Raw genomic sequence first — 57,671 nt, 5'->3', positions numbered from 1 at the left:
AAGCCGTTTCAGCGCGACCTCATGCCCCCGCTTCAGCGCGTCGAGCCGCGCGTGAACGCCATAGAAGGGCTCGCCATGCGCCGGCAGGAGAAATGCGCCCTCCGGCAACAGCGCCCTCAGCTTGTCCAGCGAGCCCATCCAGTCGCCCAGAGGGTCGGCCTCAGGCTCCGTCGGCCAGACTGAAACATTGGACGAAATGCAAGGCAGGATCTGATCCCCGGCGATGAAGACGTCGTCCGACCGCCGCCACAGGCAGACGTGCTCGGGGCTATGGCCCGACCCGACCACCACCGACCAATCGTCTCCATCGATCTGTAGGCTGTCGCCGTCGGACAGTCGCAGATAGCTGCGCGGCATCGTCGCCACGCCCTTGCCAAAACCGCCGTAGTCGGCCCGCCAGCGCGCGATCTGATCACCGTTCCACCCCGCCGCACGGTAGTAGCGTTCGCCGTCCTCCGGCGCGTCGCCCGCCGCCTCGGCCATCAGCATCCGCGCCGTCACATATTCCAGTCGCGACATCAGCAGCGCCGCGCCCGACCGCTCGCAAAGCCAACCCGCCAGTCCGATGTGATCGGGATGCATATGGGTGCAGATCAGCCGCGTCACCGGACGACCGCCCAACACGCCATCCAGCGCCGTCTCCCACGCTGCGACGGTACCCGATGTCTTCAGACCCGTATCGACGACGACCCAGCCGTCGCCGTCCCGGATCGCGTAAACATTTACATGATCCAGTTGAAACGGAAGGGCGAACCGTAGCCACAGCACGCCGCGCGCGACCTCGATCGCCTCGCCCGCGCCGGGCACGGTGTCGAACGGATAGGTCAGCCCCCGCCCATCCTTCGCAACCGCCGTCGGCGCCGTTCCATCAGCCAAGTCAGTCTCCAATCGAAACGCGCAGATACTTAGCCCGTGTCCCTCGCCGCCGTCCACACTCGCCTTGACCGCGTGCCAATACGAGGTCACGTAGTCGATAGTGACAAATCAGGGTGTCGATATGAAAGCTCGAATATTCGCCGCAGCGACAGCGCTCGTTTTCAGCGCGATTTCCGTGTCTGCATTTGCGCAAACGACGCCCTCATCAGGGTATGGGCCTGCAGGATCTCGAAACGGGATTGAAGCCCCCAGCGAACGGGTGACGCCGTCGCGCGTTCAGCGCCGCAGCAACAACCAACCGCGACGCGAGCGTCAACCGGCTCCACCCACCGCGGAAGAGATTCTGGCGGCCGCCCAGCAACAAGCCAGCTTGGCCAGCGCCAACTGTCAGGTCAATGAAGCCAAGCTGCTTGGGCAAACCGCCGAAAAGACTTCGGTGTATGAAGTGGCCTGCGCCACGGGTCCTGGCTTCATCATCGAGTCCAAGACACCCCCGTCCGCGACCAGCTGCATTGCACTCGCCTATTCGGCCCGCGTGGCACGTGAACGCGATCCCGCCGCCGATGTCGGCCTGCAATGCACGATCGCAGCCAACACCGACACCGACAAGTTCCTGCGCGAATACGCCCAACAGGCCGGCGTTCCTTGTGCGGTCGATCAGACTAAGGTGCTGGGACAGTCTAACGGCGGTGTTGTCGTCTACGAAATCGGGTGCGCCGACGGTCCGGGCTTCTGGATCAGGCAAGACGCCGGCGTCTGGAGCAAAACGCCGTGCCTTCAAGTCTTGGCCGAGAACGGCGCCTGCGAATTTACGACCACGGCCGAAAACGCCACCTTCGTAAAAGCGCTCCTCGCCGGCTCGGAAGCCGCATCCTGCAACGTCGTCGAAGCCCGTCTGATGGGGCAGAATGCAAACGGCATGTTCTATGAAGCCAAGTGCGATGGAGCCGATGGCGTTATCGCGCGCGTGAACGCCGAAAACGCGGTTCAGCAAATCTATCCTTGCGCTACGGCCCAGCGGATCGGTGGAGGCTGCAAGCTGACCACAGCGCCGGCCGCGGCTGCGGCGCCTGCCGGCGGTCGCCCGTAAGCCGATCAATAGACTGATCGAAGGGCCGTCGGAGCGATCCGGCGGCCCTTTTCTTTTGCGCCCTCTTTTCCAAAACCGAGACGCAGCCTAGCGTCGCCGTCATGCGCATCGCCACCTGGAACGTGAACTCCGTCAACGCCCGCCTGCCCACCGTCCTGGCGTGGCTGGAGCAGGCCGCCCCCGACGTCGCCTGTTTCCAGGAGATCAAATGCGTGGACGAGAAGTTCCCGCGCGAGGCCTTCGAGAGCCTGGGCTACAACGTCGAAACCCACGGGCAGAAGAGCTACAACGGCGTCGCCCTGCTGTCGAAATATCCGCTGTCCGACATCCGACGCGGCCTGCCCGGCGACGAGACCGACGAACAGGCGCGCTATATCGAGGCCCTGGTCGAGGCGCCCCGCCCGATCCGCGTCGGCGCGATCTACCTGCCGAACGGCAATCCCACCGGGACCGAGAAGTTCGATTACAAGCTGGCCTGGTTCGAGCGGCTAAACCGCCATGCTCGCGACCTGCTGGCGTTCGAGGAGCCGCTGGTCCTCTGCGGCGACTACAATGTCATCCCCGAGGCCGAAGACGCCAAGAATCCCGCCGCCTGGACCGACGACGCCCTCTTCCAACCCCAGAGCCGCCAGGCCTTCCGCGCGCTCAAGAACCTGGGCCTGGCCGACGCGCACGAGATCGGCGGCGAACCGGCGGGAACCTATACCTTCTGGGACTATCAGGCCGGCGCCTGGCAGCGTGACCATGGCATCCGCATCGACTTCGCCCTGCTGTCGCCGCAGGCCGCCGACCGGTTCCGGGGGATCGAGACTCACCGCGACGCCCGCGACATGGAAAAACCCAGCGACCACGTCCCTGTGGTGGTCGATCTCGATCTGGAGGCCTGACGACCATGGCCGACGTCTTGCGGGTGGTGTTGCTGATCGCCCTCCCGGCGGCCCTGCTGACAACCCTCGCCCTGGCGCTTTCGTGGTGGATGGAGCCGCCGCGCCGCCTGCACCGCGCCATGCTCAAGACCCTGGGCGCCGCGCCAGAGGTCGAGGCCGTTTCACCGGGCGAAGGTCGCGCCTGCGCCCTGAACTTCGACGTCGAACAGGTGGTCGTCCTGTGGGCCAACGGCGCCCACGGCCTGGTCTATGCCTTCGATGAGGTGGAGGGGGGCGAGATCATCGTGGACGGCCACGTCGTCGCCCGCATCCGTCGCGGCGAGGCGCGCAAGTCGCTGGACGTGCTGGCCCCCGACGCCGAACAGGTGGTGCTGCGGCTGATGTTCGCCGACGCCCGACACCCTGAGTTCGAGCTGGCCCTGTGGGACGCCGCCCTGCCCGTCCAGACCGGCTCGCCCGGCGAGGCGCTACGTCTCGGCCGCCGCTGGTTGTCGCATCTGGAGGCCCTGCTGAAGGGCTGAGACGCCGCATGGGCCTTTCAGTCGCCGCGATGCGGCGTTAGAAGCCCGGCTCACTCCTAACCGACACGCCTTTATCAGGGAGGCCGCCTTGGCCCGCCTTTTCGACGCCTATATCGTCGCTGACTGGACCGCCGCTGAAACCAAGAAGCTCGGCGACACCTCGCTGTGGATCGGCGTGGCCAAACGCGACGTGCGCTTCCGCCTCTATACCGAGACGCACAATGTCGCGACCCGGGCCGAGGGCGAGGCCCTGCTGGCGTCGATCCTGGCGGACCACAGAAAGCGCGGCGACCGGGTGCTGGTCGGGCTGGACTTCAACTTCGGCTATCCCGCCGGCACGGCTGCGCGGCTGAAGCTGGACGGAACCCCGTGGCAAGCCATGTGGAAATTCATCGCCTCCAACATCGTGGACAAGGCCGACAACACCAACAACCGCTATCAGGTGGCGGCCAAGATGAACCGGCTGATGACCGACGAGGCCTGGCCACTGTGGGGTGCACCGGCCAAACAGGCCCAACGCTGGTTGACCACGACCAAACCCCCGGCAGGTGCCGGCGCCGACATCCCCGAGTTCCGCGCCACCGAGAACGCCGCCCGCAAGGGCCGGCTTCAGCCCAAGAGCGTGTGGCAGATGCACGGCGCGGGCGCCGTGGGCGGCCAGACCCTGGTCGGCATCCCGGCTGTGCGGCGACTGCTGGAAAGCCTCGGCCCGTCAGGCGCCGTCTGGCCCTTCGGCACCGGCTGGCGCGCGCTGACCCCCGATGACGTGGAACCCTTGTCGGCCGTGGTTGTCGAGGTCTGGCCGTCGATGCACGAGACCAAGCCTCAACCCGGCGAGTTTAAGGACCAGGCCCAGGTCCGCTCCACGGCGGAGACGCTCGCCCGGATGGACGAGGCCGGCGACCTGGCCAAGGCGTTCGCCCCACCCCAGAACGCCACGCCCGAATTGATCGCCCAGGTCGAGCAGGAAGAGGGCTGGATCCTGGGCGTCTAAAAGGTTCAGTCAGCCGATCAAGGCCCGCGCCGCCGCGCGGGCTTCGTCGGTAATCTCGGCGCCGGACAGCATGCGGGCGATCTCTTCCTGACGGCGCTGGTCGTCCAGGGCGACGACGGTGGTGGTGGTCAGACCGTCGCGATCGGCCTTCATCACCTTCCAGTGGGCATGGCCGCGCGCGGCGACCTGAGGGCTGTGGGTCACGACCAGGACCTGGGCGCCATTCGACAGGCGTTTCAGGCGCGAACCGACGGCTTCGGCGACCGCGCCGCCCACGCCCTGATCGACCTCGTCGAAGATCATCACGGGCTGTCGCATGTCCTCGCGGCTCGCGAGCGCCGCCTTCATCGCCAGGGCGAAACGCGCCAGCTCGCCGCCCGAGGCGATGGCGTCCAGCGGGCCGAAGTCGGTTCCGGCGTTGGTGGCGATCTGGAAGCGCACCGTCTCGACGCCGTCCGGCCCACGCCGGCCCTCGATCGGTTCCAGCGCCACGCGGAACCGCGCGCGCTCCAGCTTCAGTGGGCCCAGCTCTGCCATGACGGCGGCGGTCAGGCGTTCGGCGGCGGCCTCGCGCGCCGAGGTCAGGAAGGTGGCCGCCAGATCATAGGCTTCCGCCGCCTCGGCCGCCTCGCGCCCGGCATTGGTCAGCGCCTCCTCGCCATCCTCGATCAGCCGAAGCTGCTCGCGCAGGCGAATGCGCAGGGTCGGCAGGGCGTCGACGGTGGTGTGCAGCTTGCGGGCGGCGGCGCGCAGGGCGAACAGTCGCTCCTCGGCCTTGTCCAGACGACCGGGCTCATAGTCGAAGGCGTCGGCGGCGGCGTCCACGGCGGCGAGGGCTTCCGCCGCCTCGACCATGGTGCGGTCGATCGCCTCCACGGCGGCCGACAGTTTGACGATGACAGGATGATCGCCCTCGGCGCCAGCCTGCCCTGCCCTCTGGCGCGCATGTTCCACGGCCCTCAGCGCCGCGCCCAGCTTCTGGCTCAGCTTGTCGCCGCCCAGCTGCGTGCGCGCATCGCCCAGATCGGCGATGGCCTTTTCAGCGGCGCCCAGCAGGGCGCGTTCGCCGGCCAGTTCCGTCTCTTCGTCGGCGCGCGGATCCAGCGCATCCAGTTCGGAGAGGTTCAGACTGATCTCTTCGCGCCGCGCATCGGCGTCCGCCGCCTGCGCCTTCAGCTCCGCCAGCCTGGCTTCGGCGGCCTTAAGTTTTGACGAGGCCGAAGCGACCGCCGACAACTGCGGCTGCAGTCCGCCATAGGCGTCCAGCGAAGCGCGGTGCGTGCGCCAGTCCAGCAAACCCACCGTCTCATGCTGTCCGTGCACCTCGACCAGGGCCGCGCCGATCTCTCGCACGGCGGTCACACCAGCCGGCTGATCGTTGACATAGGCCCGGCTGCGACCGTCGGCGCCCAAGACGCGCCGCAGGATCAGCTCCTCGCCCGGCTGAACCTCGAAGCCCTTGTCGGCGATCAGGGCCAGCAGATCGGGATCGTCGGGAGCGGAGAAGACGGCGGTGGCCACAGCCTGTTTGGCGCCATTGCGCACCAGGCCGGCGTCGCCGCGCCCGCCGAGCGCCAGGCCGAGCGCGTCCAGAATGATCGACTTGCCGGCTCCGGTTTCGCCGGTCAGCACGGTCAGGCCGTTCTCGACCTCGAGATCGAGCACGTCCACCAAGACGACGTCACGAATGGAAAGGGCGGTCAGCATCGCGTCAGGCGCCGGCGGAACGAATCATGACCGACAGAATCCCGATCCGCGCCGGATTGCACAAGCCGTCGCGTGCTCAGCCCGGAATGATCCGCTGCAGCCAGCTTTCGCGCTTGCCCTCGGGCGCCTTGTCCGGCGTCTGGCCGTTTTCGGTCAGCAGCGCATAGGCCTCGGCGTACCACGGGCTGCCCGGATAGTTGTAGCCCAGCACGGCGCCGTTCCGCGTCGCCTCTTCCTTCAGACCCAGCTGAAGGTTGACTTCGACCAGGCGATACAGGGCTTCGGGCGTGTGCGAGGTGCGCTGGAAGTCCGGGTTGGCGATCACGGCCTTGTAGCGGTTCAGGGCCGCCAGCGGCTGGTTGGCGCGCTGATAGTAGCGGCCGATGTTCATTTCCTTGCCGGCCAGCTGGTCGTTGACCATGTCGATCTTGACGGCGGCGTCGGACGCATAAGGCGTGCCCGGATAGCGGCGCGAGACATCCTTCAGCCCGGCCAGGGCGGCGGTGGCGTAACCCTGATCACGCCCCACGTCCGTGATCTGTTCGAAATTGCAGACGGCCTTCATGTAGAAGGCGTAGGAGGCCGACGGATTGCCGGGGAACAGCTGGATGAACCGGTCGGCCGCCGCGATGGCGTCGGCATAGGCGTTGTTCTGATAGTAGGCGTAGATCTGCATCAGGATCGAACGACGCGCCCAGTCAGAATAGGGATGCTGGCGTTCGACTTCCTGGAAATAGTCCACGGCGTCGGACCAGCGGCGCTGCTGCAGCCGATCATAACCGGTGTTGTAGAGCGCCTCGACCGGACGTTCCTCATAGGCCAGCTTGGGGCGGTTCTTGCCCGCGCAGCCTGAAATCGTCACTGCGGCGAGCGCCGCGGCCATCAGCACCATGCCGGAACGGAACTTAGAAGCGGACAAGGACGACCCCATGACGTGTGAAGGACGGCCCTGAAGCCGTTCCCCGGAAACCAACGCGGCGACCTCTAGCACCCGCAACCGAGCCGCGCCATGCCGAGGAAAACTCAGCATACGACTTGCCCTGCCCGGCTCCACTGGTAAAGAGCGCGCCAACCGACCGCCGTTCATGGGGGGCGGATGACGGCGAAAGGATGACCGGCCGATGAAGCTGCTTTCAGGCAACTCCAACCGCGCACTGTCCCAGGCGATCGCCGACCACCTGGATGCGCCCCTGACCAAGGCCCAGGTCAAGCGGTTCGCCGACAACGAGGTCTTCGCCATCATCGAGGAAAACGTCCGCGGCGAGGACGTCTTCATCCTGCAGTCGACCTCCTATCCGGCCAACGACAACCTGATGGAGCTGTTGATCATCACCGACGCCCTGGTGCGGGCCTCGGCGAAACGGATCACGGCCGTCATCCCCTATTTCGGCTATGCGCGTCAGGACCGTAAGACCGGCGGCCGCACGCCGATCTCGGCCAAGCTGGTGGCCAATCTCATCACCCGCGCCGGCGCCGACCGCGTCCTGACGATGGATCTGCACGCCGGTCAGATCCAGGGCTTCTTCGACATTCCGACCGACAATCTGGTCGCGACCCCGGTGCTGGCGCAGGACATCAAGGAAAACTACGCCCGCGGCGACGACCTGATGATCGTCTCGCCCGACGTCGGCGGCGTGGTGCGCGCCCGCGCCCTGGCCAGCCGCCTGGATGCCGATCTCGCCATCGTCGACAAGCGCCGGCCCAAGGCGGGCGAGAGCGAGGTGATGAACATCATCGGCGACGTGCAGGGCCGCCGCTGCATCCTGTTCGATGACATCGTCGATTCGGGTGGCACCCTGGTCAACGCCGCCAAGGCCCTGATCGACCAGGGCGCGACGGAGGTTTCGGCCTACATCAGCCACGGCGTCCTGTCCGGCCCCGCCGTCCAGCGCATCACCGACGGCCCGCTGAAGGAGCTGGTGATCACCAACTCGATCGAGCAACCCCACGAAGTTTTGAACTGTCCGAAAATCCGAGCGGTTTCCGTAGCTCCGCTGGTCGGAGAGGCTATCCGACGGATCGCCAACGAAGAATCGGTGTCGAAACTGTTCGATTAACCATCGGCTAACCATAAGGCCCGCCTTATAAGCGCCAAACAGTATTGGCGCTTTTTGCCCGCGTGATCGCCTGAGGAAGTCTCCATGAAAACGGCCCTACTGAGCCGCGGCCTGTCGGCCGCCGCCCTCGCCGCCGCTGTCCTGCTCGCCAGTTGCGAAAGCGGACCCTCGAAGGCCGAGCTGGAAGCCCAGCGTCTGGCCGCCGAACTGGCCGCCCGAAAGCCGCCCCCCGTGTCGCTGAACCAGGGCGTGGCGGACGCCGCCGCGATCTACGTCGCTTACTTGCGCGAAGCCCAGACGATCCAGCCGGGCGGCTTCCCCGATGCGGAATCGATCCAAGCCGCCCTGCGCAAGGGTTCGGCCTATGACGCCGACCAGTTGTCGCGCGGCCTGATCGCTTACGGCGCCATCATCGCCCTGCAGTCGCCAGAGTTCGTCGCCGGCGTGCAGCAGTATGCAATCGATCCGGCGCAACGTCAGCGCATGGTCGCCCAGATCGTCGCCGATCCAGCCTATGCCGCCACCCTGCCCGGCGCCGACGCGGCCGCCGGCCTAATCTCGGCGACGGTGGGCAAGGACGCCATCGCCATGCGCGCCATCGCCGAGGCGATCGAGCAGGACGCCTACACCATCCAGGGCCGCAGCGATCCTCGCCGCCGCTGGGCCATTACGCCGATCCCGAACCGCGAAGTGCGGCTGGAAAGCGCAAAGACCTTGTCGGCTGCAAAGATGTTGCCGTCGCCGGAGGAATCGAGCCGCCTGTTCGCCGCCGCCAACAGCGGCACGGGCTTGGGACTGGAGCCTTCGCGCAAGGGCCCGCCCTACACCCCCGCCGTCGTCCGCTCTCTGGCCATCGCGGCTCTGGGCGCGCTGGGCGCCGGCGGCGACGAGGCCCGGGCCAACACCGAGGCCCTGACGCACGAGCCGAACAGCGAGTTCTGCATGGATATGTCCAAGCTGATGCTGTTCCAGTGCCTGGCCGCCTCGCGCCCCAGCTACGAGGACATCTTCTGCCTGGGCCGTCACATCACCCGCGACCTGGCGACCTGCACCACCGAGGCGACGCAGATCACCACCATTGTCGTCGGCGATCCTCAGGAAACCGGCGCCGCGCCGGTGCGCACGCCTATCTCCGTCACCGTCCCGCAAGCGACGCCTGTTCCGACCCCGGCCGTTGCGACCACCCAATCGCTGAACACGACGCCGCCACGCTGAGCGACGCTTCAAACAGAGCAAGGCCCGCCCCGAGCGATTGGAGCGGGCCTTTTTCTTGGGCCATCGGCCTATTCGTAACCGTGCGCCGCTTCGTTGATGACCTGTGACGGCATGGACGAGAAGTCCACGGCGACCGGCGTCGCGGTCTTGGATTGATAGGTCCGAAGCACGTGTGTCAGACGCCGACGCACCTCACGCTCGGCCTCCGTGCCGGTATCAAGCGCCAGGGGAGCCAGGCAGAAGTCGATGATGGCTTCGGTTCGGGTCAGCGGTTCCATTTGCGGGTTCCTTTCTGGTTTAAGCCGCGTGGGTGAACTGGGCGGTCTCGGTCGAGTCCTTCAGCGCCGTCGTCGAAGACGTGCCGTTGGAGATGACCGTGGCGACCTGGTCGAAATAGCCGGTGCCGACTTCGCGTTGGTGACGCGTGGCGGTGTAGCCGATGGCCTCGTTGGCGAACTCGCGCTGTTGCAGCTCCGAATAGGCCGCCATGCCGCGATCGCGATAGCCGTCCGCCAGCTCGAACATGGAGTTGTTCAGGCTGTGGAAGCCGGCCAGGGTCACGAACTGGAACTTGTAGCCCATGGCCCCCAGCTCGCGCTGGAACTTGGCGATGGTGGCGTCATCCAGCTTGGCCTTCCAGTTGAAGGACGGCGAGCAGTTATAGGCCATCAGCTTGCCCGGATGGGCCTTCTGGATGGCCTCCGCGAACTTCTTGGCGTCGTCCAGATCCGGGTGCGACGTCTCCCACCACAGCAGGTCGGCGATATTGGCGTAGGACAGGCCCCGCGCGATGCAGTGGTCTAGACCCGTGCCTTCCTTCAGGCGGAAGAAGCCCTCAGGCGTGCGGTTGTCCCGATCGATGAACGGCTGATCCCGCTCGTCGATGTCCGAGGTGATCAGCTGCGCGCTTTCGGCGTCGGTGCGGGCGACCGTTATGGTCGGCGTGCCCAAGACGTCAGCGGCCAGACGCGCAGCGACCAGGTTGCGCTCATGCGCCTGGGTCGGGATCAGGACCTTGCCGCCCAAGTGGCCGCACTTCTTCTCGGACGCCAGTTGGTCCTCGAAGTGGACGCCGGCCGCACCCGCCTCGATGAAGGCCTTCATGATCTCAAAGCTGTTCAGCGGCCCGCCGAAACCGGCTTCCGCGTCGGCGACGATGGGAACGAACCAGTCGCGCTTGGCCCCGCCCTCGGCATGTTCGATCTGATCGGCGCGTTGCAGGGTGCGGTTGATGCGGCGGCACAGCTCCGGCGCGGCGTTGGCCGGATACAGCGACTGGTCGGGATACATGGCGCCGGCCGTGTTGGCGTCGGCCGCGACCTGCCAGCCCGACAGATAGATGGCCTTCAGGCCCGCGCGGACCATCTGCATGGCCTGGTTGCCGGTGACGGCGCCCAACGCATTGATGAAGGGCTCGTCGTGCAGCAACTGCCACAGGCGGTTGGCTCCGCGCTCGGCCAGCGTATGGGTGATCGGCACCGAGCCGCGCAGGCGCAGGACGTCTTCAGGGGTGTAGGGGCGCTCGATGCCGTCGAAACGGCCAACGGGCGAAGGCACCAGATCGGCGAAGGTGGTCATGGTCGAACTCGGTCTCTGAAGGGCGCGGCCGCAGCCGCCGTCTCGAAGACAAGAACACGCGACGGTCAAAACTAATACAGACCGAAGCCCACAAACGAAGTCGTCTTGTCACATTATGACTTTGCTTAGTCAGTCACGTTGTGACAACATGCATCGATGAACGCCGCCGCTGATCGCAAGCTGTTCCTGGGCGCCCGGCTCAAGCGGCTGCGGCGCGATCTGGGCCTGACCCAGACCGCCATGGCCGCCGATCTGGACGTTTCTCCAAGTTATCTCAATCACATAGAGCGTAACCAGCGCCCGGTCTCAGCCCAGCTGCTGCTGCGATTGGCCGACACCTATGACGTCGATCTTCGCGCCCTGAACCAGGGCGGGGCGGCGGACGAGGCTCGGCTCACGGAAATCCTGACCGACCCTCTGTTCAAGGGCCTGTCCGCGCCCCGGCATGAACTGGTGCAACTGCTGGAAGAGGCGCCCGGCGTGGCCGACGCCCTGCTGCGCCTCTATCAGGCTTTCGATGACGGTCGCACGCGCGCCCGCGCCGCGGCCGAGACGGGCGAAAGCCCGATCGAGACCAGCCCCGCAGAATGGGTGCGCGAATACATCCAGTCCCGCGGCAACCATTTCCCCGAACTCGACCAGATGGGCGAGGCCCTGTCCGACGCCCTGTCCGCCGAGGCGCCCGCCCACACTGACGGCTTCGAACCCGCCGCCCGTCATCGGCTGGCGGCCAGGCACGACCTCGGCGTCCGCACTCTGCCGGCCGAGGTCATGGTGGAATGGACCCGCCGCTACGACCTGCATCGCCGCCGCCTGCTGCTGTCGGAAACCCTGGGGCCGTCCTCGCGCGCCTTCGCCATCGCCTACCAGCTGGCCCTGGCCGAGCAAGGGCCGGCGCTCAACGCGCTGGCAGAGGCCGCCGGCGCCCCGGACGGGCCGACACGCTCACTTCTAAAGGTCGCCCTGACCAACACCCTCGCCGCCGCGACCCTGATGCCCTACGCCGCCTTCCAACGCACCGCCGAGGAAACCGGCTACGACCTGGCCCGGCTGCAGGCCCGGTTCGGCGTCAGCTACGAACAGGCCGCCCATCGCCTGACCACCCTGTCGCGCCCCACGGCGCGCGGCGTGCCCTTCTTCCTGATGCGGGTCGATCAGGCGGGCAACATCTCCAAACGCTATGCGGCGGGCGCCTTTCCCTTCTCGCGTTTCGGCGGCGCCTGCCCGCGCTGGCGGCTTCACTCCGCCTTCCGCACGCCCGGCCGCATCGTCACCCAGATCATCGAGACTCCAGATGGCGGCCGCTGGTTCACCTTCGCCCGCACGGTCGAGCGGCAAGGCCACGACGGCTATGGCGAGCGCCACGACCTGGCCGTCGGCCTAGGCTGCGAACTGCGTCATGCGCATCGTCTGGCCTACGCCCACGGCATCGATCTGCAGAACCCCGAAGTCACGCCCATCGGCCCGGCCTGCCGCCTGTGTCACCGTCATCCCTGCGCCGAACGCGCCGCCGCCCCCATCGACCGCCCGCTGGCGGTCGATGACTGGTCCAAGTCCGTCAGCCCCTATCCGTTCGGCGCGGCGTGAGGCCTAGCGCCTCTGGTCGGCCGTGCGGTCGCGGATGGCGTTGAACTCGGCGGTCGGCTTCCACGCAGGCCAACTCTCGCTGTCGGCCACCGTCAGCCCCAGCCGATACAGCAGGTCCAGGTTCTGCAAGGCCGCCGTGAAGTCATAGTCGGCCCGCCATTCGTCGGTCAGCTTGTGATAATATTTGGCCATCGCCCCCTCGTAATAGGGCTTGCCTGCCTCGATCCCGCCCTCGACGAAATCACGGCCCGTCCACGGCATCAGGGCCGGCACCCCTCCGGCCGCGAAGTTGAAATGGTCGGAGCGGTAGTAGAATCCTTCCTCTGGATAGCCGTCGCCCGTCACCACCCTTCCCTGCACGGCCGCGAACCGGCCCAGGATGTCCTCCAGCTCGGACTTGCCGACGCCGAACACCGCCACGTCGCGCGTCGCCGGCGTGAAGGGCAGCATGTCGATGTTGATGTCCGCCGCCGTCCTGGCCAGCGGATAGACCGGATCGGCCGCATAGGCCTCCGAGCCCAGCAGCCCCTGCTCTTCGGCCGTGACGTGCAGGAAGACCACGGTGCGCTTCGGCGCCGGTCCAGCCTTGAACGCCCGCGCCATCTCGATCAGACCCGCCGTCCCCGACGCATTGTCCCAGGCGCCGTTGAAGATGTCGTCGCCCTCGGCGTTCGGAGTCCGGGCCTTGCCGACGTGATCCCAGTGGGCGGAATAGAAGACGTATTCGTCAGGCCGCTCCGTGCCGGGGATCTTGGCCAGCAGGTTGTTGGAGTGGATGACCTCGGTCGTTTCGGCGATATCGACGCTGAGCCGTGCGCCCAGATCGATCGCTCCGCCCAAGGCGGTTGTCTTCGCCCGCTCGACGGCGGCTTCCAGGGCCGCGCCGCCGATCGTCGTCGCCGTGGCCATGTTGATGGATCCGCTCAAGCGCGGGTCCTGCGCGCCCTTGACGGTCATCTGCGGGCGGGTCGCCCCGCCCACGGCACGGCGCCAGCGGTTGTCCTGGTCCTGAAGCGTGATGACGCCCGCGGCTCCCCGCTTCAGCGCCTCCTGGGTCTTGTGCGTGGTCGAGCCGTAGAAGTTGGGATCCTCGCCCATGACCGCCGGTTGGCCGCGCAGAATGACCACGACCTTGCCGGTCAGGTCCGCACTGCCATAGTCGTCCCAGGTCGGGCCCGAAATGCCGTAACCGGCGAAGACCAGCGGCGCAGAGGCCGTCACGACCGGTTCCGCCGACCCGGCCCGCAGGGTGATGTCTGTTCCCGACACCAGCGGATGCGACACGCCGTCCGCCCCGGTCCAGGACGCCGTCGGCGCCCGCTCTGGCGTAAACCGCACCAGATCGACAGGCTGCAGCCATGATCCGTCGCGCCCGCCCGGCTCCAGCCCCATCGCCTCATACTGCGCCTGCAGATAGGCCAGCGTCAGTCGTTCGCCGATCAAGCCGGGAAACCGGCCCTCCATCTCGTCCGACGCCAGATATTTGATGTGGTCCGACAGGCGCTGGGCGCTGAACTGAGGCGTCGCGGCCGAGGCGACGGCGAAGGCGTCCAGCTTGGGCGCCGGAGATGCGACCGGCGTCGTCGCACAGGCGGCCAGAGCGAGCGCCGCGAGGGCGACGAGGGATGAACGGCGATGAATCATTGAACTCACTCGACAGGCGGAATGGCAAAAGGGGCGGAGATTCCTCCCCGCCCCAACTCGTTTTGTTAAAAGACTAGCGGCGTTCGGACGCCGTCGTCGCGCGCACCGGCGCGAACTCCGAACCCGACTTCCACTGCGGCCAGTCGCGACCGTTCGCCAAGGCGCGACCGACATCATAGAAGACCGTCAGATCCTCGATCATGCCGCTGTAGTCCCAGTCGGGCGACCACTCATCCGCCGCCTGGTGATAGCGTTTGGCGCCGTATTCCGACCGCGCCGCCTCGCGCGCGGCGATCGGTTCATCGCGGAATTCGCCACGGCTGCCGGCATAGGCCATCGGCACGCCGCGCTTGGCCAGCGGGAAGTGGTCCGAGCGGTAATAGGTGCCGGCAGCATTCTCGTAATCCGGCACCAATGACCGCCCCTGGGGCTGGACCGCCGCCGCCAGACGCTCGTCGAAGTCCGACTGGCCATATCCGGTGACGCCCAGACCCGTGACGCGGCCATAGACGTTCATCGAGTCCATGTTGAACCCGCCCACCGTCTTGGCCAGCGGATAGACCGGGTTCACCGCATAGTATTCCGAACCCAGCAGGCCGCTTTCCTCGCCAGTGAAGCTGATCATCACGATGGAGCGTTCGGTGCGCGGCGCGCGACCGAACATGCGCGCCAGCTCCAGCAGACCCGCCGTGCCCGAGGCGTTGTCCACCGCCCCGTTGAAGATTTGGTCGCCGGTCGCATCCGGCTCGCCCATGCCGATGTGATCCCAGTGGGCGGTATACAGGATCGTCTCGTCCGAATGGGTCGTGCCCGGCAGGCGGGCGATGACATTGTGGCTGGTGACCTGATTAGTGGCCACGTCGAACTCGGTCGAGAAGGACGCGCCGGGCAAGGCGACGGGCTGGAAGTCGCGGCGGCGCGCCTGGACCTTCAGCGCCTCGAAATCCAGACCCGCACGGCGGAACAGGTCGACCGCCACGTCACGCTGGATCCAGCCCTCCATCGGCACGCGCTCCGCCGCCGCATTTTGGCGCAGGATGTCGAACTGCGGCACGCCCCATGAGTTGGCGACCGTCTGCCAGCCGTAAGACGCCGGCGCCGTCTCGTGCACGATCAGCACGCCCGCCGCGCCCTGTTTGGCCGCCTCCTCGTACTTGTAGGTCCAGCGGCCGTAATAGGTCATGGCCTTGCCGCCGAAGGTGTTCAGCGCCGGCTCTTCGAAGTCGGCGTCATTGACCAGCACGACCAGGATCTTGCCGCGTAGGTCCTGGCCCTTGAAGTCGTTCCACTGCCGCTCGGGCGCATTGATGCCATAGCCGACGAAGACCAACGGCGCGTCCTTCAGGCTGACGTGTTCGGCCGGGCGGCGGGTCGAGATGGCGACCTCTCGCCCTTGCGTCATCGGCAGGGTCCAGTCGCCCAGCTTCAATGAGGCCCGCACATTGGACTGGGTGAAGCGGTTCAGGATCACGTCCTGGGTCCACTGACCATTCGGCCCGCCCGGCTCGAACCCTGCGGCGGCGTAGCCTTCGCTCAGATAACGGATGACCTTTTCCTCAGTCGGGGTGGCGATACCGCGCCCCTCGAAGCTGTCGTCCGACAGCGTCTTGATGTCCTGCGAGATCCTAGCCGCATCGAAATTCGGGACAGTATCAACCGCAGCGGGATCAGACGCCGTGGCGCAGGCGGACAAGGCGACGCTCGCCAAAAGAACGGCGGCCAAAGAAGAGACAAGACGCATGAACTGAAGGCCCCACAGCCGGAAACGATACGCGACCCTAGGGGGCGAACTTCGCCCTGTCGATGCTGCGTCCCGGACCTTTCGTCGCAAACGAAAAAGCCCGCCGAGGCGAACCTCAGCGGGCTTACGATTTCGATCCGGCGGCGATGCCCTTAGTGGGCGACGCCCTTCCAGATGCGGCGGTAGGCGACATAGGTGATGCCGGCGAACAGCAACAGATAGATCATCACGCCCAGACCGGCCTGCTTGCGCTCGACCATCTTCGGCTCGGACGTCCAGGCGATGAAGGCCGCGACGTCCTTGGCGTATTGATCGACCGTCTGCGGCGAGCCGTCGTCATAGGTCACCTGACCGTTCTGAAGCGGCGGCGGCATGGCGATGAAGCCGCCGGGCGGAACGTCCTTGTGGTCGCCCGTCCAGAACGGCGTCAGGTCGCCGGCCATATAGGGGTTGTAGTGCTGACCCTCGCGGATCTGCAGGCCGGCCGGCGCGGCCTTGTAGCCCGACAGAAGCGAATAGATGTAGTTGGCGCCGTCATGACGGGCCTTGGCCATGACCGAAAGATCAGGCGGCGCAGCGCCGCCATTGCCCGCCGCCGCCGCCGTGGCGTTCGGATAGGGGGCGCGGAACTTGTCGGCGGGCGTGGCGTCGCGCTGGATCGCCTCGCCGGTCTCGCTGTCGATGTCGCCGACCTGATTTTCCTTGGCCAGAGCCTTCACGACGGGGTTGTCGTTCGGGTTCGGATACTTCGGATTCCAGAACGGCCCATGACGGTCGCCCAGGTTCCGATAGTGCATCAGATTCATGCTGTGACAGGCGGCGCAGACCTCGTGATAAACCTTGTAGCCGCGTTGCAGCTGACCTTGGTCATAGGTGCCGAACGGCCCCTCGAAGCTGAACCCGCCTGAGCGCGGATGGGCGGCGGCGCCTGCCGCCATAGCGGGAGCGGCCGCGCTCAACAGACCAAGCGCGATGGCGGCCGAAGCGATGAACGTCTTGAACGACACGGTCTTCATTCCAATCGTCATGATTTTCAGACCTTGTGCTCGACGGCGCCGGCGCCGGTCAGGACCGGCTCGGAGATCGTCGCCGGGATCGGCAGCGGCTGCTCCTTCAACCCGACCAATGGCATGAGGATCAGGAAGAAGACGAAGTAGTAGAGTGTGAAGACCCGTGTCAGCCACAGGTAGGAGTTCAGGTCGCCGTCGATCAGGGTGAAGGTCTTGAACGACCCGATCACCGGCGCGTCAGGCAGCTGACCACCGCACCAGCCCAGGCCCACGCCCACCACCAGGAAGATGATGAAGAAGGTCCGCATCGTCGGGCGATAGCGCATCGACCGCACCTTGGACGTATCCAGCCAGGGCAGGACGAACAGCACGCCGATGGCGCTGAACATCGCCACCACGCCGCCGAACTTGTCCGGAATGGCGCGCAGGATCGCGTAGAAGGGCAGCATGTACCACTCGGGCACGATGTGCGCCGGCGTCTGCAGCGGGTTGGCCGGAATGTAGTTGTCGGCGTGGCCCAGCGCGTTCGGCTGATAGAAGACGAATATGGCGAACAGGATCAGGAACAGGATGATCGCAAAGCCGTCCTTGACCGTGAAATACGGGTGGAACGGCAGCGTGTCCTTCTTCTCGCGATCCTTGGGGATCAGGATGCCGACCGGGTTGTTCTGACCGGCCGAGTGCAGCGCCCAAAGGTGCAGCACGACGCAGCCCAGGATCGCAAACGGCAGCAGATAGTGCAGCGAGAAGAAGCGGTTCAGCGTCGCATTGTCGATCGCCGGGCCGCCGCGCAGCCAGATCAGGATCGGCTCGCCCAGCACCGGGATGGCGCCGATCAGGTTGGTGATGACCTCTGCGCCCCAGAACGACATCTGGCCCCAAGGCAAGACGTAACCCAAGAAGGCGGTGGCGATCATCAGGAAGAAGATCACGCAGCCGATGATCCAGATCATCTCGCGCGGCGCTTTGTATGAGCCGTAGTAGAGGCCGCGCAGCATGTGCAGATAGACGGCGATGAAGAACATCGATGCGCCGTTGGCGTGGACGTAGCGGATCAGCCAGCCGCCGTTCACGTCGCGCATGATGCGCTCGACCGAGGCGAAGGCCAGGTCGACGTTCGGCGTATAGTGCATGGCCAGAACGATGCCGGTGACGATCTGCGTCATCAGGCACAGGGCCAGGATGCCGCCGAAGGTCCACCAGTAGTTCAGGTTTCGCGGCGTCGGCAGGGACATGTAGTCCGCGCCGAAACGGATGATCGGCAGCCGGGTGTCCAGCCACTTCTCGACGCCCGTCTTCGGGACGTAGGTGCTCTCGTGATCGCTCATGATTCCCCCTTGGTCCTCAGCCGATCTTGACGCGGGTGTCGGACAGATAATCGTATTCCGGCACCACCAGGTTCAGAGGCGCCGGCCCCTTACGAATGCGGCCGGAGGCGTCGTAGTGCGAGCCGTGGCAGGGGCAGAACCAGCCGCCGTAATCGCCCGCGCCGAAGGTCGGCACGCAGCCCAGGTGCGTGCACGAGCCGATGACGACCAGATATTTCTCGTGACCCGGCTTGGTGCGCTCGGCGTCGGTCTGGGGCTGTTTCAGGTCGGGCGCGTGATCGTCCGCGATGACCTTCTGCAGCTCGGCCGGGGTGCGGTAACGCACGAACACCGGCTTGCCCTGCCATTTGATGACGACCTGCTGGCCTTCCTGAACCTTCGTCAGGTCGAACTCGATCGACGCCAGCGCCAGCGTATCGGCCGCCGGATTCATCTGGTTGATCAGCGGCCAGGCGATCATGGCGCCCGCGCCGACCGCTGCGGCGCCCGCCGCGATGTAGATAAAGTCCCGACGATTGGGATCACCGCCCTCAGGGCTGTGACCGTCTTCCGTATGCACGACCGATTCGGCCACGTTTCCACCTCTCGAACGCCGCAGAAGACCCCAAGGGCGTCCCCAGCCACGGCACGAACCAACAAAAGACGCCGGGAATCCCCGACGGTCCCAGACTTGCGCCGGTTTGGACGCAAGCTGCTGACGTTTCTTGCGAAACGCTCGCAAACAGACCGCGACAAACCCCCTCGCCGCGCGTATGTCAGGCCTTAGAATGCGTCTCGCCCTTTTTCAACCGGACATTCCTCAGAACGTCGGAGCCTGCATCCGATTGTCGGCCTGTTTTGGCGTCGATCTGCATGTGATCGAGCCGACGGGCTTCCGTTTCGACGATCGCGCCATGAAGCGCGCCGCCCTCGACTACGGCCCGCTGTCCCACATGACCCGCCACGCCGACTGGGAGGCCTTCCAGGCGGATCGTCCGGCCGGGCGGCTGGTGCTGTTGACGACCAAGGGCGCGACGCCCCTGCCCGATTTCGTCTTCCAGCCTGACGACACCCTGCTGTTCGGCAAGGAAAGCGCCGGCGCCCCGGACTATGTCCACGCTGCCGCCGACGCGCGTGTCGTCGTGCCGCTGCGACCCGACGCCCGCTCGCTGAACCTGTCGGTCACTGCCGGAATCGCCCTTTGGGAAGGCCTGCGGCAGACGGGCGGGGTCGGTCAGTTCTGAGCCGAAGCGGGCTCCAGCCGCGCCATCGACGGCCGCTCGCCGGCCTTTGACGCCGCGACGGCCTCGACCGCCCGCATGACCCGCAGCAGGTTCTCGCCAACGATCTTGCGGATGTCAGCCTCGGTCCAGCCGGCTTCCATCAGGGCCGCCAGGATGCGCGGATAGGCGTCCACTCCCCCCATGCCTTCCGGCAGGCTGCCGATGCCGTCGAAGTCGGCGCCCAGGCCGACATGATCGATGCCCGCCACTTCGCGCACGTGCTGAATATGGGCCACCACGTCGGCCAGGGTCGCCTGGGGCGTCGGATTGGCGGCGGCCCAGGCCGTCAGTCCGGCCTCGACCGCGCCGGGATCGCCGGGGTTCAGGGTCTTCAGACGCGCCTCCTCGCCCGCCTTGGCCCCGTTCCAGACCCGCACCGCCTCGGACACGAAACCGGGGGCCAGGTTGATCATCACGATGCCGCCGTCCTGGGGCATCATCCGCAGCACCCGATCCGGCACGTTGCGCGGATGATCCGTCACCGCCCGCGCCGACGAATGGGAGAAGATCACCGGCGCATCGGACACGCGCATGGCGTCCAACATCGTCTCCTCGGAGACGTGGCTCAAGTCGACCATCATGCCCAGCCGATTCATCTCCTTGACCACCGCCTCGCCGAACGGGTTGAGCCCGCCCCACTTCGGCGCGTCCGTCGCGCTGTCGGCCCAGGTCGTGGTCTTGGAGTGGGTCAGCGTCATGTAGCGCGCGCCGGCGCGGTAGAATTCACGCAGCAGGGCCAGGGAATCGTCGATCGAATAGCCGCCCTCCATCCCGATCAGGCTGGCGATCCGACCCGACTTGAACACCGCATCCACCTCGTCCGCCGTGGTCGCCAGGCCGAAGGTGTCGGGGTGGGCGGCGATGATGCGCTTGGCCGTATCGATCTGCTCAAAGGTTTCCTCGACCGCCTCCAGCGGCGTCAGGCTGGCGGGCACATAGACGGACCAGAACTGCCCTCCGACACCCCCTGCCCGCAGGCGCGCGATGTCGGTATGCAACTTGGTCGAAGCCGCCAGATTCTTCGTCAGATCAACGGCGTAAACGTTATTCCCGTACTGCTGTCGCAGCGCCCACGGCAGGTCGTTGTGCCCATCGATCAGCGGCGTGGTCTTCAAGATCTGCATCACTCGCGCCTCATCGGCGTCCTGGGCCTGGACCGCCCCTCCCAGCGCGAGCGAGGCGACGGCGACAGAGACGAGACGGCGGATCATGGGCGGGCTTCCTGAAAACGGCAGGCGGCCATTAGCGCCCGCGATTCTGCTTATGACAACCTGTCCGGATGACGCCGCCGCCGCGACGTGGTTCAAGCGCGCCATGAGCGACGCCGTCTTCTCCGATCCGCTCGACCTGAAGAAGGTCGAGACCCGCGCCTGGTTCGAACATCTGCGCGACCGCATCCATGCCGCCTTCGAGGCTCTGGAGGATGCCGCCCCCGCCGACCTGTTCCCCGGCGAGCCCGGTCGCTTCGTCCGCACCGCATGGGAACGGCCCGAGGGCGGCGGCGGCGTCATGGGCATGATGTACGGCCGCCTGTTCGAAAAGGTCGGCGTCCACGTCTCGACGGTGCATGGCGCCTTCCCCGTTGACTACGCCAAGACCGTGCCCGGCGCCGACGTCGATCCGCGCTTCTTCGCGACGGGAATCAGCCTGATCTGTCACCCCGTCAGCCCGCGCATTCCCGCCGTTCACATGAACACCCGCTTCATCGCCACGACCAAGAGCTGGTTCGGCGGCGGCGGCGACCTGACGCCCGTGCTGATGGCGGATCGTCGTCAGGATCACCCCGACACCGTCGCCTTCCACGCCGCCATGCAGGCCGCCTGCGACGCCCACGACCCGACCTGGCACGCCAAGTACAAGGCCTGGTGCGACGAGTATTTCTACCTGCCCCATCGCAAGGAGCCGCGCGGTACCGGCGGCGTCTTCTACGACCATCACGACAGCGGCGACTATGACCGCGACTTCGCCTTCACCCGCGACATCGGCCTAGCCTTCCTGGACGTCTATCCCCGCATCGTCGCCGGCCGCATGGCCGAACCCTGGACGGCCGAAGAGCGCGAGGAACAGCTGATCCGCCGGGGCCGCTATGTCGAGTTCAACCTGCTCTACGACCGCGGCACCATGTTCGGGCTGAAGACGGGGGGGAACGTCGATTCGATCCTGTCGTCCATGCCGCCGGTGGTGAAGTGGCCCTAGCCCATCGCCTCGACGAACACGTCGCCGGCCCGGCTGCGATACCGTTCGCGGTGTCGTAACAGGCGGAACGGCCGCTCCGGCAGGGTAAAGGGCGCCGTCACCAGCCGCCCTGCGGCCACCGACGCATAGGCCACGCTTTCCGACAGGGCCGTGGCCCCCGCCCCCGCCTCAGCCGCCGCCAGCACGGCTTCGTTCGACGGCAGGGTCATCGACACCGACAGGGTCGCGGGATCGACCCCCATGTCCCGCACCGCCGCCTCCAGCGTCGATCGCGTGCCCGATCCGACTTCGCGCAACACCCATGGCTGGCCCGCCAGATCCTTCGCCTCCAGCCGACGTCGCGTCGCCCACGGATGGTCCGGCGTCACCAGCACGGCCAGCCGATCCGAGCCCACCTGAACCTGCGACAGGGCCGGTTCGTCCACCGCCCCCTCGACCAGGCCGATCTCGGCGGCGCCGCTCAGCACCGCCTGCGCCGCCTCGCGCGTGTTGCCGATCTCGACGGCCAGTTCGACGCCGGGATAGGCCGTATGGAAATCCACCAGCCGGCGCGGCAGCCAGTAGCTGGCGATGGTCTGGCTGGCGAACACCGCCAGACGCCCGCGCCGCAGGGCGCTCATGTCCGCCAGCGCCGCTTCGGCCGCCGCCGCTCGCGCCAGCACCGCCTTGGCCTCGGGCAGGAAGGCGCGACCGGTTTCGTTCAGCACGACGCCCCGCCCGACCCGATCGAACAACCGCACGTCATGCTCGGCTTCCAGAGCGGCGATGGCGTTCGACACGGCCGACTGTGTCAGGTTCAGCGCCCGCGCCGCCGCCGTCACGTGGTCACGCTCGGCGACAGCGACGAAGATCCGCAGGCGTTCCAGAGTCACGATTGATCTCCAAATCGGATTGAAACGAGCATAACTATCCGTTGGACGGCCGTCGAGGGTTGGCGCATCACGTTTGACGATGAAGTCCGCCGCCCTGCCCGCGTCCGCGCACACACCGTCCATGGCGTCAGCGACGGCGTTCGGGCGCACGATCCGGCCGGGCGTCATGCTGTGCTTGCTGGTCACTCTGGCAGCCATCGGCCTGACCAGAATCGAACGCGACGTGATCGGCCATGTCTGGCTGGAGCCGCTGGTGCTGGCCATCCTGCTGGGCGCCGCCGTCCGCACCGCCTGGACGCCCGATACGCGGTTCAAGGCCGGGATCGACTTCTCGGCCAAGACCCTGCTGGAGGTCGCGGTGGTGCTGCTCGGCGCCTCGGTCAGCGCCGCCACCCTGTCGTCGCTGGGCGTCGGCTTCGTCCTGGGCATCTTCGCCCTGGTCGCGCTCGCCATCGTCGTCGGTTTCGGCGTCGGCCGCGCCCTGGGCCTGAACCCGCGCATGGCCCTGCTGGTCGCCTGCGGCAACGCCATCTGCGGCAACTCCGCCATCGCCGCCGTCGCCCCCGTCATCGACGCCGATGGGAAAGAGGTCGCCGCCTCCATCGCCTTCACCGCCGTGCTTGGCGTGATCGTGGTTCTGGCCCTGCCCCTGCTGGGCGGCCTGATCCACATGAACGGCTTGCAATACGGCGCCCTGGCCGGTCTGACCGTCTATGCGGTGCCGCAGGTTCTGGCCGCCGCCGCCCCCTTCGGCGCTGTCGCGACGCAAACCGGCACGGTGGTCAAGCTGGTGCGGGTGCTGATGCTGGGTCCCGTCATCCTCGCCCTGTCGCTGATCTTCCGCGACCGCGCACCCGGCGCCGCAAAGCCCGGCCTGTCGCGCCTGCTGCCGTGGTTCATCATCGGCTTCCTGGTGATGATCGGCCTGCGCTCGTTTGACCTGATCCCGCAGGCCGCGCTGGCGCCCATGGCCGCCGCCTCGGGCCTGCTGACCGTGGTCGCCATGGCCGCCCTGGGCCTCCAGACCGACATCCGCGCCGTAGCCCGCGCCGGCAGCCGCGTCGTCGCCGCCGTCGTCTTGTCGCTGGGCGCCCTTGTAGCGCTGGCGCTGGCGCTGATCCGGCTGCTGGGCCTTTAAATCCCGCTGCCGTTATCCTCGACCGGCGGCGGGGTCAGCAGCAGGAAGGCGCGGATCCAGGCGGTCAGCACCGCCCGGTCGTTGGGCCGTTTCAGACTGTCGATCGCCTGATCCGCCACATCGTGCGGGATGCGCGCGCCGCGCCTTCCCTCGATCAGCGCCGCCGCATAGTCCGGCTGAAACTCCGGGTGACACTGAAACGAGATCGCATCGTCGCCCCAGGCCAGCCCGGCGTAGGGCGTGAAGCCGCTGGACGCGATCACCCGCGCATCGTCCGAAATCGCGACGACCTGATCCTGGTGCGACACGGGAATGGCAATCGTCCGCGCGCGCGGATGCATCCACGGCGCATCCTCGCGCACGTCATAGCGGTGCAACCCTACGCCCCAGCCCTTGTGCGACTTCTCGACCACGCCGCCGAACGCATGGGCCAACGCCTGATGCCCAAAGCATATGCCGACCAGCCGCGTCCGCCCGCGCGCCGCCCTCAGCCAATCGATCAGCTGCGGGATCCACGGCAGGTCGTCATAGACACCCGCCGCCGACCCCGTGACGATGGCCCCCTGAAACGCCGAGGGATCGCCCGGCAGTTGCCCCGACTGCACGTCGAACCGCGTCGTCGGCACGCCCTCGCCCAGCAGGGCCCGAAACCGCGCCGGATAGTCGTCGAAATCGTCCTTCAGATGCTCCGGCGGTTGTCCGGTTTCCAGAATGGCGATGCGCGTCATGCCACCAACCTAGTGACTGCGATCAGAAGGTCCAGACCTCGGCCCGGCCGCCCGCCTCGCCCAGCGCCCCCGCGACCCAGCCGCAGATCTCAGTCGCGGCCGCTTCCGCACCCGCCGGCGGATTGACCACCACCATGGCGCAGCCGTTCATCTTCATCGGATTGGTCAGCGGCCTCAGCCGCGCCTCGGCGACGAGGGTCGATCCCGCCTTGCCCTGCAGCCGCCGGATGAAGCCGTCGAAGGTCTCCAGATCCTTTAACGGGGTCCAGATGGCCACCGTCGCAGCCGGATCGCGCCTCGCCACCGAAATCGCGGTCTCGGCCGAGCGGACATAGTCGTCGGGTTTCTCGAACGGCGGGTCGATCAGGACCAGCGGCCCGCGCACCTTCGCCGCCTCCGCGCCCACCGCTGCATAGCCGTCGGCCTCGCGCGCCTGGGCGTTCGTTTGCCTCGTCAGCGCCTCGGCCAGCATGGCCCGAACCGGCGGGTTCAGCTCGAACCCTACATACCGACCGCCGGGCGTCAGCGCGTCCGCGATCAACAACGGCGACCCCGGATAGAACCGCGCCCCGCCCTCAGGGTTCAGCGCCGCGACCTCGGCCGCCAGCGCATCCATCAGCGGCGTCCGCCCCTCGGCGGACATCAACCGCGCCACGCCGGCCTCGGCCTCCTTCGACCGCGCGCCATCTCCCGACAGATCATACAGCCCCGCCCCCGCATGGGTGTCGAAGACCGTCAGCGGCCCGGCCGCCTGCCGCGCCTTCACCAGCCACAGCACCAGGGCGTGCTTGACCAGGTCGGCGAAGTTTCCGGCGTGAAAGCTGTGGCGATAGTTCATGCCGCCTCGTCTCGCGCCCGGCCCGCCCGGTCAAGCGGAACTCGCGCGCCGGACACGGCGTTCGGCCTAAGTCCTTGTACGGAAAGATGCGATGGCCGCCAAAACCACCCTCACCGACGCGCAACGCAAGCCGCCCAAGGGCGTCGCGACCCAGGCCAAGCGCGGTCTCGACCTGCGCGACAAGCACGACCGGGGCGGCACCGAGGTCGGCGTACGCCGCGCCCATCAGTTGGCGGATCAGAAGCCCGTCTCGGACAAGGACATCAAGGATATCTACAGCTACTTCGCCCGCCACACCGTGGACAAGGACGGCAAGGGCTGGGCCAGCCGCACCGATCCTTCGGCCGGCTATATCGCCTGGCTGCTGTGGGGCGGCGACCCGGCCGAGCGCTGGATCAAACGGCTGCATGACCGCCTCGAAAAGGCGAACGGCTGATGGCCGACGGATCGCACGCCTTCGACATCGCCGCCGAAGTTCCCCAAGGCCTCAGCTATTGCAGCGACGAGTTCGCGGGCCTGACCCGACGCCGCGCCGGCAAGGGCTGGTCGTATCGCGACGCCAAGGGCAAGACCGTCACGGACGCCAAGACCCTGGACCGCATCCGCGCCCTGGCTATTCCGCCCGCCTGGACCGACGTCTGGATCTGTCCCAAGGCCAACGGCCATATCCAGGCCACCGGCCGGGACGTGAAGGGCCGCAAACAATACCGCTACCACAACGACTGGAGCACGGCCCGCTCCGAGAACAAGTTCGACAAGCTGCCCGCCTTCTCGCGCAACCTGCCGAAACTGCGCGAAAAGGTCGAACATGACCTGGCCCTTCGCGGTGTCTGTCGCGACAAGGTGCTGGCCACCGCCGTGCGCCTGCTGGAGATCACACTGATCCGGGTCGGCAACTCCACCTACGCCAAACAGAACCGCAGCTACGGCCTGACGACCCTGCACAAGCGCCACATTGACGTGGACGGCGCGGCCCTGACGTTCGAGTTTCGCGGCAAGAGCGGCAAGGATCACAGCGTCAGCGTCAAGGACCGGCGCCTGGCCAAGGTCGTGCGACAGCTGGAAGGCCTGCCCGGCCAGCAGCTGTTCAAATATCGCGCGGCCGACGGCACGCTGTGCCCGGTCGATTCCGACGACGTGAACGCCTACATCCGCGAGGCGATGGGCGAGCAATTCTCGGCCAAGGACTTCCGCACCTGGGCCGGCACCGTCTCGGCGGCGCGGGCGCTGCGCGACACCGAGGCTCCGACCTCCCCCACCGACGCCAAACGCAAAATCACCGTCTGCGTCAAGGCCGTCGCCGGCCTCTTGGGCAACACCCCCACCGTCTGCCGCGCCTCGTACGTTCACCCCAAGGTCTTCGCCCTTTTCGAAAGCGGTGAAATCGGCAAGGCCTTGCCGGGCTCGGAGACCAAGGGGTTCGAAAAAGCGCTGATCAAACAGCTGCTCGCTGTCTGATCAGCGTTACGCGTCTCTCAGGCGGCCTTGTCCCAGTCCAGCACGACCTTGCCCGACTGGCCCGACTTCATGGCTTCGAAGCCTTCGCGATAGTCGGCGTAGCCCAGGCGGTGGGTGATCAGCGGGCTCAGATCAAGCCCGGCCTTCAGCAGGCCCAGCATCTTGCGCCAGGTGGTGAACATCTCGCGCCCATAGACGCCCTTGATGGTCAGGGCCTTCAGGATGATCGCGCCCCAGTCGGTTTCCATCGGCTTGCCGGGAATGCCCAGCAGCGCCATGCCGCCGCCCATGATCAGGGTGTCGATGCACTGTTTGAAGGCGATGGGCGAACCCGACATCTCCAGCGCCACGTCGAAGCCGACTTTCAGGCCCAGTTCCTTCATGACATCGTGAATGTCTTCCTTGGTCGTATTCACGGTGCGAACGCCCGGCGCGACCTTCTGCGCCAGCTCCAGCCGGAAGTCGTTGATGTCGGTCAGGACAACGGTGCGCGCGCCCGCGTGACGGGCGACAGCGGCGGCCATCATGCCGATCGGGCCGGCGCCAGTGACCAGCACGTCCTCGCCCAGCAGGTCGAACTGTTGCGCCGTGTGCACCGCATTGCCGAACGGATCCAGGATCGAGCCGATCTCATAGGGCACGTCGTCCGGCAGTTCGATGACGTTGAAGGCCGGCGCCACGACGAACTCGGCGAAGGCGCCCTGACGGTTGACGCCAATGCCGCGCGTCTTGGGGTCCAGGTGAAAATGTCCGGCGCGGGCGGCTTCCGAGTTCAGGTCGATGACGTGACCCTCGGCCGAGACGCGCTGGCCGATCCTCAGCGGACGATCCACATCCTTGCCGATGGCGACGATCTCGCCGGCGAACTCGTGGCCGGTGATCATCGGGGTCGGAACGTTCTTCTGGGACCACTCGTCCCAGTTCCAGATGTGGATGTCGGTGCCGCAGACGGCGGTGCGATGCACGCGGATCAGCACGTCCTCCGGTCCCGCCTTGGGGATCGGCGCGTCGATCAGGTCCAGGCCGACGCCAGGCGCGGTCTTGGCCAGGGCCTTCATCGTGTCGGTCATAGTCTCAACTCCCTGAAATCACGGCTCCGGGTTCATCCCGAAACCCGCGGCTGAGGCCCCACGCCTCCTCGCCGCTTGGTCTTCGTCGATGGCGGGCGAAAGGGGCTAAATGACGCCCAGTTCTCGTCCCGCCTGAGTGAACACTTCGACCGTCCGGTCGATCTGATCGAAAGTATGCGCCGCCGACATCTGTGTGCGGATTCGCGCCTGGCCGCGCGGCACCACGGGGAACGAGAACCCGATCACATAGACGCCCAGCTCCAGCGCACGGGCCGCGAAATCCTGCGCCAGTTTGGCGTCGCCCAGCATGACCGGGATGATCGGATGTTCGCCGTCCAGCAGGGTAAAGCCTGCGTCCGACATGGCCCCGCGATAGCGATGGGCGTTGGCCGACAGGCGGGTGCGCAATGCATCGCCTTCCGACCCTTGGGCGATGCGGATCGCCTCCAGGCTGGACCCGCACACAGCCGGCGCCAGGGCGTTGGAGAACAGATAGGGCCGCGCCCGCTGTTTCAGCAGTTCGACCACCGACTTCTTCGCGCAGATGAAACCGCCCATGGCGCCGCCCAGGGCCTTGCCGAAGGTGCCGGTGACGAAATCCACCTCGACACCGTGATGTGCGAACGAGCCCTTGCCTTGCGGGCCCAAAAAGCCCGTCGCGTGGCAGTCGTCCACCATGATCAGGGCGTCGTATTTGTCGGCCAGCGCCCGGATCTCGTCCAGCTTGGCGATATAGCCGTCCATCGAGAAGGCGCCGTCGGTGGCGATGATGATGTCGCGGGCGCCGGCCGCGCGAGCCTCCTTCAGACGGCTCTCCAGCTCGTCCATGTCGGAGTTGGCGAAGCGATAGCGTTTGGCCTTGCACAGCCGAACCCCGTCGATGATAGAGGCGTGATTCAGGCTGTCGGAGACGATGGCGTCGTTCTCGCCCAGCAGCGGCTCGAACAGACCGCCGTTGGCGTCGAAGGCGGCGGCGAACAGGATGGCGTCCTCGAAACCGAGATAGGCGGCGATGGCCGCTTCCAGCTCCTTGTGGATCTCCAGCGTGCCGCAGATGAAGCGTACGGACGCGGTGCCCGCGCCCCACTTCGCTTGCGCCGCCATCCCGGCCTGGGTCACGCGCTCGTCGCCGGCAAGGCCCAGATAGTTGTTGGCGCAGAAGTTCAGCACGTCGCGTCCGGCGACCTGGATCACAGGCCCCTGGCGCGAGGCGATGATGCGTTCGGGCTTGGTCAGGCCCTGGGCGTCGATCTCGGACAGTTCGCCGGCGACGCGGTCGTAGAAGCTTTGGGTCATGGGCCGCGACCTACGCCGATTTTCGATCGGTTTCCACCCGCCTCAGGTCGCTGGCGCCGGGTTGGCCTCGGCCCGGATCGGACTGACGCGAATGCGGCCGCCGCAGGGGCTGAACGAGAACGGCAGGCTGACGGCGGCGGTATCGCTGGGCGCCGTGACCTTTATCGTGGCCGCGTCGGGACAGGTCTTTTGCATGGCTTCGTTAGGCACGACGCTCCAGGCCATTTCGAAATAGGCCTTGGCCCGGGGCGCCAGTTGGACAGGCGTCGGGACCTGGCCTTGGCGGAAATAGCTTCCGGGACTCTGTTCGGCGCGAATGGACGAAAGGGTGCGCCCCCGCGCGTCCTGCAAGGTCACCGTCGGATAGCCGGTCAGGCTGCACGCCTGGGTTCCGATATTTTGAAGACTGAAGTTGCTGACCCGATTTCCGGCGCCCGCATCCCCTTCGCCTGCCGCCAGCGTCAGTTGCGGCCCCTTGCAGGGCAGTGCAGCGGGCAAGACCCCGCCGGTCGCCTCGGTCGGCGTCTGACTCGGCGTCGGCAGCGGTCCGGGCGTCGTATCAGCCCCGGGGATCGGCCGCGAGCAGCGCTCCAGCACCGCGACACCGGTGGTGCCGTCCGGACCCAGGCGGCTCAGCGTGCCGCTCTCCTGCCCGTCGCGCGTCGCCGTCCACCATTCCACCCCGCCGCCGACATAGCGCGCCCCGCTGGCGGCCTGCACCGAACGCAAGGCATAGGTCTGGTTCTGATGGGTTAGCCTGGCGTTGTCGCTGTCGACATACTGGACCTGAAGCGTCGCGCCGCTTTCGCAGGCATAGCCGACCGAGGGCGCGTCGGATGCAGGCGCGGCCGCTGGCTCGACCGGCGCGGCGGGCTGTTCGGGTTCGGTGCGCGAGCAGGCTGCGGCGCCGGTCAGGGCGGCGATTGCGACGAAGGCGGTCAGGCGGTGCGACATCATGTCATGTCCTCTGGTTTCGCCTTCAACGGCCCAACCTGAACAAAGGCTCCGCTTAATGCCCTGCTTTTGGCGTCTCCATCAGCTCGATCAACACGCCGCCCATGTCGCGTGGATGCAGGAAGACGACCGGCGTCCCGTGCGCCCCGATGCGCGGTTCGCCCGTGCCCAGGATCGTCACGCCCTTGGCGCGCATCTCGGCGACGGCGGCGTGGATGTCCGCGACCTCGAAACAGACGTGGTGCTGGCCGCCCTTCGGGTTCTTGGCCAGGAAGCCGACGATGGGGCTGGTGTCGTCATAGGGTTCGATCAGCTCGATCTGGGCCGTCGGCGTATCGACGAAACAGACCTTCACGCCTTGCGCCGGCAGGTCGAACGGCTCGCCGATCTTCGTAGCGCCCAGGATATCGCGATACAGTTTGATCGACTCGGCGATGGAGGGCGTGGCGACGCCGACGTGGTTCAGGGCGCCGATCATGACTTGTCCTTGTCGGGGGCGGGCTGGGCGTAACCCAGACGCTGGTTCAGCTTCTCGATCAGGTCGACCGCCGTATCGGCGATGGCCGAACCGGGCGGATAGACGGCGGCCGCGCCCATATCGAGCAGAGGCTGAACGTCGGACGGCGGGATCACCCCGCCGACCACGATCATGATGTCGGGCCGGCCCAGTTTCTCCAGCTCGGCCTTCAGCTCCGGCACCAGCGTCAGGTGCCCGGCCGCCAGCGACGATGCGCCGACCGCGTGAACGCCCTTCTCGACCGCTTCCTGGGCCGCCTCGGACGGCGTCTGGAACAGGCTGCCGGCCGTGACGTCGAAGCCCAGATCGCCGTATCCGGTCGCGACCACCTTCTGGCCCCGGTCGTGCCCGTCCTGGCCCAGTTTGGCGATCAGAATGCGCGGCGGTCCGCCGTCGTTCTCGACGAAGGTCGCGACCATCTCGCGGGCGCGGGCGAAGCGGGCGTCCTTGCCGGCCTCCTTGGCGTAGACGCCCGACACGGTCTGCACCGTCGCCACGTGGCGGCCGAAGGCGGCCTCCAGCGCGTCGGAGATTTCGCCCACCGTCGCCTTGGCGCGGGCGGCCTGAACCGCAAGCTCCAGCAGGTTGGCGTTCCCGCGCGCCCCCTCGGTCAGGGCGTTCAGCGCCGCATCGGTCGCCGTCTGGTCCCGCTCGGCCCGTAGCCGTTTCAACTTGTCGATCTGGGCGGCCAGCACCGCCGCATTATCGACCTTCAGCATCGGAATGTCGTCGACGACGGGGTTCAGATATTTGTTCACCCCGACCACCGTCTGCTGGCCGGTGTCGATCCGCGCCTGGGTCTTGGCGGCGGACTCCTCGATCCGCAGCTTGGGGATGCCGGCCTCGATGGCCTTGGCCATGCCGCCCAGAGCCTCGACCTCGGCCATGTGGGCGCGGGCGCGCTCGGCCAGTTCGTGGGTCAGGCGCTCGACGTAGAAGCTGCCGCCCCAAGGATCGATGACCCGCGTCAGACCCGTCTCGTGCTGCAACAGGATTTGGGTGTTGCGCGCGATCCGGGCCGAGAAGTCGGTGGGCAGCGCCAGGGCCTCGTCCAGGGCGTTGGTGTGCAGGCTCTGCGTCTGGCCGCCTGCCGCCGCCATGGCCTCGACCATGGTGCGCGGCACATTGTTGAACACGTCCTGAGCCGCCAGCGACCAGCCCGAAGTCTGGCAGTGGGCGCGCAGCGACAGCGACTTGGGATCGACTCCGCCTTCCTTGCGCACCGCCTCGGCCCACAGCAGGCGGCCGGCGCGCATCTTGGCCACCTCCATGAAATAGTTCATGCCGATCGCCCAGAAGAAGCTGAGGCGTGGCGCGAACCGGTCGATCGGCATGCCGGCCGCGACGCCCGCGCGCAGATATTCGATCCCGTCCGCCAGGGTGTAGGCCAGCTCGATATCCGCCGAGGCTCCCGCCTCCTGCATGTGATAGCCGCTGATCGAGATGGAGTTGAACTTCGGCGTCTCCTGCGCCGTCCAGGCGAAGATGTCGGCGATGATCCGCATCGAGGGCTCGGGCGGATAGATGTAGGTGTTGCGGACCATGAACTCCTTCAGAATGTCGTTCTGAATGGTCCCGGTCAGCTTGGCGTGCGGCACGCCCTGTTCTTCCGCCGCGACGACATAGAGGGCCAGGATCGGCAGCACCGCCCCGTTCATCGTCATCGACACCGACATCTGGTCCAGCGGGATCCCGTCGAACAGGGTGCGCATGTCATAGATGCTGTCGATGGCGACGCCCGCCATGCCGACGTCGCCCTTCACCCGCGGGTGGTCGCTGTCATAGCCCCGGTGCGTCGCCAGATCGAAGGCGATGCTCAGGCCCTTCTGACCGGCCGCCAGGTTGCGGCGATAGAAGGCGTTGGATTCCTCGGCGGTCGAGAAGCCGGCATACTGGCGGATCGTCCAGGGATTGCCCGCATACATGGTCGGATAAGGACCACGCACGAACGGCGCGAACCCCGGCAGGCCGTGCGGGTGATCCAGCGCCTCCGTGCTGTCGGGACCATAGGCGGTCTGAACCGTCAGCCCCTCAGGCGTCAGCCAGGGATCGCGCATCGGCCCCTGCCCCGTCGCATCGAGGTTCAGGGCGATCTTGCTGAAATCGGGGAAGCTCATTGACCCGTCTCTTCGAAGGCTGCGGCGAACCGGATCGGCGTTAATGGCTCGCAGACCCGTTCGACCGCCACGGCCGCCTCATCGCCCGCCTCGACCTGCGTCGGCCGCACGTCCGCGTCCACATATTTGGTCACGCCGATGATCTGCGCCGCACCGTTCGTCAGCGCGGCCTCGCGAACCGCGCGAGCGCGGGCGATGCGGGGCTGGATGATTGAACCCTTCAGGGCGTCGACCAGACCGCCCTCGGCCTCGATCATCTGGAACTCGGCCCAGCCGGCCTCCGCCAGGTCCCACGTCCGGGCGTCCAGATACCAGGAGCCGGCGGCCGGATCGTCGACCCGGCCTAGATTGGCCTCTTCCATCAGCACCAGCTGGGTGTTCCGCGCCTGTCGCCGGGCGAAGGCGTCCGACGTCCCGGAGGCGCGGGTGAAGCCGTCCAGCACCACCACGTCCGCCCCGCCGACCGCGCCGGCGAACCCCGCCGCCGTCAGCCGCAGCAGATTGGGCCAGGGATCGCGCGCCGACAGCATCCGTCGCGACGAGCGCGCTTCGATAACCGCCGGAACATCCACGTCGAACGCCTTTGTCAGGCTGGCCCAGATCAGCCGCATGGCCCGAACCTTGGCCAGGCTGTCAAAATATTCCGCATCGACCGACAGGCCGACGACGGTGCCGCGCAAAGCCGCCTCGACCGACATCCCGGCCTCCACCGCCGCCTTCGCATGGGCCACGACGCTGGAGGCCGCAAAGGCCAGCTCCTGCGCCGCCGATCCGCCCGCCTCGTGCGCGACCCGGCCACTGGCCATGAAGAAGGTCGCGTCGGGATAGGCGCCCGCATGACGCGCCGCCGTATTGGCCGCCAGGCTCAGATGCTCTTCCACCGAACGCGGGGCGCCGCCCGCCTCGGCGAAGGCCGAGACCGGGTCCATATGAAACCGCAGTTGGGCGCGCGGCGAGCCCTTGGCGACGACCGCCAGCGCATTGGCCGCATCCGGCCCGTCGATCCCTGCATCCAGCGCGACCGGCGCCAGCTCCAGCGCCACGCCTTCCAGCGCCCGGCTGAGCGGGGCGGAATCCGCCAGCACCCGCCCCTTCAGCACCACCGAGGCCGCGCCATTCTCCAGATCGGTCAGGACGGCGGCGTTGACCGCCTCGGCATCGTCGCCCTCCACCAGCGTCCGCAGATCCCAGGCCCGGCCTTCGGAGTCAGACGGACGCGGGGCGAAGATCGGCTGAACGCCCGTCGCGCCCGCATACAGCGGGCGCGTCACCAGTTGATCGGCGTCGAGATGCATCAGCGACTCGATCGGCCGATCCTTCAGCGCCTTCTGGGCCGCCTCGCGCCATTCCAGCGGCGTGGGCGCGGGAAAGCCCGTCATCACCCGAACTCCACCAGCACGTCGTCCGCCGCCACGGGATCGCCGTCCTTGGCGCCGACGGCTTTCACCACGCCGTCGCGCTCGGCCTTCAGGATGTTCTGCATCTTCATGGCCTCGATGATGGCCACCGTCTCGCCGGTCTTGACCTCCTGGCCGACGACCACCGGAATCGAGACCACCAGACCCGGCATCGGCGACAGCACCATCTTGGAGGTGTCCGCCGCGACCTTTTCCGGCAGGCGCGCATACAGTTCGGCGACATGGGGGTGCAGCACCCGCACCCGCGCCTTGGCCGCGCGGTGGCGGATGTCGAAGCCGTCGGCGACGCGCTTCACCTCGGCGGTGAAGGGCTCGCCGTCCAGATCGGCCTTGAACTGGGCCAGACCCGGCCGCCAATCGATGTCCGACAGTCGGATGTCGCCCCCGCCCGTCAGGGTCAGGATCATCTCCTCGTCCTCGTCATAGGACAGGCCGACGCCGTGCGGCGTCTTGTCGATCATCACGATCCAGTCGGTGCGGTCCGACGGATCGCCGTCCTGTTCGGCGATGACCTCGTGCATGGCCAGGGCCGAGGCGATCAGGATGCGCTCCTGATCCTGCGTCGGCTTCAGGCCGTGGAAGCCGTCGGGGAACTCGTCCTTGATATAGCTGGTCGACAGATTGCCCGACTTGAAGCGGTCCTGATCCATCACCGCCGCCAGGAAGGGCACATTGTGGCCTAGGCCCGACAGGTGGGTGTCTTCCAGCGCGCGAGCCATGCCCTCGACCGCCGCCTCGCGCGTCTCGCCCCAGGCGCACAGTTTGGCGATCATGGGGTCGTAGAACATGCTGATCTCGTCGCCCTCGCGGACGCCGGAGTCGTTCCTGACCACATAGCCGTCCTGCTCGCCCTCTTCCGGCTGCTCGTAGCGGACAAGCCGTCCGATCGAGGGCAGGAAGCCGCGATACGGATCCTCGGCATAGATGCGGCTTTCGATGGCCCAGCCGTCGATCTTCAGGTCCTTCTGCTCGAAGGCCAGCGTCTCGCCCCAGGCCGAACGGATCATCTGTTCGACCAGATCGACGCCGGTGATCAGCTCCGTCACCGGATGCTCGACCTGCAGCCGGGTGTTCATTTCCAGGAAGTAGAAGCTCTTGTCCTGACCGGCGACGAACTCGACCGTGCCGGCTGAGTCATAGTTCACCGCCTGGGCCAGGGCGACGGCCTGCGCCCCCATGGCGGCGCGGGTGGCCTCGTCGAGCAAGGGGCTCGGCGCCTCCTCGATGACCTTCTGGTTACGGCGCTGGATCGAGCATTCGCGCTCGAACAGGTGGACCACATGGCCGTGCTTGTCGCCCAGCACCTGGATCTCGATGTGGCGCGGATCGACGATGAACTTTTCCAGGAAGACCCGGTCGTCGCCGAAGGCGTTCAGCGCCTCGGCCTTCACCGCCGCGAACCCTTCGGCCATGTCGGCGTCCGAATGGGCCACGCGGATGCCCTTGCCGCCGCCGCCGGCCGAGGCCTTGATCATGATCGGATAGCCGATCTGGTTGGCGATCCTGACCGCCTCGTCCGGCGTCTCGATCAGCCCCATATGCCCCGGCACGGTCGAAACACCCGCCTCGGCCGCCAGCTTCTTGGAGCTGATCTTGTCGCCCATGGCCTCGATGGCCTCGGGGTTCGGCCCGATGAAGGCGATCCCCTCGTCCCTCAGCCGCCGCGCGAATCCGGCGTTCTCGCTCAGGAACCCAAAGCCCGGATGCACGGCCTGCGCCCCCGTCTGGCGCACCGCCTCGACGATCTTGTCCGCCAGCAGATACGACTGCGCCGCCGGCGCCGGCCCGATCAGCACCGCCTCGTCGGCCATCTCGACCGCCAGCGATCCGGCGTCGGCCTCCGAATAGACCTGCACGGTCTTGATGCCCATCTTGCGGCAGGTCTTGATGATCCGAACCGCGATCTCGCCCCGGTTGGCGATGAGGATTTTGGAGAACATGTCTGAGCCTACAGCGGAATGTTGTCGTGCTTCTTCCAGGGGTTCTCCTGGACCTTGTTCTTCAGCGTCCGCAGCGCTTTCACCAGCCGCCGCCGCGTCCCGTGCGGCATGATGACGTCGTCGATATAGCCCAGGCCCGCCGCCACGAAGGGGTTGGCGAACCGGTCCTTATACTCCGCCTCGCGCGCCGCCAGCGCCTCTGGATCGCCGGCCTCCTTGCGGAAGATGATCTCGACCGCCCCCTTGGCGCCCATGACCGCGATCTCTGCGGTGGGCCAGGCGTAGTTGACGTCGCCGCGCAGGTGTTTGGAGCTCATCACGTCATAGGCGCCGCCATAGGCCTTGCGCGTGATCAGGGTCAGTTTCGGCACCGTCGCCTCGGCATAGGCGAACAGCAGCTTGGCCCCGTGTTTGATCAGGGCGCCGTATTCCTGCTTGGTCCCCGGCATGAAACCCGGCACGTCCACCAGGGTCACCAGCGGAATATCGAAGGCGTCGCAGAAGCGCACGAACCGCGCGGCCTTGCGGCTTGAATCGATGTCGAGCACGCCCGCCAGCACCTGGGGCTGGTTGGCGACGATGCCGACCGTCTGGCCGTCCAGCCGGCCAAAGCCGCAGATGATGTTCCTTGCGAAGTCGGCTCCGATCTCAAAGAAGTCGGCCTCGTCGACCACCTTCAGGATCAGCTCCTTCATGTCATAGGGCTGGTTCGGATTGGCCGGGATCAGGGTGTCCAGCGACGGCTCGTCCCGCTCGGGCTCGTCATAGCTCTCGCGCACCGGCGGCTTTTCACGGTTCGACAGGGGCAAAAAGCCGATCAGGCGGCGCACCTCCGACAGGGCCTCCAGATCATTCTCGAACGCCCCGTCCGCCACGCCCGACTTGCCGGCGTGGACGCGGGCGCCGCCCAGGTCCTCGTGGCTGACCACCTCATTGGTGACGGTCTTCACCACATCGGGACCGGTCACATACATGTAGCTCGTGTCCTTCACCATGAAGATGAAGTCGGTGATGGCGGGCGAATAGACGTCGCCGCCCGCGCACGGCCCCATGATCACGCTGATCTGGGGAATGACGCCGCTGGCGAGCGTATTTTGCAGGAAGATGTCGGCGTAGCCCGCCAGGCTCTCCACCCCCTCCTGGATCCGCGCCCCGCCGGCATCGAACAGGCCGATGATCGGCGCGCCGGTGGTCAGGGCCATCTTCTGCAGCTTGACGATTTTGGCCGCATGGGCGCCCGACAGGCTGCCGCCGAAGACGGTGAAGTCCTTGGAGAAGACATAGACCAGCCGTCCGCCGATGGTGCCGCGACCCGTAACCACCCCGTCGCCGGGGATGCGCTGGTCCTGCATGCCGAAGTCGTGGCTGCGGTGCTCGACGAACATGTCGGTCTCCTCGAAGGAGCCTTCGTCCAGCAGCACGTCGATGCGTTCGCGCGCCGTCAGCTTGCCCTTGGCGTGCTGGGCGGCGATACGCTTTTCTCCACCGCCCAGTTTGGCGGCGGCGCGACGGCGCTCCAGTTCTTCAAGGATGGCTTGAGTCATGATGGATCTTCGCCTCTCGTTCAAAGAACGCGTGGCGCCTTCATCGCAAAATGGCAAACGCAACTTTGCAAAAAGTGTGGAACTGCGCGGGCTTGCAAAGGATGGCGATATGATCTGCAAAGTTGCGAATGGCTGAGAAGCTTTTCTTAGGCGCCAAACTGCGCAAGCTGCGCGAGGCGCGCGGCTGGACGCTGGAGGCCTGCGCCGAGCGGCTGGGCCTGTCGCCGTCCTATCTGTCGCAGATCGAGACCAATCAGAGGCCGGCCACCGCGCGGGTTCTGATCGCCCTGACCCGCGCCTTTCACGTGGACGCCAGTTTGTTCGATCTGGAAGGCGACGCCCGCCTGATCGCCGACCTGCGCGAGGCCACCACCGACATTGCGGGCCCGATGATGGGTGAGGCCGAGCCGCCCACGGCCGCCGAGCTGAAACAGGCCGTCGCCAACACCCCGCGCCTGGCCCGCCAGTTCCTGGCCCTGCACCAGACCTTCCGTCGTCTGGACGAGCGGGTGAAGGCGCTGGACGACACCCTGGGTCGGGACGAGCACGGGGCCAGCGTGGCGCTATTGCCCTACGAAGAGGTGCGCGACTTCTTCCACTATCGCGACAACTATATCGACACGCTGGACACGGCGGCCGAGGCGCTGGCGGCGAGCCTGGTTCAGGACAGCCAGATCGAGCGGGCGCTGGAGGCTGCGCTGAGCCAGGCGCACGGCGTCCGCGTCGCCTATGTCGCCGGTCAGGAGGCCCTGCGTCGCTACGACCCCGCCAACCGCGTCCTGACGCTGGACGCCTGGCAGCCCGGCGCGACGCGGTCGTTCCAGCTTGCGCACCAGCTGGCCCTTCTGTCCTTCCGCGATTTGATCGAAGCCGAACTGGATCAGGCCGCCTTCCGCACCGACGCCGCACGGGACGTGGCCCGCGTTGGCCTGGCCAACTATGCGGCCGGCGCCCTGCTCTTGCCCTATCGCGCCTTCCTGGAGGCCGCGCGCGAGGAGAAGCACGACATCGACCGGCTGCGGACCCGGTTCCAGGTCAGTTTCGAACAAGTCTGCCACCGGCTCTCGACCCTGCAGAGGCCGGGCTGGCGCGGCGTGCCTTTCTATTTCGCCCGCGTGGACATGGCCGGCAACATCACCAAGCGCCACAGCGCCACCCGCTTCCAGTTCGCCCGCTTCGGCGGCGCCTGCCCGCTGTGGAACGTGCACGAGGCCTTCGCCGCGCCCGACCGGATCGGGGTGCAACTGGCCGAGATGCCCGACGGCTCGCGCTACATCTCCATCGCCCGCAGCGTGTCCAAACCCAGCGGCTCCTACCTCGCCAACGACCGTCGCTACGCTCTGTCCCTTGGATGCGAGGTCGAACACGCGGGCGCCCTGGTCTATGCCGCCGGCCTCGATCTGAACGGCCCCGCCGCGCGGATCGGCGTCAGCTGCCGCATCTGCGAGCGCACCGACTGCACCCAGCGCGCCTTCCCGCCCCTAGACCGGACCCTGCACGTGCCAGAGAACGAGCGCGGCGTGGTGCCCTATGTGCTGGATGGCCCGCGCCCCGACCGCTATTGATCGGGGCATGACCTGTCATGCACCTATCGGCGTCGCCGTCGTCGGCTACGGCCTGGCGGGCCAGACCTTCCACGCCCCCCTGATCGCCGCCACGCCCGGCCTGCGCCTGGCCGCCGTCGTCTCGTCCCGACCCGAAGCGGTCCACGCCGACCTGCCCGACGTGGAGGTGCTGCCGAACCTGGACGCCGCATTGGCCCGCGACGACATCGGCCTGATCGTCGTCGCCACACCGGACGCCCTGCACGCCGAACAATCGATCGCCGCGCTGAAGGCCGGCAAGTCGGTGGTGGTGGACAAGCCCTTCGCGGCGACCCTGGCTGACGCCGAAGCCGTCGCTGCCGTCGCAGCGTCATCGCCCGGCGTTTTCAGCGTCTTCCAAAACCGCCGTTGGGACGCCGACTTCCTGACCCTGCGCCGCCTAATCGACGATGGCGAACTGGGCGACGTCGCCGTGTTCGAAAGCCACTACGACCGCTTCCGTCCGACCGTCACCGACCGCTGGAAGGACAAACGCGACGGCGGCGTCTGGGCCGACCTGGGTCCGCACCTGATCGACCAGGCGGTCCAGTTGTTCGGCCCGCCGCTAGCCATCTATGCCGACCTCCAGGCCCAGCGTGTCGGCGCCACGGCCATCGACTACGCCCACGTCCTGCTGCGCTATGACCGGCTGCGCGTCATCCTGAACATGAGCCACCTCGCCGCCGAGGCCAGCCTGCGCTACGTCGTCCACGGCACGGGCGGCAGCTTCATCAAACACGGCCTCGACGCTCAAGAAGGGCAGTCCAAGGCCGGCTTGCGTCCCGGCGACGCGGACTGGGGCCTCGATCCTTCGCCCGGCGTGCTGACCAAACAGATCGACGGCGAAACCGTCCGCACCACGCCGGTTCCGGAGCGTGGCGACTATCCCGCCTTCTACGCCGCCATGCGCGAGGCGATCCTCGGCGAGGGCCCGCCGCCCGTCCCCGCCGATCAGGCCCTGACCGTCATGCGCATCCTGGATGCCGGTCTGCGTAGCGCGGCGGAGCGTCGCGAGATCGCTCTCTAGCTCTTCTTGCGGCCCTTCGACGTCGCCGCAGGCGCGTGAGCCAGTCGCAGCAGATTGGCCGCGCCCGGCGCACCGAACGGTGTGCCCGCCAGGATCAAGATGCGCTGGCCCGGCTCGGCCAGACCATATTTCACCGCGCTGTTGACGGCATCGTCGGTGACGGCCTCCAGCGAGTCCGGTTGCTCGCCCAGACGCGGCTCCAGTCCCCAAACCAGGGCCAGCCGGCGCGCGGTGTTGGGATTGGGCGTCAGCACCAGGATCGGCTTCAACGGCCGCTCGCGCGCCATCCGTCGCGCCGTGCCGCCCAAGGTCGTGAACACCACCAGACAGCCGGTCGAGGGCGCATTCGCCGCCATCCGCGCCGCCCCGACCAGGGCGTCCACGTCATGCTCGTCCATGCCGGCGTGTTCGGCCCCCATCAGGCTGGGCCACATCGGATCGCGTTCGACCCGCTCGATGATCCGGCTCATGATGCCGACGGATTCCAGCGGATAGTCGCCCGACGCCGTCTCGGCCGAGAGCATCAGGGCGTCCGCGCCCTCATAGACCGCATTGGCCACATCGGTCGCCTCGGCGCGGGTCGGGGCCGGGGCGCTGGTCATGGATTCCAGCATCTGGGTCGCCACGATCACAGGAACCCCGCGATTGCGGGCCGCGCGCACGATCTGCTTTTGCGCCACTGGCACATCCTCGGGATCCAGCTCGACGCCCAGATCGCCGCGGGCCACCATCACCCCGTCGCAATAGTCCAGGATGGCTTCCAGATCGGCCAGAGCCGCCGGCTTTTCGATCTTGGCGAGGCAGGCCGCCTGCCCGTTCACGATCCGCTTCAGCTCGGCCATGTCCTCGGGCTTCTGAACGAAGCTGAGCGCCACCCAGTCCACGCCCATCCGCAGGGCGAAGGCCAGATCCTCACGGTCCTTCGGCGTCAGGGCCGAGACCGGGATCACCGCCTCCGGCACCGCCACGCCCTTCCGGTCCGACAGCTTCGAGCCGCTCTCGACCGTCACATCCGCCCACTCGTCGGTCCGCTCGCCCACACGCAGACGCACCCGCCCATCGTCCAGCAGCAGCAGCATCCCCTTGCGCAGCGCCTTGAAGATTTCGGGGTGCGGCATCTGCACCCGCGTCTCGTCGCCGGGCGTCGGGTCCAGGTCGAAACGCATGGTGTGGCCCGGCTTGACCGCGATCTCGACGTCCTTGAACCGCCCCAGACGCAGCTTCGGCCCTTGAAGGTCGGCCAGCACGCCCAGCGGACGCTGCAAGGCCATTTCAGCGCCGCGCACCGCTTTCAACGCGGCGGCGTGATCCTCATGCGAGCCGTGGCTGAAGTTCAGGCGAAAGACGTCCACCCCCGCCTGGGCCAGCGCCTTGACGGTGCTGGGCGCACGGCTGGCGGGTCCCAGGGTGGCGACGATGCGCGCGCGACGGGCTCGGTTCATGACGTTTCCTGTTGGCTCTCTCGGACGGCAAAACGGGGCCGCCTGGGCGATTTCGCCCTCTTCTGCCAACGAAACCCGCGCTGCGTAAGGCCGCCTTCCCCTCAGGAAACATGAGTTGACGGCCGGAAACAGGAGTTTATCTGGCCGCCGCCCCGCAAGCCGCCACGCCAAATCCGTTCAGATCGATGCAGCGGCCCTCGACCCGGGGCGCGGGGACGCCAATCACATGGGCGAGGGTCGGGGCGATATCGACGGTGCGGATCGGCAGGAACCGCTCCTCGGCCTTGGCGCCCGGCCACCAGAAGATGATCGGCACGCGCCGGTCATATTCCCACGGCGTGCCGTGTCCGGCCAGGGTCGAGCCGACGCGGCCGCCCGAGGTGGTGTTCTGCGTCCAGGCGAACTGGATGTCGGGCGATCGCTCGGCGACGGTCGACAGCCGCATCCGCTCGCGCACCGTCATCATCTCGGGCTGACGGCTTTCGGGCAGAGGCTCGGCCAGCAGCCGGTCGCGCGTCTCGGCGAAGGCCACGTCCGGCAGGGCGCGCAGCATCTCGACCGCCGCCTCCGCCACCTGTGTGCGTAACGGATCGGGCAACGACTTGTGGTCCGCATCGGCGACCATCCAGCCCGAACCGCCGGACTGCAGCGGATCGGCGCGCAGGTTGAAGCGCGCCTTCAGCGCGGCGTTGACGCCCTTGATCGCATCGGTGTCGGCGCGGTGCGCCTGCGGATAGCCATGCTCATGCAGCCGCTCGACGAAGTCCGAACCGCCGTGATCGGCCGTCAGAACCACCAACGCCCCGCCCGGAACCTGGGCCAGCTTGTCCAGGAAAGCGCCCAAGGCCGCATCCAGCCGGTGCATCTGCTCGCACATCTCCGGCCCCTGGGTGCCGTACATATGGCCGATCCGGTCGGTGGCCGACAGGCTGACGCCCAGCATGTCGGTCGCCGTCCCCTGCCCCAGCTTCTGGCTGTCCAGCAGATATTCCGCCGCTTTCAGCGTCTGCTCGTCCAGCAGCGGCGAGGTGTCGAACTTCAGCCCCGCCGGCGGCAGCACCGAATGGAAGGTCTGGCCGCGGATGGTCCAGTCCCCCGCCAGCGCCCGGCAGTCCGCGTTCTGATAGTCCCAGGCTGTCGGCGTCGCCGCCGTCCAGGCGTTAAAGTCACGGTTGAACGCCGCAACCGGCGCCAGTTTCGCCTCGGCCGTCTGACCCGGCTCGACATAGGTCGTCAGTCCAAACCCGTCGGTGAACCAGAAGGCCTGCCCCTGATGACCAGCCAGATTGATCGCCCCGCGATCCTTGCCCGACACAGCCATCACCTTGCTGTCCGGGCTGACGTTCTTGAGCCAGTCGCCCAGCGTCGTCGCGCGCAACTGGTCCGGCCCCACCGGCCCGTTGTCTGTGTCGTCGCGCCCGTGCGCCAGATGGTTCTGCGGCGCGGCCAGGCAATAGACCTCCTTGCCGGTCTTGCCGTCGATCCAGTCGTTGGCGGGGATGCCCGTTTCGGCCGGATGCATCCCGGTCAGAACCGTGGAATGGCCCGGGCAGGTCTCGGTCAGACCGTGGGTCTGGTAGCCGTTGATCGACACCAGCCCCTGGTCGGCCAGCCGGCGCAGGCCGCCGCTGTAGCGGCTGCGATACTGGTTGAAGAGATTGGCGCTGAACTGATCGACGACGATGGTCACGATCAGTTTGGGCGGCGTCAGGGCCGCAGCCGACGCCTGAGGCGCGGCCCCCTGAACCGCCGGCTGGGCGACCGGCGCGCCCGCACAGGCGGCGCCCGCGATCGACAAGGCGGCCAGACACGCGGCGACGACGTGACGCGACAGGGACATGAACAACTCCAACAACAGCCGTGCGGCCTCTAGCTGTCGCGGATGGCGCCCGCGTGACAGCCCGGCTCGCTACTAGTGCGATTCCTTGGACCGCAGCCGCGCGACCTGATGCAGGACCAGCACTACCGCGCCGCCGACGATCAGCCCGATCACGGCCGAAGCCACCGCCGTCGTCAGCCAGCTCATCACGCCGGCCAACGGCCCGAACAGTTCGCCGACGGCATGCGACAGATGCTCGACCGGCACGGCCGGCCAGTGCAGCCCCAGCGTATGGGAGCCGTGCAGCAGAATGCCGCCGCCGACCCACAGCATGGCCGCGGTGCCGATCACCGACAGGGCGCTCATCACCATCGGCATGCCTTTGACCAGACCCCGCCCCAAGGCGCGAACGCCACCGTTGGGCCGCTTGGCCAGGCTCAGACCGATATCGTCCATCTTCACGATCAGGCCGACCGCGCCATAGACGACGACGGTCATGGCGATGCCGACCACGGCAAGCACGGCGGCCTGGGTCAGGATCGGCTGCGCCGCCACATCGGCCAGGGCGATGGCCATGATCTCGGCCGACAGGATCAGGTCGGTGCGCACGGCGCCCGACACCGTCGTCTTCTCCAGCGCCGCCGCATCGCGCGCGACTGGCGCGGCATCCTCATGCCCGCCATGCCCTACCGCCTCCAGTAGCTTTTCGGCTCCCTCGAAACACAGATAGGTCCCGCCGCACATCAGGATCGGCGTGATGGCCCAGGGCGCGAAGGCGCTGAGCACCAGGGCCACCGGCAGGATGAAGATCAGCTTGTTGCGAAACGACCCCAGCGCGATCTTGCTGATGATCGGCAGTTCGCGGCTGGGCGACAGGCCCATGACATAGCGCGGCGTGACCGCCGCATCGTCCACCACCACGCCAGCGGCCTTGGTCGAGGCCTTGCCGGCCGCCGCGCCCACGTCATCCAGCGACGCGGCCGCCAGCTTTGCAATGCCGGCGACGTCGTCCAGCAGTGCGATCAGTCCAGACGGCATAGTCAGTCTTCCCGGCTGGGCGGCACGTTGACACCCTGCGATTTCAGATAGGATTTGATGTTGCGCGCGGCCTGGCGGATGCGCTGCTCGTTCTCGACCATGGCGATGCGCACGAAGCCCTCGCCGTTCTCGCCATAGCCGACGCCTGCCGCCACCGCGACCTTGGCGTGGGTCAGCAACTGCTTGGAAAACTCCAGGCTGCCCAGATGCTTGAGCGCCGGCGGCAAGGGCGCCCAGGCGAACATGGACGCGGCCGGTTTAGGAATTTCCCACCCCGCACGGCCGAAACTCTCCACCAGCACGTCGCGCCGGCGGTGATAGAGTTTGCGGTTCTGCTCGACGATGTCCTGCGGCCCGTTCAGCGCGGCGCACGCCGCCGCCTGGATCGGCGTGAAGGCGCCGTAGTCGAGGTAGGATTTCACCCGCGTCATCGCCGCGATCAGCTTCTTATTACCGACCGCAAACCCCATGCGCCAACCGGCCATGCTGTAGGTCTTGGACAGGGAGGTGAACTCGATCGCCACGTCCTTGGCGCCCGGAACCTGCAGGATCGAGACCGTCGGCTTGCCGTCGTAATAGAGCTCCGAATAAGCCAGGTCGCTGATGATCCAAAGATCGTTCGCCTTGGCGAAGTCCACGACGCGTTCGTAGAAGGCCAGATCGACCGTCTCCGCCGTCGGGTTCGACGGATAGTTCATCACCAGGATCTTGGGCCGCGGCACGGTGAAGGCCATGGCCCGCTCCAGCGCCTCGAAATACTTCTCGTCCGGCGTGGTCGGCACGCTGCGGATCGCAGCCCCGGCGATGATGAAGCCGAAGGTGTGGATCGGATAGGACGGATTGGGCGCCAGGATCACGTCGCCCGGCTCGGTGATGGCGGTGGCCAGGCTGGCCAGGCCCTCCTTGGAACCCATGGTGACGATCACCTCGGTCTCGGGATCTACATCGACGCCGAAACGGCGGCCGTAGTAGTTGGCCTGCGCGCGGCGCAGCCCTGGGATTCCCTTGGACTGCGAATATCCGTGGGCGTCGGGCTTCCTGGCCACCTCGATCAGCTTGTCGATGACATGCTGCGGCGGCGGCAGGTCGGGGTTGCCCATCCCCAGGTCGATCACGTCCTCGCCTGCCGCACGGGCCGCCGCGCGCATCGCATTGGTCTCGGCGATGACATAGGGCGGCAACCGCTTCATGCGGTAGAATTCTTCGGACATGACAGGCTCGTCGTTGGGATCAGCGGCCGTGGATCGACCGCCCATAGCGCTTAGCGCGCCAGCGGCCTCGCGCAACAGCATTGAAGGTTATTTTCACCCGTCAGGCGGACGAAATCTGTGCGTCGCGCAAAAACCTGGTCGATAAGACCGCCGGTCATCCCCCTCAATAGCTCAGGCGCAAACCGACGCTGAGCGTTCTCGGCGGGCCGTATCCGGCGACGCCCCTGCCCGTTTCCGACACCTCGACATCCTCGTCGAACAGATTGTCCGCCGCCATCCAAAGGATCGCGTTCGGCGTGAAGGCCCACTCCGCACGCGCATCCAGCGTCACGGCGGCGTCCAGCACCCGGCTGTTCAGGTCGTCGTCGAACCGGCTCGATTCATAACGCGCCGCCAGGGCCAGGGTCACTCGATCGGTCGCGCGCCAATCCAACCCAGCGGTCGCGCTCCATTCCGGCGCCTGGGCGGGACGCAGGCCGGTCAGCTGCGCGGCGGACGATCCGCCGTCGATCTCGGCGTCGGTCCAAGACGCAGCGGCGTTCAGCGACACGGCGGACGACAGATCCAGCGCCCCCGTCAGTTCCACGCCCCAGGCGTCGATCTTTCCCGCGTTCTGGCGCTGCCGCAGCACCCCGCCCGCCGGCACGAACCCGGCGCGAGGGAAGGTCGCCGGCCCGGACCCGAGCGTCACATTGACGATGGCGTCCTCGATCTGGTTCCAAAACACCGACGCGCCCCAGCGCACGCCGTCGCGGTCGAAGGCCAGGCCCGTCTCCACGCCCTTCAGCGTCTCGGGCGTCAGGGCGGCGTTGGCCTCAGTAATGTCGTTGCCGACGCGGAACGGCCGATGCAGTTCGTTCAATGTGGCGGGCCGGAACCCGGAATAGGCCGCCGCCCGCGCCGCATAGCCGCCGCCCAGATCACGCCGCACGGCCAGACGCGCGCTGACCACCTCGCCCGACCGATCCGGGTCGCTTTCGTTCAGCAGGACGGCGCCGGTCGCCAGGGTGTTCTCCTGACGGAATCCGCCCGTATTCTCCCATCGATCCACCCGCAGTCCGCCGGCCACCAGCCAGTCGGCCGCGGTCCAGGACGCATCGACATAGGCCCCGGCCACCTCCGTCTCCCCGCCCGCACGCCGAATGCGGGTGAAGCCCGCGCCGGTCGGATTGCTGAACAGTTCGTTGGTTTCGCCGTCGTTGAAGCGCGCATCGGCGCCCAGCTCCCACTCCAGTCGTCCGCCCGCGAAATCCGCCATGCGACGGCGCAGCGCCGCATTCACCCCCCATCCGGTCGCGGGTGTCTTGAACTGATCGTTGGCCGGCGTCGTGGTCGATCGGTCGGCCGACACCGAGGCCGAACTGTTGGCCAGATTGCTGTCGATCCGCCACGCCTGCAGCCGCCAGCCATAGCCGTCGGCCGTCGGCGTCTGTGCCGCCGTGGCGCTCAGGCTGTGCCCGCTGGCGTTGGCGCGCGTTCCGGCCAGACCCGATCCGCGATCCTCTTCCCAGGTCGCCGCCCGGACCGACAGGTTCGCCTGTCCCAAGGCTGTATCGACCCGCAGCGCCGCGCTTCGGCTGTCGAGATCCAGCGGCGTATCCGCCGCGCCTGCCGACGGCCCACGCACCGGCACATAGCCGTCGCTGACTTCGCGAAGACCGCTCAAAGTCACCGCCAAAGGTCCCAGGCGCGTGGACGCCGATCCCGCCGCCCGCACCCCGCCACGCTCGGACGCGGACACATCCAGCGCGCCGCCTTTAGCACGCTCACGCAAGGTGATCGTGCCCGTCAGCGCGCCCGCGCCATAGGGGCCCGAGCCCGCCCCCCGGATGACGTCCAGGCTTTCCAAGGATTCCGGCGTCGCCTGGGACCAGATGACCCAGCCCCCGAACGGATCATTCAGCGGCACGCCGTCCAACAGCACCAGCGTCCGTCCTGCCCCGGACGGCGCGATGGCCCTCAGCGAAATCCCTTGCGTGGTCGGATTGGCCGCCGCGCTGCTGGTGCGTCGAAACAGCGACACCGCGGGCACGGACCGTAACGCCTCGTCCAGACGCGACGACCGCGACAGCACCGACTCATCGATCCGCACCACCGAAAACGCAGCATCGGCCGCCGCCGGCGGCAGACGCGCGGCTGTGACGACGATCTCGGGCAAGGCGGTGGGTGTGACGGGGGGAGGAACGTCCTGGATCATGCGCCGTCAGTAGGCGGTCGTTCCGCCACATCAAAGCCCGGCGACCGGAAACGCCCGGAAAAGCGCAAGACAGATCGACGCCCCCTCGATAACAACCGTATCGAACAGTCTGAGGGGGAAGCACGTGGGTCTGGGAACGCTCGTCAGGGGCCTGATCTTCGGCAAGGACGCCGACCGCAAGCGACGCTCCGCCAAGGCGGCGCGAATCCGCGCCCTGCCCGACCGCCGGGTGATGGCCGACAGCTATGTCCCCGCGTTGGCGGCCGACGGCGGGCGCATCCTGTGGGTCGGATGCCGCGAATATACGCTGGACGACTACGCCTTGCTGGAGGCGCAGGGCGGCGAGGTCTGGACCACCGACATCGATCCGGCCGCCGCACGCTGGGGCCGCGAGGGTCGCCACCGCACAGGCGACGTTTGCGAGGCGGATCGGCTGTTCCCGGACCTGACCTTCGACGCCATCGTCTGCAACGGGGTGCTGGGTTATGGCGTCGACAGTCCCGCCCAGCAGCAGCGCGCCTTGAAGGCTCTGGCGGCCATCCTACGCCCGGGCGGTCGCCTGCTGCTGGGCTGGAACACCGACAAGATCGCCGATCCCGTCGCCGCCGGCCTGACCGACGCCGACTTCCAGGCCGCGCCCCTGGGCGACCAGCCGACACGCGTACGGTTCGACGCGGTGACCCACGTTTACGACAGCCTGATCCGAAGGGGTTGAAGCCTAGCCCTAAACTCTAGCCCTGAAGCCGGGTCAGCGACGCCGCCGGCCCGAACAGAGGACGCCGGCGCAGCGTCGGCTTCGGCGTCACGAACGCCTTGTCGACCAAGGCCTCGCGCAAGGCGTCCAGCTCGGCGGCGCGCGCGTCCGGCGAATGCACCCGCTCGACATAGGCCTGCCCGCCACGCGCCAGGGCCAGACGTTCATCGGGGTTGTCGACCAGACGCATCATGGCGCTTGTCAGCGACCCGGCCTCCTCGACGTCGACATACAGCGCATATTCGCCGCTGGCTTCGCGCAAGCCGCCGCGTCCCGACGAGATCAGCGCGGCGCCCGCCGCATGGGCCTCCAGCGCGGCCAGTCCCAGGGCCTCGCGCACCCGCGACGGCGTGACCGCAATGGCGGCGCGCTGCGTCATCGCCCGCACCGCGTCCAGCGACGCCGACTTGTGGATTTCGACCCGGTCGCCGAACCTCTCTAGCATCCGCACTTGCGGCGCAGCCCAGTCCTGATGCTTGTCCCAGTCGCCCAGCATCAAGGCGCCGCGCCAGTCGGGATGGCGATCCAGCGTCTGGGCCAAGGCTGCACAGAACAGGTCCAGCCCCTTGTCCTTCATCGCCCGGCCCGAAAACAGGATCAGGTTCTCGCGCTGCTCGGGCGATGCGCGCCAGGCGTCGCTTTCGATCGGATTGCAAACCGACGAGACGCGCCCGGCCAGACGCGGATAATCCGTTGCGAACTCTTCACCTGCCGCCCGGCTGACGAACACCAGACGGTCGAACCGCGAGAGGCGACGGCCATAGCGGAAGCGCTCGATCAGGTTGCGCGACGGCTTGATCCGCGTGTGGCGATAGAGAATGTGGATCGCGTCCGGCAACTGCCGCGCCAACTCCGACGCCGCCTTCAGCTGCTGATGGTATTCCACAATGTCCGGCGACAGTTTCTTCAGAACGTCAACCACCGCCGCATTTCGCGCCTTGCGGCCCAGTCCGGCCGGCACCGTCACCATCTGCACGCCCGCCGGCGTCGGCCCGCCGGCGTCGGCGATCAGCGTCACCAGCCGGTTCAAACGGCTGTGCGCAGACAGCGTGCGCACCACTGTCTCCATCGAGTTGGTCTTGTCCGGACAGAAGGTGCAGCCTCGCGGCAGAACGACGGCGATACGCATGGTCTAGCCTTCCTTCCGAACGGAAGCGGTCTCGAAAATCTTGGGATGAACGGCGGCGCCGGTGGCGCGGCGACCGCGCGGCCCGTTCAGGCCCAGCAGGCGACGCGCCTTGAACCCGGCCTTCAGCCACGGCTCCGCCGACGACTGGCGGATGCCCTTCACATCGATGAAGGTGACGTCGCCGTGACCGGACAGGGTGTGAAAACCGTCGCCGTACTCGTCCAGCAGATGGCCCGGCTCGAACCGTTTCACGACCACCGCCGAAAACGCCTCCGGGGTCAGCGCATCGAGCCGCAGCAGATTGATCGCCGCGCCATAGGTCACAGCGCAGTCCTGAACCGGCAGATGAAGCGCGCCATCGTGAACGAACGCCGACCCGCCTGGCCGCGAGGTCTGGAAACCGCTCATCACCGGATTGGCCGAATGCGATGTCCAAGGCCCCGTCAGGCTGTCGGCCCAGGCGACATGCAGTTCGCGCATCGCCCGGTCGTCCGGTCCGGGCAGCGCATGGAACATCCACCACCGGCCGTCGTGCTTGACCACCGTGGCGTCGATCGCAGCCGCCTCGCCGATACGGGCCACCGCCTCCCACTGGTCCGGGAAACGCACACAGCGATACAGGATCAGCCCGCCGCTCTTGTAGCCTTCCGGCAGCATGTAGAGTTCACCGCCGTCCTCGACCAGCGTCGGATAGGACAGGTGCCAGGGCTCGGACAGGGCCACGCCCTGCCCCACCAGCCGGTCGTCGGCGTCATACTGGCGATAGTGAATCTCACCGCGGCGCACATGATAGTCGAACGCCTCGACGAAGACGGTCAGCACCCCGTCGCGCGTGATCCCGAATGGGTCCGCGACATAGGCATGAGGGACGCAGTCCGGCAGCCAGACGATCTCGTCCCCGCGCGGCTCATGGTCAATGAAGCTGCTTAAGGGACGGCGGATAAAGCCCGAGCGCCAGAGATCGAACACGACGACGCCCTAGCCGACCGAAAGAACCGGGGCCGTCGTGTCGTCATGTCCTGCAAACGCGCGCATCTGGGTCCTGCTCGTCGCCGCGACACGGCGTCTTCATGACAAGGACGCCGCCGACCGACCCTTGCCTCATGAAAATCATCACGGCATTGAAGGTCTTGGCCCGTTTGGCTGCACGAGAGGACTTCGCCCGTTTGACCGCGCCTGCCGCGCATCCCCTGATCGCCGCCTATCTTGAGCAGCGCGAGGATCTGGCCCGGTTCTGCCGCGCGCGGCTGGGCGGCGCGTCGGGCAATGTCGATGACGTGCTGCAAGACATCTATCTGAAGGTCTCGACGCTCGATCCCGACCCGCCGCCGGACAATCCTCGCGCCTTTCTATTTCGCCTGACGTCCAACCTGCTGATGGACCGCTGGCGATCCGGGCAACGGTCGGCGAACCGCGACGCCCAATGGCGACAACTGAACCATGAAACCGGCGCCGCCGAAGATCTCGATGCTACGCCTTCTGCAGAGGCGGTCGTGGCCGGGCGCGAGAAACTGGCGCGCCTTCTCGCCGCCCTGGACACCCTGCCGCCCAAGACCCAGACGGTCTTTCGCCTGCACAAGTTCGATGGGGTCAGCTATGCCGATGTCGCGGTCCAAATGGGCATTTCGCGCAGTTCGGTCGAAAAACACATGATGGACGCGCTGCGCGTTCTTTCCCGCAAGGTTCAACCGTGATGCCGGCCCTTTTCACGCCCTGGGGGAATTTGTCTGAAGGTGAAAGCTTGGCGGCGCCGTCTTGCTATCAGGAGGCGCGTTGCACGGCGTTCCTCCAGGCTGGGATCGGATGACCGCACAAACCGACATCGAGGAAAAGGCGCTCCACTGGTTCGTCGTCCTGCGTGACGACGAGGCGCCCGAATCCGCCTGGCTGGAATTCCAGGACTGGCTGGAGGCGTCGCCGACCCACGCCGCCGCCTATGATGCCGTCGAACGCCTGTGGGTCGATCTGGACGACCACGCTGGGTCCGCACCCGCAGAGGCCCCGGTCATCGACCTCGCCGCCGCGCGTGCACATCGCGCCAGGACACGTTCGCCCTGGCTGGGCGCGGCGATCGGCATCGCCGCCAGCGTGACTCTGGCGGTCGGCCTGTTCCTTTGGCTGACGCCGGGCTCGCAGGTTTACGCCACCACCGACGCCCCCCTGACGGTTGCGCTCGAGGATGGTTCGCACGTCTATCTGAACCGCCATTCCACCTTGGATGTTCGGTTCGACGGCGACAAACGCTCCGTCTCGCTGACCGAGGGCGAGGCCGCCTTCGACATCGCCCACGACCCTGCCCATCCGTTCATCGTCGCCGCCGGCGATCATCAGGTCGAGGTGCTGGGCACCGCCTTCAACGTGCTGAACCATGGCGACCGTTTCGCCGTCGCCGTCGAACGGGGCGTCGTCGCCATAACCCCTACCAACGCGCCCAAGGTCCGCCTGGTCGCCGGTCAGGCGCTGGCGCAGCGCGGCGAGCAGACCCCGGCCCTGTCGCAAGTGTCACCGGACCAGACTTCGCCCTGGCGACAAGGCGTTCTCGTTTATCGCAACCGCCCGATGACTGATGTTGCGGACGATCTTTCACGTTATCTCGACAAGCCTGTCGTGCTATCGACATCGGCTCGGGCGCTGCGGTTCACCGGCGCCCTTCGCATTGGCGACGAGGCCGTGATGTTGAAGCAGTTGCAGGATTTCGCCCCCGTCCGCGTGGACGCCTCGACGCGTGAAGTCCGCGTCAATGCCCGTGAGGTCGGTTAAGAGCGGGCGGCCCCAACGCCTCGGCCTGTCCAAGCCACACGCCGCCGCCCTTCTTCCCAGTCTCTTTCTGCTTGCCACGACGGCTTTGAGCACGCCGGCGCACGCGGATGCGCGCCTGCTCGACATCTACATTCCGCGCCAGTGGGTGGACGACGCCCTGCTCGACCTGGCGCTTCAGGCCCGCGTTTCGCTGGGCGGCAGTTTGGCGTCGTGCGCCGGCGTCAGCCCCACGATCAGCGGCCGCATGTCGCTGGACGCGGCCCTTACGCGATTGCTGGCGGGCAGCGGATGTCGCCACGCCATTCGCCAGGACGGCGCTGTGATCATCAGCAGGCAGTCGAGCACGGCGCCCGCTCCCGCTCCCGCTCGCCCGATCGCGCCACGCCCGGCCGCTCCTGTGGCGCCGCCGCAAGACGTGGCTCAGGTCAGCGAAGTCGTCGTGACCGCCCCGCGCCGACCCGAATTGATCCAGTCTTCGTCATCGGCAATGACGGCGGTCGGCGCCGAACGCATCGTCCGTGCTGGGGTCACGGGCATGCAGGGACTGGACAGCCTCGTCTCCGGCATGACGGTGACCAATCTCGGCCCCGGCCGGAACAAGATCCTGCTGCGCGGCATATCGGACGGCGTCTTCACCGGCCTGACCCAATCCACCGTCGGCCTCTACCTCGACCTGACGCCGGTGACATACGCCGCTCCAGATCCGGATCTGAAGCTGATCGACATCGACCGGGTCGAGGTGCTGCGCAGCCCGCAAGGCACGCTGTACGGCACCGGCCCGATCGGCGGCGTCGTGCATATTGTCACGCGGGCTCCGGCGATGGGCGAAGAATCCCTGTCGCTTTCGGCGACCCGGTCGCGCACCGACGGCGGCGGCTGGAACTCCGACTATGGCCTGGTCGCCAATCTGCCGGTCGCCGGCGACCGCGCCGCGATCCGCGCCGCCCTCTATGGCGAGACCTACAGCGGCTACATCAATGATGTCGAACTGAACCTGCGGCGAGTCAATGACGGCACGCGGCGCGGCGGCCGGCTGTCCGCCGCGCTGGAGATTTCACCCGGCTGGACGGCGCGAGCCGGCGTCGTGCACCAGTCGATCGTCACCGAGGACACCCACTACGTCTATCGCGGCCTCGGCCCGCTGAGGCGCGCCAATCTGGTTCGCGAACCGCATCGGAACCGCTTCGACCAAGGCTCGGCCTCCATCGAGGGTCGCGGCGCCTGGGGCCGGCTGAACGCCTCGGTCTCGGTCGTCGAACATGGTTTCAAGAGCCGCTACGACGCCTCCAGCGCCCTTCGTCGCTTTGGATCGGGCTGGCGCATCGGCGCGCTGGACGAAGGCAAGGACATCCACCTGGTCGTCGGCGAGGCCAACTTCGCCTCTCCCGATATCGGTCGCTGGCGCTGGCTGGCCGGCGGTCTGGTGTCGTCCAACACCACACGCACCAATCCCGTCCTGTCCGCCCTGACGCCCGAGCCTCGCACCATCTATTCCGAGGCGCGGCGCGACCGGCTGAACGAGGCCGCCGTGTATGGCGAGGCGTCGCTGGATCTGCCCTACGACCTGACCTTGACCGCCGGGGCCCGCTACTACGCCTTGGAATATGACACCACCTCCCTGGTTCGACAGTTCACCCGATCGCGATCCTTCGACGGACGCGGGGAATCCGCCGGCTTCACGCCCAAGATCGCCCTTGCCTGGCAGCCCAGCGATCGCCTGAACCTGTCCGCCCTCGTCAGTCGGGGCCACCGGGCCGGCGGGTTCAACACCGCAGGGGTCATCGGTCAGGACTTCAGCGGCCTGTCCGATTCACCGGCGCGCCAATACAAGCCGGACAGTCTGTGGAACGCCGAGCTGGGGGCCAAGTACCGGTCGGCGGACGGTCGCGCGCGTCTTCGCGCCGCCGTCTACGCCGCGCGCTGGCGCAATGTGCAGAGCGACCAGTTTCTGCCCAGCGGCCTGGCCTACGTCGTCAACGTCGGCGACGGCGCGGACAAGGGCTTCGAGGTCGAGGCCAACTGGCGTCCCTCCGAGACGTTTGAGCTGTTCGCCAACGGCCTTGTCGCCGACCCGCGCATCACCTCGCCCAGCGCGCGGTTTGATTCCCGTCGCGACGCGAGCTTACCCGGCGTGCCCCGGGCTTCTGCGAATGTCGGCTTCAGCTGGCGGCGTCCGCTCGGCGAGCGTCTTGAACTTTTGGCCGACGGTGGCCTGTCCTACGTCGGCGCGTCTCGCCTGACCTTCGACGGACGTCAGCAATATCGGATGGGCGATTACGGCACGGGCAGGCTGGCCTTGGGCGTCGAAGCGTCGGCTTGGACCGCGACGCTCTTCGTGGACAATCTGTTCGACACCGAAGCCAACACCTTCGCCTACAGCGACCCTTTCCGCCTTCCCGAAGCCCAGGCCATCACGCCTCTGCGTCCTCGCACGATCGGCGTGACCCTGAGGTGGGCGTCGCGATAGCCAAACCCACCCCTGCGCTTCAATTGGTCTCTATTCTCGCGTTGCGCTTTGCGACAATGACGCCCCCGCCGTCACGCGCAGAGAGCCGCACACCACCCACAAACCGCCATAGACGACCGCGAGGCCTGTCAAAATGGCTGCCAAACCTGAGACTTCCCAAAGGCTGGCGCCCATGGCGTTCAGGCGAACAAAGGCCTGAACGGCAGCGGTGGACGGTGAAAAGTGCGCCAGCCAGACGAGACCTTCAGGCATCATGAAATGCGGCCACGCAGCGCCTGACAGGAAGAACAAGGGCGCGGAAGTGCCGACCAAAACCTGCAAGACCCGTTCATGGCGATCGAAAAGCGCGCCTAGAAGCAGACCCACAGCGGCGACCGCCGCTGAAAATATGGGCGCCAGCAGCAGGACGCCGATCAGGTTGCCTGCGCGGGGATAGTCCTGAAACCAGAACACGAAACCGAAATAGAAGAGGCTGGAGGCTGTCCCAATCGCCGTAAGCGCCAGCCACAGACCCAAGCGCGCGCTGCGTTTCAGCCTAGCTGCGCCGGTCTCTCGACGCACGGCGGTGATCACGCCGGCTCCCAGCAATAGCGTCTGCTGCAAGATGATAAGACTGACCGCCGGCACGGCGTAACCGCCGTAGCCCTCCGTCGGGTTGAAAAGGGAAACCTGCTTCAGGGTCGGCGCCAATCTGACGGCGCGGGCGATATCAGGCAGCCCTTTCAACTGCGCCTCGGCGACCTGCGCTGTTGCGGCGGCGACGGCTCTGCCGACAGCCGTGACACGAACCAGATAGCCGCCGTTCAGCCAGATGGCCACGCCCGTCGGCGCCCCCCTCAACAGATCGGCCTCAAAACGCTGAGGCAGGACGACGACCCCGTCGACCACGCCGCGCCGCATCAGTTCAAAGCCCTCAGCAGGGGATGAAATCACGGCGGCGACCTCGATCTGGCGCGACGCATTCAGGTCTTCGACAAGAGTGCGCGTCAGCGTTGTCTGCGTCGGTGTCGCTATGGCGATGGGCAGTCCCGTCGCGGCCTGTCCGGCATAGGCGGCCGGATAGTAAAAGGCGTAAAGGACGACGGCCAGGATCAGCAGACTGCTGACCGGCCGCGCACGCGGCAGGTTCCGGAACGTCGCGGCGAAGGCGGCGATAACGCCCTGTTGCGGGAGCGGAAAGTTCAAATTCTCAGGCTTCGGGACAAGACGCGCTCGTACCCGGATGAAAAGCGCCGAAACGATCAGACCGATCACGGTGACGCCGCTCAGAATCATCAAGTCTCGCCATGCCGATGCGGAAGTCGCACCCGTGACCAGCTGACCCGTCTGCAGCCGTAGATAGTGCGTATAGGGAAGGATATCGCTCCAGATCCGAGCGAAGCGCGGCCCATGGTCCAGCGGGAGAGTGCCATTGGAAAAGGCGATAGCCGCACCCGAATAGATGGCGGTGGCCGAGAACGCCATATCCACCTCGCCAAGCGCGGCGACCAGAAAAGCCGACAAGACAACGCTCACCGCCATCAAGGCGAGTATGCCAAGGATCAGCAAAGGGAGAGAGCCTGCTACACCCCAGCCCCGGACGCCGCTGAGCCAGGCGATCCAGGCCAACCCCCACAGGCTGAAGACCATGAAGTGCGGAATAAGTCGCCCGATCAGAGCTGTTGTCGTGAAGCCGCCGGTCTCGGCCTCGAAGCGCTTGAAGGAGCCGCCCTGCATTTGCCGACCAACCGCCAACACCGCGGAACAAGCCGCCAGCAGATGAAGGACCCCCGGCGCCAGAAGTCCCCCGAGAAAAAGCTCGAAGCTCAGCTGCGGATTGCCGACGATCGACACCTGGACAACGGGGAGTTGCAATGCGGTTTCGGGCAATCCTCTCTGGCGCGCGCGTTCTTGCAACTGCTGGCCGGCCGCTGATGCGATGGCCGCGCTCTGCCCCAAGGCCGACAAGGCGCCGACCGTCTGGAAGGCGCCATTGAACGACAGGGTCACCTGTTCCGGCCGACGAAACGCCCCGTCAGAAAAATCTGCTGGAAAATGAGCGACGCTGTAAATCTCGCCCCGTCGCATCAAGGCCATGGCCTCCGTCATCGTCGCCGGAGCATGGGTCACGCGAACACCGGCGCTCGCCTCCATGTTGCGAATTGCGGCGCGGCTGAAGGCCGAATTGTCTTGATCGACCACGGCGACCGGGGCCTGACGGATCACTCCAGGGGCCAGCATCGCCGCGATGACCATCAGCAGGATCATCGGCAGGCCAAAGGCGACGAACGCGTCCCACCGTCGGGTCACCAGGACGCGCGCCTCGTCCCGAACGGCCGATACGAAGACGGCCGCGAGGCGTCTCACCGTGCGGACCAATCGAACAGCACGCTCATGCCAGGCCTCAGGCCGCTGACAGGTCGAACAGGCTTGGCCTTGACCTGAAAGCTTCGCACGTCATAGCCGCTGGACTGCCGGGTTGAGCGCCAGGTGGCGAACTCGCCCTGAGGATTGATGGCGGTGATCCGGAAGGCGACGTCAGCGAGGCCGAGTGCGGGCACGTCGCCACGCACGATCGCGCCGATTGTCAGATCGCGAAACTGATCCTCGCGCACACTGAAGGTAACCCACGGGTCGCCGATGTCCACGATTGTGAAGACTGGCACGCCCGTGAGCACGAGC

49 protein-coding genes and 1 pseudogene (1 of these 50 running past the window's edge) are annotated in these 57,671 nt (G+C 67.1%); 19 read left to right on the top strand and 31 right to left on the bottom strand.

The window, feature by feature from the left end; all coding sequences use genetic code 11:
- A protein-coding gene (locus HF680_RS07565) for an MBL fold metallo-hydrolase (RefSeq protein ID WP_185224616.1) crosses the window boundary here: on the bottom strand, positions 1 to 876 show its 5' portion. The gene continues 210 nt to the left of window position 1, outside the view; 876 of the gene's 1,086 nt are visible here — the first part of the coding sequence; its start codon is at positions 874 to 876; the stop codon falls past the left edge of the window.
- A 121-nt stretch (positions 877 to 997) separates the two neighbouring features.
- Between HF680_RS07565 and HF680_RS07560 the strand changes: the two genes are divergently transcribed.
- The 4 genes from HF680_RS07560 (at position 998) to HF680_RS07545 (ending at position 4,368) form a co-directional block, all read left to right on the top strand.
- Complete coding sequence (locus tag HF680_RS07560; RefSeq protein WP_185224615.1) at positions 998 to 1,966, top strand: hypothetical protein; 969 nt, start codon at positions 998 to 1,000, stop codon at positions 1,964 to 1,966.
- 101 nt (positions 1,967 to 2,067) lie between these two features.
- The gene (gene xth / locus HF680_RS07555) at positions 2,068 to 2,853 is read left to right on the top strand and encodes an exodeoxyribonuclease III (RefSeq protein WP_185224614.1); all 786 of its coding nucleotides are present in this window, start codon (positions 2,068 to 2,070) and stop codon (positions 2,851 to 2,853) included.
- A gap of 5 nt (positions 2,854 to 2,858) precedes the next feature.
- Entirely contained in the window at positions 2,859 to 3,374 is a 516-nt protein-coding gene (locus HF680_RS07550) for a hypothetical protein (RefSeq protein WP_185224613.1), read from the top strand.
- 88 nt (positions 3,375 to 3,462) lie between these two features.
- Positions 3,463 to 4,368 carry a cobalamin biosynthesis protein CbiG gene (locus HF680_RS07545; RefSeq protein ID WP_185224612.1) on the top strand — a complete coding sequence of 302 codons (906 nt, stop codon included), beginning with the start codon at positions 3,463 to 3,465 and terminating at the stop codon, positions 4,366 to 4,368.
- A gap of 9 nt (positions 4,369 to 4,377) precedes the next feature.
- Here HF680_RS07545 and recN read toward each other — a convergent pair whose 3' ends face one another.
- Positions 4,378 to 6,075, bottom strand: coding sequence for a DNA repair protein RecN (recN, locus tag HF680_RS07540; RefSeq protein WP_185224611.1), 1,698 nt, complete (start codon positions 6,073 to 6,075; stop codon positions 4,378 to 4,380).
- A 76-nt stretch (positions 6,076 to 6,151) separates the two neighbouring features.
- On the bottom strand, positions 6,152 to 7,006 hold the full coding sequence (locus HF680_RS07535; RefSeq protein ID WP_038293489.1) for an outer membrane protein assembly factor BamD: 855 nt from the start codon (positions 7,004 to 7,006) through the stop codon (positions 6,152 to 6,154).
- Between the two features lie 190 nt (positions 7,007 to 7,196).
- On the opposite strand from HF680_RS07535, the gene HF680_RS07530 reads away from it, so the two are divergent.
- Together HF680_RS07530 and HF680_RS07525 are read left to right on the top strand one after the other, a co-directional pair.
- Positions 7,197 to 8,132, top strand: a complete 936-nt coding sequence (locus HF680_RS07530) for a ribose-phosphate pyrophosphokinase (RefSeq protein ID WP_017504159.1) — start codon at positions 7,197 to 7,199, stop codon at positions 8,130 to 8,132.
- An 84-nt stretch (positions 8,133 to 8,216) separates the two neighbouring features.
- Entirely contained in the window at positions 8,217 to 9,347 is a 1,131-nt protein-coding gene (locus HF680_RS07525) for a hypothetical protein (protein WP_185224610.1), read from the top strand.
- Positions 9,348 to 9,415: 68 nt separating this feature from the next.
- On the opposite strand, the gene HF680_RS07520 is transcribed toward HF680_RS07525, so the two are convergent.
- A complete protein-coding gene (locus tag HF680_RS07520; RefSeq protein WP_045810109.1) occupies positions 9,416 to 9,625 on the bottom strand; it encodes a hypothetical protein in 210 nt (69 codons plus the stop codon).
- 19 nt (positions 9,626 to 9,644) lie between these two features.
- Entirely contained in the window at positions 9,645 to 10,925 is a 1,281-nt protein-coding gene (gene aceA / locus HF680_RS07515) for an isocitrate lyase (protein ID WP_185224609.1), read from the bottom strand.
- A 156-nt stretch (positions 10,926 to 11,081) separates the two neighbouring features.
- Here aceA and HF680_RS07510 point away from each other — a divergent pair, with 156 nt between their 5' ends.
- On the top strand, positions 11,082 to 12,512 hold the full coding sequence (locus HF680_RS07510) for a helix-turn-helix domain-containing protein (protein ID WP_185224608.1): 1,431 nt from the start codon (positions 11,082 to 11,084) through the stop codon (positions 12,510 to 12,512).
- A gap of 3 nt (positions 12,513 to 12,515) precedes the next feature.
- Here the strand turns inward: HF680_RS07510 and HF680_RS07505 are convergent, their stop codons facing one another.
- The 5 genes from HF680_RS07505 to petA form a co-directional block, all read right to left on the bottom strand.
- Complete coding sequence (locus HF680_RS07505; RefSeq protein WP_185224607.1) at positions 12,516 to 14,156, bottom strand: M28 family peptidase; 1,641 nt, start codon at positions 14,154 to 14,156, stop codon at positions 12,516 to 12,518.
- A 73-nt stretch (positions 14,157 to 14,229) separates the two neighbouring features.
- A complete protein-coding gene (locus HF680_RS07500) occupies positions 14,230 to 15,897 on the bottom strand; it encodes a M28 family metallopeptidase (RefSeq protein ID WP_185224606.1) in 1,668 nt (555 codons plus the stop codon).
- Positions 15,898 to 16,049: 152 nt separating this feature from the next.
- Positions 16,050 to 16,913 (bottom strand): cytochrome c1, encoded by an 864-nt coding sequence (locus HF680_RS07495; RefSeq protein WP_185224823.1) that lies wholly within the window; start codon positions 16,911 to 16,913, stop codon positions 16,050 to 16,052.
- A 17-nt stretch (positions 16,914 to 16,930) separates the two neighbouring features.
- Positions 16,931 to 18,235, bottom strand: a complete 1,305-nt coding sequence (locus HF680_RS07490; RefSeq protein WP_185224605.1) for a cytochrome b — start codon at positions 18,233 to 18,235, stop codon at positions 16,931 to 16,933.
- Between the two features lie 16 nt (positions 18,236 to 18,251).
- The gene (gene petA / locus HF680_RS07485) at positions 18,252 to 18,809 is read right to left on the bottom strand and encodes a ubiquinol-cytochrome c reductase iron-sulfur subunit (protein ID WP_045810115.1); all 558 of its coding nucleotides are present in this window, start codon (positions 18,807 to 18,809) and stop codon (positions 18,252 to 18,254) included.
- A gap of 193 nt (positions 18,810 to 19,002) precedes the next feature.
- Here petA and HF680_RS07480 point away from each other — a divergent pair, with 193 nt between their 5' ends.
- Positions 19,003 to 19,458: a tRNA (cytidine(34)-2'-O)-methyltransferase gene (locus tag HF680_RS07480; protein WP_185224604.1), complete on the top strand. Its 456-nt coding sequence runs from the start codon at positions 19,003 to 19,005 to the stop codon at positions 19,456 to 19,458.
- Here the strand turns inward: HF680_RS07480 and HF680_RS07475 are convergent.
- Complete coding sequence (locus HF680_RS07475; RefSeq protein ID WP_185224603.1) at positions 19,449 to 20,708, bottom strand: dipeptidase; 1,260 nt, start codon at positions 20,706 to 20,708, stop codon at positions 19,449 to 19,451. The two genes, HF680_RS07480 and HF680_RS07475, sit on opposite strands and share 10 nt — an antisense overlap.
- 103 nt (positions 20,709 to 20,811) lie before the next feature.
- On the opposite strand from HF680_RS07475, the gene hemF reads away from it, so the two are divergent.
- Positions 20,812 to 21,693 carry an oxygen-dependent coproporphyrinogen oxidase gene (hemF, locus tag HF680_RS07470; RefSeq protein ID WP_185224822.1) on the top strand — a complete coding sequence of 294 codons (882 nt, stop codon included), beginning with the start codon at positions 20,812 to 20,814 and terminating at the stop codon, positions 21,691 to 21,693.
- Here hemF and HF680_RS07465 read toward each other — a convergent pair.
- Positions 21,690 to 22,565: a LysR family transcriptional regulator gene (locus HF680_RS07465; protein ID WP_185224602.1), complete on the bottom strand. Its 876-nt coding sequence runs from the start codon at positions 22,563 to 22,565 to the stop codon at positions 21,690 to 21,692. The two genes, hemF and HF680_RS07465, sit on opposite strands and share 4 nt — an antisense overlap.
- 79 nt (positions 22,566 to 22,644) lie before the next feature.
- On the opposite strand from HF680_RS07465, the gene HF680_RS07460 reads away from it, so the two are divergent.
- Positions 22,645 to 23,703, top strand: a complete 1,059-nt coding sequence (locus tag HF680_RS07460; protein ID WP_235968891.1) for a YeiH family protein — start codon at positions 22,645 to 22,647, stop codon at positions 23,701 to 23,703.
- On the opposite strand, the gene HF680_RS07455 is transcribed toward HF680_RS07460, so the two are convergent.
- Both HF680_RS07455 and rlmJ read right to left on the bottom strand, forming a co-directional pair.
- Complete coding sequence (locus tag HF680_RS07455; RefSeq protein ID WP_185224601.1) at positions 23,700 to 24,431, bottom strand: glutamine amidotransferase-related protein; 732 nt, start codon at positions 24,429 to 24,431, stop codon at positions 23,700 to 23,702. The two genes, HF680_RS07460 and HF680_RS07455, sit on opposite strands and share 4 nt — an antisense overlap.
- Positions 24,432 to 24,453: 22 nt before the next feature.
- Positions 24,454 to 25,269 (bottom strand): 23S rRNA (adenine(2030)-N(6))-methyltransferase RlmJ, encoded by an 816-nt coding sequence (gene rlmJ, locus HF680_RS07450; RefSeq protein ID WP_185224600.1) that lies wholly within the window; start codon positions 25,267 to 25,269, stop codon positions 24,454 to 24,456.
- A gap of 91 nt (positions 25,270 to 25,360) precedes the next feature.
- Here rlmJ and HF680_RS07445 point away from each other — a divergent pair, with 91 nt between their 5' ends.
- Positions 25,361 to 25,705, top strand: a complete 345-nt coding sequence (locus HF680_RS07445; protein ID WP_039245605.1) for a hypothetical protein — start codon at positions 25,361 to 25,363, stop codon at positions 25,703 to 25,705.
- Complete coding sequence (locus tag HF680_RS07440) at positions 25,705 to 26,727, top strand: DNA topoisomerase IB (RefSeq protein ID WP_185224599.1); 1,023 nt, start codon at positions 25,705 to 25,707, stop codon at positions 26,725 to 26,727. The genes HF680_RS07445 and HF680_RS07440 overlap by 1 nt, the downstream gene beginning before the upstream one ends.
- Positions 26,728 to 26,744: 17 nt before the next feature.
- Here the strand turns inward: HF680_RS07440 and tdh are convergent, their stop codons facing one another.
- From tdh to HF680_RS07400, 8 genes are all read right to left on the bottom strand, one after another.
- Complete coding sequence (tdh, locus tag HF680_RS07435) at positions 26,745 to 27,797, bottom strand: L-threonine 3-dehydrogenase (protein WP_045810123.1); 1,053 nt, start codon at positions 27,795 to 27,797, stop codon at positions 26,745 to 26,747.
- 105 nt (positions 27,798 to 27,902) lie between these two features.
- Positions 27,903 to 29,093, bottom strand: coding sequence for a glycine C-acetyltransferase (locus tag HF680_RS07430; protein ID WP_045810124.1), 1,191 nt, complete (start codon positions 29,091 to 29,093; stop codon positions 27,903 to 27,905).
- Positions 29,094 to 29,135: 42 nt separating this feature from the next.
- Entirely contained in the window at positions 29,136 to 30,050 is a 915-nt protein-coding gene (locus HF680_RS07425) for a DUF4232 domain-containing protein (RefSeq protein ID WP_045810125.1), read from the bottom strand.
- 52 nt (positions 30,051 to 30,102) lie between these two features.
- Entirely contained in the window at positions 30,103 to 30,525 is a 423-nt protein-coding gene (gene mce / locus HF680_RS07420; protein WP_045810126.1) for a methylmalonyl-CoA epimerase, read from the bottom strand.
- Positions 30,522 to 32,681 carry a methylmalonyl-CoA mutase gene (gene scpA / locus HF680_RS07415; protein WP_185224598.1) on the bottom strand — a complete coding sequence of 720 codons (2,160 nt, stop codon included), beginning with the start codon at positions 32,679 to 32,681 and terminating at the stop codon, positions 30,522 to 30,524. The genes mce and scpA overlap by 4 nt, the downstream gene beginning before the upstream one ends.
- A complete protein-coding gene (locus HF680_RS07410) occupies positions 32,678 to 34,060 on the bottom strand; it encodes a methylmalonyl-CoA mutase family protein (protein WP_185224597.1) in 1,383 nt (460 codons plus the stop codon). The genes scpA and HF680_RS07410 overlap by 4 nt, the downstream gene beginning before the upstream one ends.
- Positions 34,060 to 36,039 (bottom strand): acetyl-CoA carboxylase biotin carboxylase subunit, encoded by a 1,980-nt coding sequence (locus HF680_RS07405; protein ID WP_185224596.1) that lies wholly within the window; start codon positions 36,037 to 36,039, stop codon positions 34,060 to 34,062. The genes HF680_RS07410 and HF680_RS07405 overlap by 1 nt, the downstream gene beginning before the upstream one ends.
- 8 nt (positions 36,040 to 36,047) lie before the next feature.
- Positions 36,048 to 37,583, bottom strand: a complete 1,536-nt coding sequence (locus HF680_RS07400) for an acyl-CoA carboxylase subunit beta (RefSeq protein WP_137722102.1) — start codon at positions 37,581 to 37,583, stop codon at positions 36,048 to 36,050.
- Here HF680_RS07400 and HF680_RS07395 point away from each other — a divergent pair.
- The 3 genes from HF680_RS07395 to HF680_RS07385 are packed head-to-tail and all read left to right on the top strand — an operon-like array spanning position 37,582 to position 40,193.
- Positions 37,582 to 37,719, top strand: coding sequence for a hypothetical protein (locus tag HF680_RS07395; RefSeq protein WP_153923009.1), 138 nt, complete (start codon positions 37,582 to 37,584; stop codon positions 37,717 to 37,719). The two genes, HF680_RS07400 and HF680_RS07395, sit on opposite strands and share 2 nt — an antisense overlap.
- Entirely contained in the window at positions 37,712 to 39,148 is a 1,437-nt protein-coding gene (locus HF680_RS07390; RefSeq protein ID WP_045810131.1) for a helix-turn-helix domain-containing protein, read from the top strand. The genes HF680_RS07395 and HF680_RS07390 overlap by 8 nt, the downstream gene beginning before the upstream one ends.
- Positions 39,149 to 39,155: 7 nt before the next feature.
- Positions 39,156 to 40,193 carry an oxidoreductase gene (locus HF680_RS07385; protein WP_185224595.1) on the top strand — a complete coding sequence of 346 codons (1,038 nt, stop codon included), beginning with the start codon at positions 39,156 to 39,158 and terminating at the stop codon, positions 40,191 to 40,193.
- Here HF680_RS07385 and pyk read toward each other — a convergent pair.
- The 5 genes from pyk to HF680_RS07360 form a co-directional block, all read right to left on the bottom strand.
- The gene (gene pyk, locus HF680_RS07380; RefSeq protein ID WP_045810132.1) at positions 40,190 to 41,635 is read right to left on the bottom strand and encodes a pyruvate kinase; all 1,446 of its coding nucleotides are present in this window, start codon (positions 41,633 to 41,635) and stop codon (positions 40,190 to 40,192) included. The two genes, HF680_RS07385 and pyk, sit on opposite strands and share 4 nt — an antisense overlap.
- A gap of 136 nt (positions 41,636 to 41,771) precedes the next feature.
- Positions 41,772 to 43,475, bottom strand: coding sequence for an alkaline phosphatase family protein (locus HF680_RS07375; RefSeq protein ID WP_185224594.1), 1,704 nt, complete (start codon positions 43,473 to 43,475; stop codon positions 41,772 to 41,774).
- Between the two features lie 72 nt (positions 43,476 to 43,547).
- Entirely contained in the window at positions 43,548 to 44,492 is a 945-nt protein-coding gene (locus HF680_RS07370; protein WP_185224593.1) for a DUF808 domain-containing protein, read from the bottom strand.
- A gap of 2 nt (positions 44,493 to 44,494) precedes the next feature.
- Positions 44,495 to 45,703 (bottom strand): LL-diaminopimelate aminotransferase, encoded by a 1,209-nt coding sequence (locus tag HF680_RS07365; protein WP_039245623.1) that lies wholly within the window; start codon positions 45,701 to 45,703, stop codon positions 44,495 to 44,497.
- 163 nt (positions 45,704 to 45,866) lie between these two features.
- Positions 45,867 to 47,900 carry a TonB-dependent receptor gene (locus HF680_RS07360; RefSeq protein ID WP_185224592.1) on the bottom strand — a complete coding sequence of 678 codons (2,034 nt, stop codon included), beginning with the start codon at positions 47,898 to 47,900 and terminating at the stop codon, positions 45,867 to 45,869.
- Between the two features lie 124 nt (positions 47,901 to 48,024).
- On the opposite strand from HF680_RS07360, the gene HF680_RS07355 reads away from it, so the two are divergent.
- Positions 48,025 to 48,615, top strand: a complete 591-nt coding sequence (locus tag HF680_RS07355; RefSeq protein ID WP_317134018.1) for a class I SAM-dependent methyltransferase — start codon at positions 48,025 to 48,027, stop codon at positions 48,613 to 48,615.
- A gap of 16 nt (positions 48,616 to 48,631) precedes the next feature.
- Here the strand turns inward: HF680_RS07355 and HF680_RS16155 are convergent, their stop codons facing one another.
- Positions 48,632 to 49,783 carry a glycosyltransferase family 4 protein gene (locus tag HF680_RS16155; RefSeq protein ID WP_185224591.1) on the bottom strand — a complete coding sequence of 384 codons (1,152 nt, stop codon included), beginning with the start codon at positions 49,781 to 49,783 and terminating at the stop codon, positions 48,632 to 48,634.
- 3 nt (positions 49,784 to 49,786) lie between these two features.
- Entirely contained in the window at positions 49,787 to 50,752 is a 966-nt protein-coding gene (locus HF680_RS07345) for a glucosamine inositolphosphorylceramide transferase family protein (RefSeq protein WP_185224590.1), read from the bottom strand.
- A gap of 197 nt (positions 50,753 to 50,949) precedes the next feature.
- On the opposite strand from HF680_RS07345, the gene HF680_RS07340 reads away from it, so the two are divergent.
- From HF680_RS07340 to HF680_RS07330, 3 genes are all read left to right on the top strand, one after another.
- Positions 50,950 to 51,477 carry an RNA polymerase sigma factor gene (locus HF680_RS07340; protein WP_235968890.1) on the top strand — a complete coding sequence of 176 codons (528 nt, stop codon included), beginning with the start codon at positions 50,950 to 50,952 and terminating at the stop codon, positions 51,475 to 51,477.
- Positions 51,478 to 51,586: 109 nt separating this feature from the next.
- The gene (locus tag HF680_RS07335) at positions 51,587 to 52,543 is read left to right on the top strand and encodes a FecR family protein (RefSeq protein ID WP_185224588.1); all 957 of its coding nucleotides are present in this window, start codon (positions 51,587 to 51,589) and stop codon (positions 52,541 to 52,543) included.
- An 85-nt stretch (positions 52,544 to 52,628) separates the two neighbouring features.
- A complete protein-coding gene (locus tag HF680_RS07330; RefSeq protein WP_185224587.1) occupies positions 52,629 to 55,010 on the top strand; it encodes a TonB-dependent receptor domain-containing protein in 2,382 nt (793 codons plus the stop codon).
- A gap of 30 nt (positions 55,011 to 55,040) precedes the next feature.
- Here the strand turns inward: HF680_RS07330 and HF680_RS07325 are convergent, their stop codons facing one another.
- On the bottom strand, positions 55,041 to 57,356 hold the full coding sequence (locus HF680_RS07325; RefSeq protein WP_185224586.1) for an ABC transporter permease: 2,316 nt from the start codon (positions 57,354 to 57,356) through the stop codon (positions 55,041 to 55,043).
- Positions 57,353 to 57,671, bottom strand: a pseudogene (locus HF680_RS07320) (HlyD family secretion protein); the annotation flags it as partial. The gene HF680_RS07325 and the pseudogene HF680_RS07320, both read right to left, overlap by 4 nt.

Origin of the sequence: Brevundimonas huaxiensis (assembly GCF_014218725.1) — a bacterium.
Classification (GTDB): Bacteria; Pseudomonadota; Alphaproteobacteria; order Caulobacterales; family Caulobacteraceae; genus Brevundimonas; species Brevundimonas huaxiensis.
The sequence above is the reverse complement of the archived record's forward strand: the minus strand, read 5'-3'. Positions and strand labels throughout refer to the sequence as shown.

Coding starts and splice junctions, on each gene's coding strand:
- HF680_RS07560 (WP_185224615.1), top strand. CDS start 998: ATGAAAGCTCGAATATTCGCCGCAGCGACAGCGCTCGTTTTCAGCGCG.
- xth (WP_185224614.1), top strand. CDS start 2,068: ATGCGCATCGCCACCTGGAACGTGAACTCCGTCAACGCCCGCCTGCCC.
- HF680_RS07550 (WP_185224613.1), top strand. CDS start 2,859: ATGGCCGACGTCTTGCGGGTGGTGTTGCTGATCGCCCTCCCGGCGGCC.
- recN (WP_185224611.1), bottom strand. CDS start 6,075: ATGCTGACCGCCCTTTCCATTCGTGACGTCGTCTTGGTGGACGTGCTC.
- HF680_RS07535 (WP_038293489.1), bottom strand. CDS start 7,006: ATGGGGTCGTCCTTGTCCGCTTCTAAGTTCCGTTCCGGCATGGTGCTG.
- HF680_RS07530 (WP_017504159.1), top strand. CDS start 7,197: ATGAAGCTGCTTTCAGGCAACTCCAACCGCGCACTGTCCCAGGCGATC.
- HF680_RS07525 (WP_185224610.1), top strand. CDS start 8,217: ATGAAAACGGCCCTACTGAGCCGCGGCCTGTCGGCCGCCGCCCTCGCC.
- HF680_RS07520 (WP_045810109.1), bottom strand. CDS start 9,625: ATGGAACCGCTGACCCGAACCGAAGCCATCATCGACTTCTGCCTGGCT.
- aceA (WP_185224609.1), bottom strand. CDS start 10,925: ATGACCACCTTCGCCGATCTGGTGCCTTCGCCCGTTGGCCGTTTCGAC.
- HF680_RS07510 (WP_185224608.1), top strand. CDS start 11,082: ATGAACGCCGCCGCTGATCGCAAGCTGTTCCTGGGCGCCCGGCTCAAG.
- HF680_RS07505 (WP_185224607.1), bottom strand. CDS start 14,156: ATGATTCATCGCCGTTCATCCCTCGTCGCCCTCGCGGCGCTCGCTCTG.
- HF680_RS07500 (WP_185224606.1), bottom strand. CDS start 15,897: ATGCGTCTTGTCTCTTCTTTGGCCGCCGTTCTTTTGGCGAGCGTCGCC.
- HF680_RS07495 (WP_185224823.1), bottom strand. CDS start 16,913: ATGAAGACCGTGTCGTTCAAGACGTTCATCGCTTCGGCCGCCATCGCG.
- HF680_RS07490 (WP_185224605.1), bottom strand. CDS start 18,235: ATGAGCGATCACGAGAGCACCTACGTCCCGAAGACGGGCGTCGAGAAG.
- HF680_RS07480 (WP_185224604.1), top strand. CDS start 19,003: ATGCGTCTCGCCCTTTTTCAACCGGACATTCCTCAGAACGTCGGAGCC.
- HF680_RS07475 (WP_185224603.1), bottom strand. CDS start 20,708: ATGATCCGCCGTCTCGTCTCTGTCGCCGTCGCCTCGCTCGCGCTGGGA.
- hemF (WP_185224822.1), top strand. CDS start 20,812: ATGAGCGACGCCGTCTTCTCCGATCCGCTCGACCTGAAGAAGGTCGAG.
- HF680_RS07460 (WP_235968891.1), top strand. CDS start 22,645: ATGAAGTCCGCCGCCCTGCCCGCGTCCGCGCACACACCGTCCATGGCG.
- HF680_RS07455 (WP_185224601.1), bottom strand. CDS start 24,431: ATGACGCGCATCGCCATTCTGGAAACCGGACAACCGCCGGAGCATCTG.
- rlmJ (WP_185224600.1), bottom strand. CDS start 25,269: ATGAACTATCGCCACAGCTTTCACGCCGGAAACTTCGCCGACCTGGTC.
- HF680_RS07445 (WP_039245605.1), top strand. CDS start 25,361: ATGGCCGCCAAAACCACCCTCACCGACGCGCAACGCAAGCCGCCCAAG.
- HF680_RS07440 (WP_185224599.1), top strand. CDS start 25,705: ATGGCCGACGGATCGCACGCCTTCGACATCGCCGCCGAAGTTCCCCAA.
- tdh (WP_045810123.1), bottom strand. CDS start 27,797: ATGACCGACACGATGAAGGCCCTGGCCAAGACCGCGCCTGGCGTCGGC.
- HF680_RS07430 (WP_045810124.1), bottom strand. CDS start 29,093: ATGACCCAAAGCTTCTACGACCGCGTCGCCGGCGAACTGTCCGAGATC.
- HF680_RS07425 (WP_045810125.1), bottom strand. CDS start 30,050: ATGATGTCGCACCGCCTGACCGCCTTCGTCGCAATCGCCGCCCTGACC.
- mce (WP_045810126.1), bottom strand. CDS start 30,525: ATGATCGGCGCCCTGAACCACGTCGGCGTCGCCACGCCCTCCATCGCC.
- scpA (WP_185224598.1), bottom strand. CDS start 32,681: ATGAGCTTCCCCGATTTCAGCAAGATCGCCCTGAACCTCGATGCGACG.
- HF680_RS07410 (WP_185224597.1), bottom strand. CDS start 34,060: ATGACGGGCTTTCCCGCGCCCACGCCGCTGGAATGGCGCGAGGCGGCC.
- HF680_RS07405 (WP_185224596.1), bottom strand. CDS start 36,039: ATGTTCTCCAAAATCCTCATCGCCAACCGGGGCGAGATCGCGGTTCGG.
- HF680_RS07395 (WP_153923009.1), top strand. CDS start 37,582: ATGATGGATCTTCGCCTCTCGTTCAAAGAACGCGTGGCGCCTTCATCG.
- HF680_RS07400 (WP_137722102.1), bottom strand. CDS start 37,583: ATGACTCAAGCCATCCTTGAAGAACTGGAGCGCCGTCGCGCCGCCGCC.
- HF680_RS07390 (WP_045810131.1), top strand. CDS start 37,712: ATGGCTGAGAAGCTTTTCTTAGGCGCCAAACTGCGCAAGCTGCGCGAG.
- HF680_RS07385 (WP_185224595.1), top strand. CDS start 39,156: ATGACCTGTCATGCACCTATCGGCGTCGCCGTCGTCGGCTACGGCCTG.
- pyk (WP_045810132.1), bottom strand. CDS start 41,635: ATGAACCGAGCCCGTCGCGCGCGCATCGTCGCCACCCTGGGACCCGCC.
- HF680_RS07375 (WP_185224594.1), bottom strand. CDS start 43,475: ATGTCCCTGTCGCGTCACGTCGTCGCCGCGTGTCTGGCCGCCTTGTCG.
- HF680_RS07370 (WP_185224593.1), bottom strand. CDS start 44,492: ATGCCGTCTGGACTGATCGCACTGCTGGACGACGTCGCCGGCATTGCA.
- HF680_RS07365 (WP_039245623.1), bottom strand. CDS start 45,703: ATGTCCGAAGAATTCTACCGCATGAAGCGGTTGCCGCCCTATGTCATC.
- HF680_RS07360 (WP_185224592.1), bottom strand. CDS start 47,900: ATGATCCAGGACGTTCCTCCCCCCGTCACACCCACCGCCTTGCCCGAG.
- HF680_RS16155 (WP_185224591.1), bottom strand. CDS start 49,783: ATGCGTATCGCCGTCGTTCTGCCGCGAGGCTGCACCTTCTGTCCGGAC.
- HF680_RS07335 (WP_185224588.1), top strand. CDS start 51,587: ATGACCGCACAAACCGACATCGAGGAAAAGGCGCTCCACTGGTTCGTC.